General features: G+C 45.5%; 34 protein-coding genes. 19 read left to right on the forward strand and 15 right to left on the reverse strand.

Features of this window, described 5'->3' with window-relative positions:
• Nucleotides 1-154 precede the first annotated feature (154 nt).
• Nucleotides 155-484 (forward strand): hypothetical protein, encoded by a 330-nt coding sequence (locus V2H45_RS12235; RefSeq protein ID WP_330483939.1) that lies wholly within the window; start codon nucleotides 155-157, stop codon nucleotides 482-484.
• Nucleotide 485: 1 nt separating this feature from the next.
• Complete coding sequence (locus V2H45_RS12240) at nucleotides 486-908, forward strand: DUF488 domain-containing protein (RefSeq protein ID WP_330483940.1); 423 nt, start codon at nucleotides 486-488, stop codon at nucleotides 906-908.
• Nucleotides 909-1,012: 104 nt separating this feature from the next.
• On the opposite strand, the gene V2H45_RS12245 is transcribed toward V2H45_RS12240, so the two are convergent.
• Both V2H45_RS12245 and V2H45_RS12250 read right to left on the reverse strand, forming a co-directional pair.
• Entirely contained in the window at nucleotides 1,013-2,119 is a 1,107-nt protein-coding gene (locus V2H45_RS12245) for a Fe(3+) ABC transporter substrate-binding protein (RefSeq protein WP_330483941.1), read from the reverse strand.
• A 126-nt stretch (nucleotides 2,120-2,245) separates the two neighbouring features.
• Nucleotides 2,246-3,928, reverse strand: coding sequence for an ABC transporter permease (locus V2H45_RS12250; protein WP_330483942.1), 1,683 nt, complete (start codon nucleotides 3,926-3,928; stop codon nucleotides 2,246-2,248).
• A 181-nt stretch (nucleotides 3,929-4,109) separates the two neighbouring features.
• On the opposite strand from V2H45_RS12250, the gene V2H45_RS12255 reads away from it, so the two are divergent.
• The 7 genes from V2H45_RS12255 to V2H45_RS12285 all read left to right on the forward strand — a co-directional run bounded on the left by V2H45_RS12255 (nucleotide 4,110) and on the right by V2H45_RS12285 (nucleotide 11,145).
• Nucleotides 4,110-5,219: an ABC transporter ATP-binding protein gene (locus V2H45_RS12255; protein WP_330483943.1), complete on the forward strand. Its 1,110-nt coding sequence runs from the start codon at nucleotides 4,110-4,112 to the stop codon at nucleotides 5,217-5,219.
• 165 nt (nucleotides 5,220-5,384) lie between these two features.
• Complete coding sequence (locus V2H45_RS12260) at nucleotides 5,385-5,864, forward strand: hypothetical protein (protein ID WP_330483944.1); 480 nt, start codon at nucleotides 5,385-5,387, stop codon at nucleotides 5,862-5,864.
• Between the two features lie 112 nt (nucleotides 5,865-5,976).
• Nucleotides 5,977-6,546, forward strand: a complete 570-nt coding sequence (locus tag V2H45_RS12265; RefSeq protein ID WP_330483945.1) for a biotin transporter BioY — start codon at nucleotides 5,977-5,979, stop codon at nucleotides 6,544-6,546.
• A 141-nt stretch (nucleotides 6,547-6,687) separates the two neighbouring features.
• Nucleotides 6,688-7,221, forward strand: coding sequence for a hypothetical protein (locus tag V2H45_RS12270; RefSeq protein WP_330483946.1), 534 nt, complete (start codon nucleotides 6,688-6,690; stop codon nucleotides 7,219-7,221).
• 110 nt (nucleotides 7,222-7,331) lie between these two features.
• Nucleotides 7,332-9,101 carry a serine/threonine protein kinase gene (locus V2H45_RS12275; protein ID WP_330483947.1) on the forward strand — a complete coding sequence of 590 codons (1,770 nt, stop codon included), beginning with the start codon at nucleotides 7,332-7,334 and terminating at the stop codon, nucleotides 9,099-9,101.
• Between the two features lie 63 nt (nucleotides 9,102-9,164).
• Nucleotides 9,165-10,199, forward strand: coding sequence for a polysaccharide pyruvyl transferase CsaB (csaB, locus tag V2H45_RS12280; protein ID WP_330483948.1), 1,035 nt, complete (start codon nucleotides 9,165-9,167; stop codon nucleotides 10,197-10,199).
• Nucleotides 10,200-10,233: 34 nt separating this feature from the next.
• Entirely contained in the window at nucleotides 10,234-11,145 is a 912-nt protein-coding gene (locus V2H45_RS12285; protein WP_330483949.1) for a restriction endonuclease, read from the forward strand.
• Between the two features lie 27 nt (nucleotides 11,146-11,172).
• Here V2H45_RS12285 and V2H45_RS12290 read toward each other — a convergent pair whose 3' ends face one another.
• Entirely contained in the window at nucleotides 11,173-11,817 is a 645-nt protein-coding gene (locus V2H45_RS12290; protein ID WP_330483950.1) for a Uma2 family endonuclease, read from the reverse strand.
• 1,578 nt (nucleotides 11,818-13,395) lie between these two features.
• Entirely contained in the window at nucleotides 13,396-14,463 is a 1,068-nt protein-coding gene (gene hrcA, locus V2H45_RS12295; protein WP_330483951.1) for a heat-inducible transcriptional repressor HrcA, read from the reverse strand.
• Between the two features lie 193 nt (nucleotides 14,464-14,656).
• Here hrcA and V2H45_RS12300 point away from each other — a divergent pair, with 193 nt between their 5' ends.
• The 6 genes from V2H45_RS12300 (at nucleotide 14,657) to V2H45_RS12325 (ending at nucleotide 24,600) form a co-directional block, all read left to right on the forward strand.
• Entirely contained in the window at nucleotides 14,657-16,546 is a 1,890-nt protein-coding gene (locus tag V2H45_RS12300; RefSeq protein ID WP_330483952.1) for a protein phosphatase 2C domain-containing protein, read from the forward strand.
• Nucleotides 16,547-16,762: 216 nt separating this feature from the next.
• The gene (locus V2H45_RS12305; protein WP_330483953.1) at nucleotides 16,763-20,791 is read left to right on the forward strand and encodes a hypothetical protein; all 4,029 of its coding nucleotides are present in this window, start codon (nucleotides 16,763-16,765) and stop codon (nucleotides 20,789-20,791) included.
• Nucleotides 20,792-20,879: 88 nt separating this feature from the next.
• Nucleotides 20,880-21,242, forward strand: coding sequence for a rhodanese-like domain-containing protein (locus V2H45_RS12310; protein ID WP_330483954.1), 363 nt, complete (start codon nucleotides 20,880-20,882; stop codon nucleotides 21,240-21,242).
• 32 nt (nucleotides 21,243-21,274) lie between these two features.
• Nucleotides 21,275-22,186 carry an aldose epimerase family protein gene (locus V2H45_RS12315; RefSeq protein ID WP_330483955.1) on the forward strand — a complete coding sequence of 304 codons (912 nt, stop codon included), beginning with the start codon at nucleotides 21,275-21,277 and terminating at the stop codon, nucleotides 22,184-22,186.
• Between the two features lie 37 nt (nucleotides 22,187-22,223).
• A complete protein-coding gene (locus V2H45_RS12320; protein ID WP_330483956.1) occupies nucleotides 22,224-23,273 on the forward strand; it encodes a DMT family transporter in 1,050 nt (349 codons plus the stop codon).
• A gap of 127 nt (nucleotides 23,274-23,400) precedes the next feature.
• Nucleotides 23,401-24,600, forward strand: a complete 1,200-nt coding sequence (locus tag V2H45_RS12325) for an NAD(P)/FAD-dependent oxidoreductase (protein WP_330483957.1) — start codon at nucleotides 23,401-23,403, stop codon at nucleotides 24,598-24,600.
• A gap of 235 nt (nucleotides 24,601-24,835) precedes the next feature.
• Here the strand turns inward: V2H45_RS12325 and V2H45_RS12330 are convergent, their stop codons facing one another.
• Entirely contained in the window at nucleotides 24,836-25,702 is an 867-nt protein-coding gene (locus V2H45_RS12330; RefSeq protein WP_330483958.1) for a VanW family protein, read from the reverse strand.
• 285 nt (nucleotides 25,703-25,987) lie between these two features.
• Between V2H45_RS12330 and V2H45_RS12335 the strand changes: the two genes are divergently transcribed.
• Nucleotides 25,988-26,857 (forward strand): Rpn family recombination-promoting nuclease/putative transposase, encoded by an 870-nt coding sequence (locus V2H45_RS12335; RefSeq protein WP_330483959.1) that lies wholly within the window; start codon nucleotides 25,988-25,990, stop codon nucleotides 26,855-26,857.
• Nucleotides 26,858-26,977: 120 nt separating this feature from the next.
• Here V2H45_RS12335 and V2H45_RS12340 read toward each other — a convergent pair whose 3' ends face one another.
• Genes V2H45_RS12340 through V2H45_RS12355 form a run of 4 tightly spaced genes read right to left on the reverse strand, consistent with a single transcriptional unit; the run spans nucleotide 26,978 to nucleotide 29,792 of the window.
• The gene (locus V2H45_RS12340) at nucleotides 26,978-28,057 is read right to left on the reverse strand and encodes an acyltransferase (RefSeq protein WP_330483960.1); all 1,080 of its coding nucleotides are present in this window, start codon (nucleotides 28,055-28,057) and stop codon (nucleotides 26,978-26,980) included.
• Between the two features lie 3 nt (nucleotides 28,058-28,060).
• A complete protein-coding gene (locus V2H45_RS12345; protein ID WP_330483961.1) occupies nucleotides 28,061-28,306 on the reverse strand; it encodes a hypothetical protein in 246 nt (81 codons plus the stop codon).
• A gap of 6 nt (nucleotides 28,307-28,312) precedes the next feature.
• Nucleotides 28,313-28,987, reverse strand: a complete 675-nt coding sequence (locus tag V2H45_RS12350; protein ID WP_330483962.1) for a GvpL/GvpF family gas vesicle protein — start codon at nucleotides 28,985-28,987, stop codon at nucleotides 28,313-28,315.
• 1 nt (nucleotide 28,988) lies between these two features.
• Nucleotides 28,989-29,792 (reverse strand): DUF1997 domain-containing protein, encoded by an 804-nt coding sequence (locus V2H45_RS12355; protein ID WP_330483963.1) that lies wholly within the window; start codon nucleotides 29,790-29,792, stop codon nucleotides 28,989-28,991.
• A 68-nt stretch (nucleotides 29,793-29,860) separates the two neighbouring features.
• On the opposite strand from V2H45_RS12355, the gene V2H45_RS12360 reads away from it, so the two are divergent.
• Nucleotides 29,861-31,165, forward strand: coding sequence for a hypothetical protein (locus tag V2H45_RS12360; RefSeq protein ID WP_330483964.1), 1,305 nt, complete (start codon nucleotides 29,861-29,863; stop codon nucleotides 31,163-31,165).
• A complete protein-coding gene (locus V2H45_RS12365; RefSeq protein WP_330483965.1) occupies nucleotides 31,162-31,554 on the forward strand; it encodes a RidA family protein in 393 nt (130 codons plus the stop codon). Before V2H45_RS12360 ends, V2H45_RS12365 begins: the two co-directional genes overlap by 4 nt.
• A gap of 164 nt (nucleotides 31,555-31,718) precedes the next feature.
• Here the strand turns inward: V2H45_RS12365 and V2H45_RS12370 are convergent, their stop codons facing one another.
• Nucleotides 31,719-33,314, reverse strand: a complete 1,596-nt coding sequence (locus V2H45_RS12370; RefSeq protein ID WP_330483966.1) for a glycoside hydrolase family 57 protein — start codon at nucleotides 33,312-33,314, stop codon at nucleotides 31,719-31,721.
• A 1,024-nt stretch (nucleotides 33,315-34,338) separates the two neighbouring features.
• Here V2H45_RS12370 and V2H45_RS12375 point away from each other — a divergent pair.
• Nucleotides 34,339-36,912 (forward strand): LysM peptidoglycan-binding domain-containing protein, encoded by a 2,574-nt coding sequence (locus V2H45_RS12375; RefSeq protein WP_330483967.1) that lies wholly within the window; start codon nucleotides 34,339-34,341, stop codon nucleotides 36,910-36,912.
• Nucleotides 36,913-37,090: 178 nt separating this feature from the next.
• On the opposite strand, the gene V2H45_RS12380 is transcribed toward V2H45_RS12375, so the two are convergent.
• From V2H45_RS12380 to V2H45_RS12400, 5 genes are all read right to left on the reverse strand, one after another.
• Nucleotides 37,091-38,410: an Nramp family divalent metal transporter gene (locus V2H45_RS12380; RefSeq protein ID WP_330483968.1), complete on the reverse strand. Its 1,320-nt coding sequence runs from the start codon at nucleotides 38,408-38,410 to the stop codon at nucleotides 37,091-37,093.
• 163 nt (nucleotides 38,411-38,573) lie between these two features.
• The gene (locus tag V2H45_RS12385; protein ID WP_330483969.1) at nucleotides 38,574-38,723 is read right to left on the reverse strand and encodes a hypothetical protein; all 150 of its coding nucleotides are present in this window, start codon (nucleotides 38,721-38,723) and stop codon (nucleotides 38,574-38,576) included.
• A gap of 2 nt (nucleotides 38,724-38,725) precedes the next feature.
• Entirely contained in the window at nucleotides 38,726-40,012 is a 1,287-nt protein-coding gene (locus tag V2H45_RS12390; protein ID WP_330483970.1) for a cyclic nucleotide-binding domain-containing protein, read from the reverse strand.
• An 84-nt stretch (nucleotides 40,013-40,096) separates the two neighbouring features.
• Complete coding sequence (locus tag V2H45_RS12395; protein WP_330483971.1) at nucleotides 40,097-40,336, reverse strand: hypothetical protein; 240 nt, start codon at nucleotides 40,334-40,336, stop codon at nucleotides 40,097-40,099.
• On the reverse strand, nucleotides 40,278-41,162 hold the full coding sequence (locus V2H45_RS12400) for a TIGR04222 domain-containing membrane protein (protein ID WP_330483972.1): 885 nt from the start codon (nucleotides 41,160-41,162) through the stop codon (nucleotides 40,278-40,280). Before V2H45_RS12400 ends, V2H45_RS12395 begins: the two co-directional genes overlap by 59 nt.
• Nucleotides 41,163-41,369 lie beyond the last annotated feature (207 nt).

A 41,369-nucleotide genomic window follows, 5' to 3' on the forward strand; every position in this document is an offset into this window, starting at 1 on the left:
CCTTTTTTCTTGATTTTTATTCTCTTTTGGGTTCTCATGAATAATGTAGGCTAGAAGTATAGAAAAATATTTCATTAAAAATACGGATCGCGAATGGAGTCCCAAACAACTAGCTAAGCAATATCAAGGTGATTTATTTGAGCCATTGGTTGAATTGGAAAAAATTCCATATCAATTTGGCTATAGATTTACTGATAAAGATAACATTAAACACTCATACACAATAAGTGACTGGGAGATTTCTCAATTATATAGAGGATGCAGAGATAGATCTAAAGCTATTACTGCGGAAGAAAGAGAAAAAGAAGCTATATTAAAGGTGCGACAAAAACTAGAAGATGAATTTCTATCTAAGAAAGATCTCTATTTTATCGTGGGCAATCTCAAGAATCACAGCAAAGTCTTTATGATTATAGGTATCTTCTATCCACCAAAGGTTATTCAGAACACAAAAGCACAAAACTTAAGTTTATTTGACCTGTAAAATGACTAACCAAAGCAATTCTACTAAAAACTCTATTTTAACTTTTGGTTACGGGAACAGAAAAGATTACGATGCATTCCTTAGTTATATAGAAGAGTTCAATATTGCCTACGTCATTGATGTAAGGTTAAGCCCTCGTGCTTGGACTAGAAGGTGGTATGGGTGTGCTATTGAAGAACTTTGTGCTTCTAAAAATATCCGATATATATCAAAAGCTTCTCTTGGTAACATATCAGGATCTCATTATTGGATTCCCCCAAAAAAAGATGAAGTGGAAGAATCCTTACTTGAAGTAGCTGAGGTGCTTGAGACTGGAAATGTATTACTACTTTGTGCAGAAATGGATTCTTCAAGATGTCATAGAACTGAAGTTGCGAATAAATTACAAAAAATCACTAGCGCTCCTATTAAACACCTTAAATAATTTCTTTTAATGGACAATAAACTTAAGTGGAGCACTGAATTTATCAATGGGTACAAATAGGAATTTCTTTGACAAGCTGAAATCCCTATTTGTGCTGTTAGAAACTAGTTCCAGCCCGATCGATCCATAATTTTGAGGGCTTCAGCATTATTTTTGCCAAAGGTAGCAGCATTGAGCTTATCTTCTTTAAACTCGCCAAAGCTTGCCAAAACTGAATCAGGCGTAACTCCCGCTACAACAGGGTATTCATTATTTCCCTTCGCAAAGTTTTCCTGAGCTTCAGGACTGACTAAATATTCTAAGAACTTAATCGCTGATTCTTTGTTGGGTGAGGTTTTGACGACACCACCACCGCTGATATTGACATGGGTGCCGCGATCGCTTTGATTGGGAAAAAACATACCAACTTTCTCAGCAATTGCCTTATCTTCGGGCTTAGATGACGTTGCCAGACGTGCCAGGTAGTAGGTGTTTACCACCGCAAGATCGGCAACTCCCGAAGCAACTGCTTTTATTTGGGCGGTATCGTTCCCTTCAGGTTTGCGAGCAAAGTTGGCGACTACTCCCTTTGCCCATGTCTCAGTCTTCGCCCCATCACTGGCAGCCAAAATTGAACCAACCAAAGACTGGTTGTAAACATTACCAGAAGAACGAATGATCAGGCGACCTTTCCATTTGGTATCGGCAAGATTTTCGTAGGTGGAGAGTTCGCTAGGCTTGACCTTATCCTTGTTATAGACAATCACCCGCGCCCGTTTGGAGAACCCAAACCAGTTTCCCTGCGGATCGCGTAAACTTTCAGGAATTGCTGTTTCTAGAGTTTTCGATTGGATCGGTTGTAGCAATCCAGCTTCTTGGGCTCTCCACAAATTGCCAGCATCAACGGTAATTAAAATGTCTGCGGGAGTTTTGCTACCTTCGCTCTTAATCCGTTCAATTAGCTTGTCAGCTTCGGCATCGAGTTTATTCACCTTGATACCTGTTTTCTTGGTGAAGCCTTCATAGAGAGCGGCATCTGAGTTATAGTGACGAGCCGTATAAATATTGAGAACCTGACTAGCCGATGGATTTGTTGTTGCGGGTGCGATCGCTTGAGGCGTAGCTGACTGCGTTGTCGTGTTTTTTGTCGTTTCTGTTGAGGGGCTACATCCAAAAATCACAAGCCCTGCGGAGATCGTAGCGAGTAAGCTATACCAAAAATTCTTTTTCATCACGCTAAAATTGATTAGATTATTGCAAGTAATTCTTAATTAATAAAAGTAATTTTACTAGATAGTGATATTTACTATCAATGAGATTCATCGATAGGTAACATCAGAAAAAATCTATGATGCCTATCAGGATGCGTTTCGCCGCGAGATTTGCCAACTTAAACAAATCACAGGAATCAATGCCACTAGAATAATTGCCAAAGCAGGTGCGGCTGCCTCTGTTAGCCGTTCATCCGAGGCATAGTTGTAAACCCTAATCGCTAAAGTATCAAAGTTAAAAGGGGGACGAATAATTACGGTGGCGGGGAGTTCTTTCATGACATCGACAAAAACCATCATGGCGGCGGTCAATAGACCACCCCATAGCATCGGCACATGGACTTTGAGCAAGGTACTGGTTGAGCCATGTCCCAGACTGTGGGCAGCATCATCGAGGTTGGGTTTAATTTTGCCCAAGCTAGCGCTAATGGCACTGTAAGAGACTGCTAGAAATCTGACTAGGTAAGCAAAGATCAGGGCAACCAATGTGCCGCTAAATAGGAGTCCCGTCGATATGCCAAAGGCTGACTGTAGCCCACCCGCGATCGCCCGATCCAGCCCTCCCAACGCCGCCATAATGCCCACAGCAATCACAGAACCGGGAATGGCATAGCCCATGGCAGCAACCCTTACAGCAAACTGCATTGTCCAATTGGCACATAGTCTTTCTCCATAGGCCAAAACCAACGCGATCGCAACGCTCAGTCCAGCGGTTACGGCTGCGAGCAAAAAGCTGTTTTTGCTCAATTCCCAAAAATCAGCATTGATGGACGATTGGGCAGCGGTCGCAGTCATGTAAATCAATAGCCCTGTGGGCAGCACAAATCCCAAAGTGATGGGAATGAGACAGGCAGAGCTTGCCAAGATTGCCCGCATACCTTGCAGCTTATAAGTCGAGATCTGCTGATAGCGACTAGAGGTTTGGTAATAACGCGCTTGGCGGCGCGACCACTGTTCTAGCAAAATTAGCCAAAGCACAAAGATCGTCAACATCGATGCCAATTGGGCAGAAGCGGCTTGTTCTCCCATGCCAAACCAAGTGCGGTAAATGCCTGTGGTAAAGGTATCCACGCTGAAAAACTGCACAGTGCCATAATCATTTAGGGTTTCCATCAGCGCTAGAGATAGTCCGACGCTGATGGCGGGACGGGCAAGGGGCAATGCGATCGCATAGAAACTGCGCCAAGGGCTACAACCCAGAGAACGACTAGCCTCTAAAGTGCGGACGGACTGTTCTAAAAAAGCCACCCTTGCCAACAAATAAACATAGGGATAAAGCGTCAGGCTTAATAAAAAAATCGCACCGCCCATAGAGCGAATATGGGGGAACCAATAGTCACCCATGCTCTGCCAACCAAAGATCTGGCGCAACCCCGTTTGCACGGGACCATAGAACTCTAGGAACTCAGTGTAAACATAGGCAAGCAGATAGGCGGGAGCCGCTAAGGGCAAAAGCAACATCCACTCAAACATGCGACTACCAGGGAACTGACACATCGTAACTAGCCAAGCGGTTGTAACCCCAAGCAGCAAAACGCCACAGCCAACGCCCAGCATCAGCCATAGGGAATTTGTGATGTAAGTGCCTAAAACCGTAGAAGCTAGATGCTGCCACACATCCCCTGAATTTGTAAAAATCTGGCTCAGCACAGCGATTACGGGGGTAGCAATTAGCGCGGCGATCGCTACAGTGACAGCGATCCAAAGATTAACCTGCGATCGGCGCGACACTTTTTTCCCTAATTTTTCCCGTGGGAGGATGGCAAACATAGAGGGCGATAAAACTTTGTCGGTAAGAAGTAAATAATTTTGAAAACCGCTAAACTTTAATAGGAATTACTAGCAGTAAATTAATATTATAGTAAGGTATCGCAATCCGATTTGATTGGTTGGATTGGTATGTGGGAGCAATTCATGAATTGTTCCTAAGGTTCTCTAACTTCTGTAATTCATGCATCCATCTGTAATTCTGCATCTAGAAGGGGTAACAAAGCAGTTTTCGCCTGCGATCGCGCCTGCTGTCGCTTCCATAAACCTGAGTTTGAATGTAGGTGAAATCTTAGTTTTTTTAGGGCCGTCTGGCTGCGGTAAAACCACATTATTAAGACTCATCGCTGGTTTTGAGCAGCCGCAACTTGGCACCATCGAGATTAACGGCAAGATCGTTGCAGGACTTAACCAGTGGATCCCCCCAGAGCAAAGGGATGTCGGCATGGTGTTTCAAGATTATGCCCTGTTCCCACATCTGACCGTGGCAAAAAATATCGCCTTTGGCTTACGGCAAGGAAATAAAAAATTTGAGACCAAACGCCAAATCGCATCCCGAGTCACCGAAGTAATTTCACTGGTTTCCTTAGAAGGGTTAGAAAATCGCTATCCCCACCAACTATCAGGGGGACAACAGCAACGCGTAGCTTTAGCAAGAGCTTTAGCACCTCGTCCTGCCCTAGTACTACTTGATGAACCACTTAGCAACCTTGATGCCCAAATCAGGCTAAAGCTGCGGCAAGAATTGCGCGATATTCTCAAGGCAGCAGGAACATCCGCTATTTTTGTCACGCACGACCAAGAGGAAGCCTTTGCGATTTCCGATCGCGTTGCCATCATGCAAAACGGTCATATCGAGCAAATCGGGACAGCGCTTGAGATTTATCAAATGCCGCGATCGCGTTTTGTGGCTGAATTTGTCACCCAAGCAAATTTCGTGACTGCCCACTATCGAGGTCGGCTATGGGAAACAGAATTGGGCAGTTTTGCCTTACCCGATCTTTCACAGCAGGATATTCCGCAGGGAACGCAGGTCGAACTGATGATTCGCCAGGAAGATTTGCAGATTCACCCCGACGAACAGGCTGATGTTGTAATTTGCGATCGCATTTTTTTAGGACGCGAACTGATTTACCATTTGCGAACTGCTTCTGGTCAGGTACTGGTTGCACGCACGACCAGTAAAATGCTATTGCCCGTGGGAATATGTGTAAAAGTAACCGTAGAAGAGACCGCTTTGTATGCGTTCCCAATTCATGCGAAAGCTCTGAACAAGCAACCTCTTGCTATTTGATTCTGTCAATAGAGTCATCCCTACCTAAACAGATGACACAAACTCAGTTTTTTGGGGTTTAAATCAAGCTCTTTTTCGTTTTATGTATAGTTGAGTTTGATATGGTGGACTTAATCTTGAGATGCGATAGGAGAAATTTAGATGTCGGGGCAACAACAGGACTCCATGAAGTTCTTAACGATGGAGGAGGCATACGCGATCGATGGTGCGATGTTATCCACGATGGAAAAGTTTATGACTCGCATCGCAATCTCTTCATTACGAGTGCTAGCCCATATTGCCCAAGCCTATGGCATACCTGGGGAAGCCTTACAACCAAGTCAAATTGTGCAATGGATCGAGCAAGATTCGCAGATTCGACGAGAAAAAGGGAAAGATGCGGCTTTTCTCAATTGGGCGAAAGAAGAGGAAGAACTGGACTTTGCCGACGATCGCAACGACGAAGTCACAGGTGCAGCGCTATCGAGCGATGAAAAGTTTTTAACCCGCATGACCATTTCCGCGATGCAAGTTCTGATTCCGATCGCCAAGGATTATGGTGTATCGATGGAGGCGTTAACCGTCAGCCAGATTATTGCGTGGGTAGAAAAAGATGCCAAACTCAAACGCGAACAAGGGCAGGAGGCAGGCTTTTTACAGTGGTAAGGGTAATGACCCACTGTGCGATCGGCGATCGAAAGCTAAATGCTGCCAGCAAAAATCCTGTATGATTTTATGTTGCTGCAAAACTCAATGTTGCTGAATTCTATAAACACTTGTGCCGATCTCCTTACAAATCATGTGGGCAGTGACAGGGCTGCTGCTCACCATTGCTAGCACATTTATCCAACCCTCCATGCTGATTCCTTCTTGGTCTGGGCAAGGAGATAGCGTGATCGTGCAGCAGGTTAGCGTCACCATGCAAATTGGGGCAGTGTTGCTCACAGGCTGTCTAGGCGGGAGAAATGCAGCAATCCTCTCCCAAATTGCCTATATTCTGTTGGGATTGAGTGGTTTTGGCGTATTTTATCAAGGGGGTGGCTTGGGGTATCTGCGATCGCCGACCTTTGGCTACCTGTTAGGTTTTATTCCTGGGGCATGGCTCTGTGGTTTCTTGGCATTTTTGCGCCCCAATAGCCTTGGCAGAATGGCAATCAGTGGTTTGGGTGGTTTGTTGGCAATTCATCTTGTGGGGATTGTTTATCTTGTTTGTGTGACCGTTCCCAACTGGCAAAAACTTCAAACCTTTTTCTTCCAATATTCAGTCCAAGCCATTCCTGGGCAAATTTTAATTCTCTGCGCTACGGCTGTAATCGCCACATTGACCCGCCGCCTTTTGTTTTACTAAGCAATTTAGCCTGTTTCTCATTTTTTTCTTGTGTCTCAATTCATGTTTTCTCAGACAGGATCGACGATTTTTTCTGGTTAGGCTTTGTCGTTGCTAGTGACAGAATACTCTGACTTGAGTAAGGCATTTCCTTAACGATTCATGGCAGTCACTCTTTCTAGCGATAAAGACATTGAACTGATCATTATGCTGTCAAAATTGGCAGTGTCTCTAAGCGTTATGGCTTTTATTATCAGTTTGATCTTTCTGCTTAAAATCGTCAATTTAGAAAAACAACTCAAGGGTAAATTAGGGCGTAGTACAAAGTTAGAAAGGTTTTCCAGCCCCAAAACTGAGTTTTATAGTCCCCCTACCGAGCAAAGAATTCCAGTCAATCAATTAAGTCAGTTTCATACCCAAAACTTCGATCGCGAAGTTGAAAGATATCCGCTCAAACGCACGATCGCAGCACAAAATTGGAGTCGGTCAAATCATCCGCGTAAAGGAAACAGACGGAAAGATAAATACATTACCTTTTTCTTAATTACGATCGCATTATTTCTAATTTGTACTGTGGTGGTTTTTCAACTGGGGGATGTGTTTGGCAAGGGAGATTATCCCCTCTATCTGTGGCTGATTGTCGGCTTTGTGATGTTAGCGATCGCGACAGTCAGTGAAGAGCTATTTTTGAAATAAAGCCCCTATTTCAAGCTTCTACTTCAAGTTTTCCCCCAAGTTTGGTAAATATCCCACCCCCATCCTAAATCGTGCTTGAATAGTCCTAGGCTTTTGAGGCGATCTAGGCTATGAGCGACCTACCCGATTTCTCATTGTATGGCTATCAAATCCACCGAGAACTAGCGCCCAATTACTTGAATGGGTTGACCTATCTTGCTACGGATATTCACAGGCAAGAAACCGTCGCGATCGCGACCTATCCCTTTCCTGAAGACCCCGCGATCGCCCAATCAAGATTTCCCCAAATCGAACGAGGAGTAGAACTTCTACAGGGATTAGAACATAGGGGCATTCCCAAATATCACGGGATCTTTTTTACAGAATCTAGTTATGGTGTCGTGCAGGCATATCAAGAAGCTGAAACCTTAGCCAGCCTATCAGACTTTCCCCTAGAGGGTGTCAAACAGATCGCCATCCAAGTCTTAGAGATTCTGAGCTATCTCGAAAGCCACTATCCACCGATCGTTCATCAGAATATTAGATCCGAGCATATTCTGATCGATTTCAGTTTCAATCACGTTTATCTGATTGGGTTTGAGGCGATCTTATTTCGCGATCGCAGCGATTCCATGCAACTTGTGGCAGAGCGATACAGCTTTTGGGCTCCCGAACAGTGGCGCGATCGGGAATTGACCGCTGCGACAGACCTCTATGGGTTGGGTGTCACGCTCATCTGCTTGCTGACAGGTACTCAATCTGCAAATGTCAGAGATCTCTACGAGCATGGCGCGGTTGTCTTCGCCGATCGCATTCCCCACATCAATCTTGGCTTAAGGGAATGGTTAGAGAAGCTAGTAAAACCAAATTCCAAATATCGCTATCCTGATGCGAAAACGGCGATCGCAGAACTCGAAACCATTGGGTTGAATCGCTTGCCCGAAGTGAGGCTCAGCCACCAGCAGTTACATTACCTGGCAACCGAGATTGATGAAACCTCGGTACAGACCATGACCGTGACAAACCCCATTCCTGAGGCACTTTTAGAAGGGAGTTGGTCGGTTATTCCCCATCCCTACGATCTATATGCTTGGATTACGATTGAGCCCTCTCGCTTTAGTGGCAACTGCATAAACTGTAATGTCATCCTCCAAACCAATCGCCTCATGGCAAATAGTCTATTTCAACGCCAGATTGTTTTGAATTCCAATGCTGCTGAAACCGCTGTATTAGTGCCTATTTCCTTGAGAACAGCACCCTTTATCCCTAGCGCACCCACCCTGCCCTATGGGGCGATCGCTATCTTTCTCCTTTGTTGTCTGACGATTCCTGGTGTATGGGGCTTATCAAAAACATGGCTTTGGTTGCTGTTGGGCATTGGCTTGGGCGCTGTCACGGTCAATCTAGCAAAAAGATGTGATTGGAACATCACCGTATCTGCGATCGGAGGGGGGCTCTTAGGGTCTTGGGTGATTGCTGGAGCTTGGTCTTGGGTGGTCATGCGCTTTTGGCAGATCGCCACTGTTTACAGTGGGTATTTGGAAGAACATGGTCAAACAGTTCAAGATTCCTATGGAGGTTTTGCAGGGGTGTGGGGGATTTTAATTGGTGTGGCAATTTGGGTGGGATTTCTGACGGGCAGTGCGGCAACCGTAATGGTTGGAGCTTGTTTTCAGAAAAGATTGCTGCGCTCTTTTATTCTTCAACTTTTAGGCACGGCTTCTCTTCTCACGCTCAGTTTAGCAATTACGGCAAAATCGGAAACAGCAAATCTTTTTGTATCTCTGATTTCCATAGGAAGCTTGGCAGGATTGGTTTTCACGATTTATAGACCCATACAAAAATTTCGCCAACAAATGTCTGCCTATAAAAAGCGAGCCAAGTCTTTGATTAAGTCGTGAGAAAGCTCTCGTAAAATGAGAAAATGCCCTCATGCCAATGAGGTTATCAAGGTGGAGTGAGATATGCAACAGGCTGTTTTATGTGGCTACTATGGCATGGGAAATGCAGGGGATGAAGCCCTATTGGCAGCTTTACTACAAATGTTACCGCCAACAATTCAGCCTTTGGTTCTCTCTGCGAATCCCAAAGCCACAGAAAAGCTCCATCAGGTAGAGGCCTGCGATCGCTATTCTGTCTTTGCTCTCATCAAAGCCTTAAAGCGATCGGATATCTTTATCTGGGGTGGGGGAAGCCTCATGCAAGATGTTACCAGTGCTAGAAACCCAATTTATTACGGGGGCTTGATGGGGCTGGCCTATGGCATGGGTCTCAAAACCGTAGCTTGGGCGCAAGGCATTGGGCCTTTAAATCGGGGACTGAGTCGGGCGATCGCCAAACAAGCCTTTCAGCGATGCAGTCTCGTCAGCGTGCGGGATGGTGGGTCTGCACAATTGCTCGCGGATTGGTCTGTGCCATCTGTGATGGCTCCCGATCCAGTTTGGGCGCTAACTTCCGAACATCCTCACCATCTGTCTTCTGTCCCTGCGCCGCGTATTGCGGTGATGTTACGATCGCATCCCTTATTAACCGCCCAACGTTTAGCCAATGTGATTGAGGCGCTTATATACCTTCAAAAAACGACGGATACTTATCTCTTACTGATTCCATTTCAGCCGAGTAAAGATCTGGCGATCGCGGAGCAAATTCATGGGGCTATACCCGAACAAAGCATGGTTTTGATCGATGAGAACCCCCGATCGCTCAAAGGGATTTTTCACGGTGTAGAAATGGCAATCGCCATGCGCTATCACGGTTTGATTATGGCGGCGGCTGAGGGCTGTCGATGTTCTGCAATTAGCTACGATCCCAAGGTTTCACGCTTGATGAACGATCAGGATATTCCTGGATGGGAGTTGGCAGATTTACCCGACGATCCGCACGCGATCGCAATGACATGGATAGAACAGTTTGCCAACGGCGATCCCTTGAGTCACACCCAAATTTCTTCACTCAAAGATCGCGCTTTAATTCATCACCAACTTCTGACGAATTTGTAAAGATCTCGTTTCGGCATGACAAAATCCAAACAATATGGCAATTCCCGACTTTCAAACCTTGATGCTTCCTTTTATGCAGTTTTCTAGCGATCGAAAAGAGCATTCGTTTAGAGAAGTTACTGATTATTTGATCGATGAATTTAAGCTATCCGATGAAGAGAAACGTGAACTTTTACCTAGCGGGAAACAAAGGATTATAAATAATCGTGTTGGTTGGACAAGTACACACCTTAAAAAAGCGGGATTATTGGAATCTTCTAAAAGGTCGATTATTAAGATTACAGCCAGAGGACTTGAAGTTTTAAAAAGCAGCCCTACAAGGATCGATCAAAAGTTTTTAAGACAGTTTAAAGAATATTTAGAGTTTGTGGGTGTTTCAAACGGTACTGAGAAAGTGGTTGATGTTGTTGAAGAGCAGGTAACTCAGGATACTCCAGATGAAATGCTGGACTTTGCCTATCAAAAGATCAGACAAGCTTTGGCACAAGAGTTATTGGATAAGGTAAAAAGTTGTACGCCTAGTTTTTTTGAAATTCTAGTCGTTGAACTCCTCGTTAAGATGGGATATGGCGGCTCGATTCAAGATGCTGGAAAAGCGATCGGAAAGAGTGGTGATGAGGGCATAGACGGCATCATCAAGGAAGACAAATTAGGACTAGATGTAATCTACATTCAAGCAAAACGCTGGGGAGGCTCAGTGGGGCGACCGGAGATTCAAAAGTTTGTGGGGGCTTTAGCAGGACAAGGAGCAAATAAAGGAATCTTTATTACAACATCAACTTTCACAAAAGATGCCAAGGAATATGCTCCTAAAAATGCTGCCAAAATCGTCCTGATTGATGGTGAACAACTTGCCCAGTATATGATCGACTACAACTTGGCAGTCTCAACCGTATCAACCTACGAAATTAAAAAAATTGACTCAGATTACTTTGCTGATGAGTAAAGCGATCTGAAAAAATATAATTATTTCTCACTGAAACTGTGACAATAGCCAAGCTCCAGTTTTGCTCTGATCGGATTGACGACTGCGTTGTAAAGCTTGTTCTAGAATAGAAATTTCTAAACCTGACAGAACTTGAGATTGGGTAATTTTCTCGCGATCGCGATTGGCAATCTTAAAAGCTAAAATTTCCATTTTTTCAACATTGACTAACCAATACTCTGGAACGCTTACATCTTGGTAAAGCAAAAGCTTCGCTTCTTTATCATCTGTCAACGTTGTGTGTGAAATTTCAATCACTAGATCGGGAACTGGTGTTTGATCGAGATTTACCACCGAACTACCAAAGGGCGCAGATTGTAAGTTTTCATTCAAGTAGTAAGAGATATCTGGTTGAAACTCGCGTATACCATTTTTGCGATAACTACAGTTGATCAGTCCTTTATGGGGAATGCCTCTGAGCGTACAAAACAGACCGATCGCAAAGTGAATAATTCCATTGTCACTAGCATGATCTGCCCCCACTGGCATTGTTTCAATCCTCATCTGACCATTATTGTAATAGCACCTAGCTTTTGCATAGGCAGGATCTGCTGTGATTTTGGTAAATTCATCCCAAGTAGCAGTAACCCAATTACTAATTTTAGTCTGTTGTTTAGCTTCAAGTTCGAGCATTTCTACCTCCTGCTAGAGCCTGTACTAAAACTATGCTAACCGCGATCGCTCTATGATTGCAACGAACCTAGCGATCGCCTCATGCTCTTAAGAATACCCTTTATAAAAACTCAATGAGTCTGGTAGGGATCTACCAGACTCATGCAAAAATATAAATCACTATTAGAGGTTAACTAGGGTTTACTAGAGGTCGCTAATTGAACGAACTATCCTTTCCGATCTCAATAACCTTGAGTAGCTTGTCTTTAAGTCTTTCTATTTCTAACTCCCAGCAAATCCCTAGAACTAAAAAGTCTCTAAAGGAACGTCCTAGCAATTGCTTCACCTGCCGATACTACCCTGTTTACTACTATGACACTTCATCTTTATCTGTCATATTTAGGTTTGCTTTCAAACAGTCTCACATCGTTGTAGCTATCTCGTTTACCTAGGCTCTTATGAGCATAGCCCTAACTTTAAACAACAGAAAATAAGAAGCTGAAAAACCAAATAGTAACGCAGCGATAGTAACATTTACGGCAATCAAAAACCAAGAAGAAATTAGTAAATGTACCTGAGCTTAAATGACGTAAAACTAATTAGAAAGATATTGCTTAATTAGCTCTATGACTGGCTTGGGGAGGAGGCACTGCCCAGAACCACTTATCTATATGTGCCTATGAATACAATAGAAACAATTCCTTAGAAATGCAAGCGTTTTAACATATGTTTATATTCTGTGGTGCTAGATCGCACTTACAAAAACCTATTCTAAATATCTAAAATTCTTTGATTGCTGCCTCAGCGATCGCAACAGCACTGCTTAGAAGATTTATGCCTATGCAGGCAAGATGCCTGCGCTACAAATAAATTAAAACTTGTTTGGGATCGCGAGATAACACATAGATTCGATACGACAGGCTCCCTTTGGCTTTGGTTGAGAGATCGCACTACAAATTGCCCTTACCAAGTGCCTTTACAAAGAACCCTTATAAAAACTCAGTGAGTCCGATAGAAGGCTACCAGACTCACGCAAAAATATAAATCACTATTGAATTATTACTAGGGTTTACTACAGTTTACTAACTCGACAAACCGTACTTTCTCTTCCTCAATTAACTTGAGTCGCTTGCCTCTCGATCTTTTCGTTTCTAACTTTTCCCAGCAATCCCCTAGAACTATTGAGCAATAAAGGGAAAGTGTTCTAGCAATTGCCTTACCTGACTTTACTAACCTGCCTACTACTATGACACTTCATAATTAACTTGGCTTTCCATCCTCCTTGCCCCGTTGTATCAATCACGTTACCTAAATCCCTTCGAGCTTAGACGCAACTTTAACTAACAGAGGACAAGACAGAAAAACCAAATAGCAGTACAGGGCTAGTAACACCTACGATAATTAACCACCAAGGAAAAATCAGTAAATGTACTCAAACCAAAAAAAGACAAAACTAATAAGAAATAACTTGCTTAGTTAGCTCTGCAACTGGCTTGGGAAGGAGGCACTGCCCAAAACCTTTTATCTCTATGTGCCTGTATTTAGAGTATTAAATCAGACGCTAAAGCGCAAGGATTTTAATATAAGTTCATAAAGTCTCTACCACTGCCCAATTAACTCTGAGAGATGGGTTGCCACAGCCTGCACGGAAGCGATCGCGCGTTCGTAATCGAGACGGGTTGGACCTAAAACACCAACACTACCGACAGGGGTGCGATCGCAGCTATAGGTCGTAGAAATCAGGGTGCAATGCTTGATTGGTTCCAGCGAAATTTCAGAGCCAATTTTCACGGTGACGCTATTTGGCTGTGAAGACTCAGGTCGATCGAAAATTAGGGGCAATAAAGAAGCTTGATCGGCCTCTAAAAGTTGGATCACGCTTTGGATTTGGCTAAGTTGGGTAAATTCGGGCTGACGAAGCAATTCTGTCATACCACTGATGAAAAAATGTCCGACTGCAACGGGGTTGTAAATTCGCATCAACTGCTGCAAAGACTGTTGCAATAACGTAGCGTACTGCTGAAACTTACTATCTAGTTCGTGCCATTGCAAAGTACTAGTTAGATCTGACCAACGCTTATCTCGCAAGTGTGTATTGAGAAAATTATTTAAAATTTGCAGCTCTGCTTCTAGCAGATCGGCATTGGTCTCTGAGGGCAAATCCATCATTACCGATGCTGTATGGTAAGCATCACTCACAGCGACCACCATAACTTTGCAGGTATCGACCATCACCAATTGCAAGTGACGAATCTTGACCGTTTGCATATCAGGCGCAGTGATCAAGGCAATACAACCACTTAGAGTTGCCAAAATTTGCGCCACACCCCGTAAAATTTGCTCTAGGCTGTTATTCCCAGATAAGCCCATTTTGCTCTGCAACATCTGAGCTGCATTATCCGTCAGTTCGCTGGAAGGGTTAATCAGTTCGTCTACATAAACCCGATAGCCTGAGTCAGAGGGGACTCTGCCTGCGGAGGTATGGGGCTGGTATAACAGACCCGAACGGTCTAGCATACTCATAACATTACGAATCGTGGCAGAACTAATATCAAAGTTGTACCCTTCTAACAAAGCTTTTGAGCCAACTGGTTCAGCTTTTGCGATGTAACAGTCGATCGTCGCCCACAGAACTTTTTGTTCTCTAGCGTTCAGCTTTGTCTTCATAGATTTTTGGATGAATCGAAATGGAGGTTAATATGGTGAAAACTAAAAAATAAAATTATGTTTTGTTTAAAATAAAGTCTGATTCTACTAGGATACTCAGATTAGACCAGAATTCTAGTATCAGGTTAGACAAGTGTTTTGAGATCCCATCTGTGAGATAATTCTGAGATTTTGAATGATCGTATACTTCCCTATGAATAAGCAGGATCAATCTACGGTAATTCCGCGACAATATCTCTGGGCGGTAGGGATAGATACGGAAGCATTTCCTCAAGGATCGATGCTAGGCGATCGCTATCGTGTCATAGATTCTCAAATTGTGGTTGATACGCAAAGTTTTAAGCTGCCCGAAATTCCTGACGAGTTTCCCAACGATGTGGTTTCTTATCTCAGGTTATCTCGGCTAGTGATGCACTTACCCCGCCCCTATGGACTATTACGGTTTGGCGAAGAGTTGGGTGTCTCAGAGGTGTTATTACTCGAAGATGCCCCCATCGATTCCACAGGTAAGCTCTTACCGACCTTAGAAGCAAGTTGGGGGCAAGCCACACCCTTACGACAAGTTAACTGGCTGTGGCAGGTTTTACAGCTATGGCAACCCCTTGCCGAGCAAAATATGACCAAAACACTGCTCAACGCTAATTTTTTGAGGGTAGATGGTGCTTGGTTGAGACTTTTAGAATTGCAAGCTGATGATACCCCAGTGACATTAACCCAACTCGGAGATCTATGGGTACATTGGCTGGATCGGGCAAAACCAGAGATTGCCGAACCCATTGCTGAGTTTTTTTACGATTTAGGGCGTGGTGACCATAACATTACCAGCGCGATCGCATTTCTAGACCAGTTATCAGCGCAGGTTTCACAAACCTTACCCCTCACCGTTCGGATTGCTAGCGCTACCGATAAAGGGCAAAGACGCGACCACAACGAAGATACTTGCTACCCCGACCCCAAACGCCAAAAGCGATCGCAACAAAATGGGATGCTGCGCGATCGCGTCGCCATTATTTGTGATGGTTTAGGCGGTCATGAGGGTGGCGAAGTGGCAAGCTCGATGGCAATTAAAACCCTAGAACAACAGCTTCAGATTTTGCTGCGCCAAGTTGAAACGGATTCAGAGCCTTTCTCAGCTGATGGATTTATTGCTCAACTTGAAGCGATCGTGCGGGTGGTAAACAACCAAATTGTTGCCCTGAACGATCAACAAAAACGGCAAGCCCAACAGCGCATGGGGACAACCTTGGTGATGGCTGTGATTCCTGCCCCTCAAGGAAAACCTCACCACGAGGTCTATATCGTCCATGTTGGAGACAGTCGTATTTATTGGATTGATAGCAAAAACTGCCGTCAAGTCAGCCTCGATGATGATGTGGCTACCCGTGAGTCTATTCTTGGCTACAACTTCTATTCCTATGCTACACAGCGCATTGATGGCGGGGCGCTGATTCAAGCTTTGGGAACTCGAACCTCAGATATGCTCTTGCCGCGAGTCCAACGTTTCATCATCGACGAAGACTGCTTGCTATTACTCTGTTCCGATGGGTTAAGCGACTTCGATCGCGTCAATATGCTTCAAGAGTCACATATTCGCCCAATCTTGACACAGGACAAACCCCTCGATCGCAGTTGTCAAGAGCTAATTAAGGAGGGAAATCATCTGAACGGGCATGACAATATTACGTTGGCACTGATGCGTTGTCGTCTTGCTAAGCCTAATCCTGAAGAAGATCGAAAAGAAGAGGAAGAGCTGGCAACAGTCCTACAAACAGTTCCACTAGAATCTAATAGAGATGTTACGATCGCTGAAGTTAGAACAAAAGCTAAGCCTATCAATCCAACGTCTGCATTGGTGACCTCTGCCCAAAAAGTTAGTAATACAGAAGTATCAGAAGACATAAACACTGAAAAAACGGAACTAGGAGAGGTGGTAGCCAAACAGACCAGTCGAGGATTCCTAATCCTATTGGTCTGTGTGATGTTTCTCTTAGGCAGTGGCTTGGCAGCGACACAGGTTCCTTCGGTACGAAAATGGCTAGAGAGGCAAATCCCTAAAGAATACATTCCACCTAAGATGTTTTGACACCTCCCAACTAAAGTCACGAGAATTCTTTCTTCCACCGCGATCTACTCGCCTTTTTTTGGCATCGGTGCAGTAGTAGGTGCTGACTCTATGGGCTAAAGGAATAATATTCCAGACATATCCGAGACCAGTTTGTAAACTGTCACACACTAACCTCAAAAATTAGCCGATTGCCACTGATAATCATAGCGAGCCACTTCCTTTGGAGGTATTGTTATGAATTCAGAATCTTTGACGTATCTACGTCTTGATTTTGAGATCGCAGTTCCCTATGCTGTTGTCCTAAAGGGCATTGAGGCATGGTTTGAATGGGACTTGATCTCTGAGCTAGATCTGCGATGGCGCAATACCAGACTGCAAGGAAATCGTTTAATCGTAGTAGCCAAGCTCAACGACAATATTTTGCTAGGGCTAGATCTATGGTTACAAATGGGCTTACTTACCGATGAATATGTCAGACTACTGGGCAGAACTCGGTTTAGTAGGGATCTCCCTACCTTCTCCGAAGCGACTTCCGTAAGGACACATCCTACCGAAGCCTCAATGCAATCTTTAACACAGGACTTGCCTGAACTAGAGCCAACGCGTTCGACCTCCAACGTTTCGACTAGAAATTCTCCCCCTCCCTCCCCTCGACCTGTAGTACCAGTGCATCATCCCAGTCGCTCTGCGCAAATGGTGCAATCCCTGATTTCAGAATTCAGTACCATTTGGCTTTTGTTCTTGGGCGTATTTTTGGTGGTGGTTTCATCAGGAGTACTCGCAGCAAGTCAGTGGAATCAATTTCCACCCCAAGGACAATTTGCAATTCTGTTGGGCTATACCTTAGCTTTTTGGGTTGTGAGCCTATGGACGGGCAGGCAGGAAAAACTGAGCCTGACAACACGCACCCTAGAGATTTTGACCTTATTGGTGATTCCCGTTAACTTTTGGGCGATCGATGGCTTTCAGTTGTTGAGCAATTCAGTAGGCTTGATTGAGAGCGCGATCGCAGCGGTCATGCTCTCTGGCATTACCCTTCTTTTACTCAAGCAACAGGTAGCATCTAAACTTACGGCTTTAAACTGCGTGGGGCTGAGTTTATTGCACATCGGCTGGGGAATAGCTGGCTATCCACTCATAGCCGTTTACATCGGAACAGTAGGGACATCCCTGATCTTTTTTTGGCAGCAAAAGGAACGAGAAGCAAGCGATCGCACCAAATTATCTTTAGGTGAGATTACGATTGCCTATACCACCTTGATTTTACTGTTTAGAGCTATTTTTATCGCAGGAGTTAGCATCACCGATTTGGGGTTAGCCCTTGGCATTTGCGGTTGGATGGCAAGCAAGCTCAATCGACGACAGAACGCGGAAGGGAAAGATCCTCAGCCCCAATTCCCCATTGCCGCAGGCTTGTTATTACTTGGTTGGGGCGTATCGGTGGGAGCGCAGTTTCCTTGGCAGGCTGTAGCTGTGAGCATTTTGGCATTATTCCTACTGTTTGAAAGATTGCAGCGTCATTGGCAGGGGATAGATTTAGCGGCGATCTTTGCGATCGCGTTACAAACTTTTTGTCTGGCTTTCCAACTTCTTCCCCTTCAAATGAGAACCGATGTAGTTAATTGGGGGATGTCCTTGGCGAGAATAGATACACCTCTGCCGCTCTTGGGTATTGTTATATTTCCCTATGTCATTCTGAGTCTGTTTTTATCCGATCGCTTGCGACGGTCAGAGCGGCATTCCTTGGCAAAGTTGGGTGAAACGTTATCTTTGGGATTGGGGGTATTGCTTAGCTGTTTGAGTTTTCTCAGTCCAGTCACCCGATCGCTCAATCTAGGACTTTCGTTTGTGACACTATTTGCAGTAACAATTCGCCGCGATCGCGCTGTCAAAGAATTAATCTACTTTACGCATATTGTAGGCTTAGGGGCGATCTCGTCGATCGGCGATTTCTGCTTCCCAAATTTAAAACTCTGGGATTGGGGCATGTTGAGTTTGGGTTTAGCAATCGTTGAGTGGGGATTTTCTGCCCTATTACAACTCAATTCTCCAAGATTGCAGATTTGGCGACAGAGTGCTTGGGCGCTAGGTACTTTGTTAGCTGGCTTGAGTTACTTACTCTTGATTCAGGGCTTTCGCGATTCTACGCTCTTAACGCGAAGCATGATTTGGGCGATCGTACCCCTAACTTTAACAATTTTGGGATATATCCGTAATTTCCCACAAGCATCCTCATCCACTAGTCTCAGCATCCTATCGCTCTTCCTGTTACAGGCTTTGACGTTTCCACAAATGGAAACTCGAGCAATCGGTTTGGGTATAGGATTTGTGCTGATGCTGGTAAATACGCTGAAGCGCCAAGAATTAGGAGAGGCAGCGATCGCTGTGGGATTTGGGGTCAGTTTAGTTGGCTCGTTACTTTGGCAATTCAGTAGCCATTATGAATTAATCGATCGATTCAATTTGTTGATGAATAGCGCTGGAATTACTGCCATAGTTTTGTTAGCAATTCGGCATGGGCTTAGGCATCAAGCTTCCAATCCTAATTCCGATCCCAATTCCGATCGCATCTTGCCAAAGATTTATAGTCGTGTCTTAGATGGCTGGGCAACAGCGTTGGTAATTCCAGTTTATATATTTCTCACGTTCTGGGTAATCACAAATTATACCTTTCATCATTTTCTCCCCAATGGATTTTTGTCGGCAACTTGCTTGATTACCCTAACAATGCTCTATCGCTCAATTTTTGAAGCGAAAGGATGGGCAATCTATTTTGTGGGTGGGGGATTAGAATTACTGACTTATGCGACAGTTAGTTTAATGCAGGGTTCCTTAACTGCGTTTGCGATCGCCAATATCGCCTTAGGTCTTGCATCCCAGTTATTTGGAGATTTATGGTTGGCACGTAAGGGATGGGCGAGATTTCCTCAGGCTTGGCACGTTCTACCGCTAGTTTTTGGCTTTTTGGGAACGCTGTTACGCTTGCATGTATTTACCGACTGGACGGGTTTCGTTACGCTTGGCACGTCTGCGATCGCGATCGGCATTGGTCGTCGCCAACCAGAATGGAAAGGGCTAACTTATCTTGGGATCGTCGGAATCACCCTTGCCATTTACGAATTACTGATCTATCAATTGTCCCTCAGTACAGGTGGCAGTATAGGAGATGGTCTGGTGTTGATGGCAATTGCGGCTACGGCGATCGCGATCGTCTATCGACTCCTGTCTTCCTTGTTGATCCCTTACTTGCGATTGGAGCGCAGAGAACTAAGAATTATCGGAAACATCCATTGGTTTATGGGTGTGGGACTAACGATTTTTGCGTCATTTCTGCTACCAAGTCAGTTTGGCGGAGTTTTAGGAACTTGTGCTGCCTTGGTTCTAACCATTTACGCATTGGTCAGTGGGCGCGATCGCGCCGATCTAGCTGCGGCTGAATTTTGGGTGTATGCGGGAATTTCGATGGCAATCGTAACAGGCATATATCTCCTCTACTTCGCATTTCCTGACTCGCTCTTTATCGTGAATATTCTGCGCCCCTATGCCGCTACCATCGCTTGTTTCGTATGTATTCCCATCCAGCTTGCGCCTTGGGATGCTTGGGGTTGGAGTAACAAACCTTGGCATCGTTCGGCGATCGTACTGCCATGTTTGAGCGTAATAACGACAGCGATATCCATTTCGATTCCCAGTTTGTTTATTGTGGCGGCTTTTTATAGCTGGGTAGCAAGAGTCAAGAATTCGATCCGAATTAGCTATGTTAGTTTGATCTTGGTGAACTGGGCATTGATGCAGTTTTATCACCAACACCAGCTCACGAATTCTCTCTGGTATGTTGCGACGCTTGGCTTTTCTCTACTCTATGTTGTCCAAGTCGATCCTTCGCTCTCAGCTCCTGAGGCAAGGGAACAACGACATATGCTACGTCTGTTGGGAACGGGTTCTATTTGTGCTTCGGCGGCAATTCAATCCCCTGACAATCTCGGCATGGCATGGGTCGCAATCGGTATTGGGCTGGCTTTCATTCTGGCAGGATTGACTTTGCGGGTGCGTTCCTATCTCTATGTCGGTACGATCGCCTTCATCACTGTGATTCTGATCCAAGTGTCTATATTCGTGACTAAATATTCCTTGCTGATTTGGGCATTGGGAATCTTTGCTGGCATCGTATTTATCTGGATTGCTGCCAACTTTGAAGCCCGCCGCGATCGCATTCTGGCTCTGATTCGGGATATTGCTACTGAACTACAAGCTTGGGAGTAGAGTTAAAAGAAATGAATCAAAGATGTTAGCAAAGAACTGAATAATCTGACAGAATAAAAGACGATACAAGCTACTTTATTAAACAGAAATGTCATCATCTTATTCTTCAGGTCAAATGATTCCACAGATTCGGGTTGAGGAGTTAGCCCGTCGCATGGCAGAGGATCGCAACAATCTGCAACTGATCGATGTGCGCGAACCTGAGGAAATTGCGATCGCTTTTGTCGAGGGCTTTACCAATCTTCCTTTAAGCCAATATGGTGAATGGGCTCCCAAGGTTCCAACGCAATTCGATCCCCATGCTGAAACCCTCGTACTCTGCCACCATGGCATGCGATCGGCTCAGATGTGCCAATGGCTTATGGGTCAAGGTTTTACCAATGTTAAAAACATCGTCGGTGGCATCGCTGCCTATGCAGAAATTGTCGATTCTTCAATTCCCCAGTATTAATTTCAGGAATCAGTTATTTTGGGAATATTTTTATGCCTGAACTACAACCTTTAAAAGGAAACGCTGCCGTTGCGATCGCGCAGAGACAATTCAAAACCTACATTCTGCAAGACCCCAACCATCTGGCTCGGCTCGAGGTCGTACCAGAGCGCGGCGGTATTATTACCAGTTGGTGTGTCGGCGATCGCGAGTTGCTCTATTTGGATGCGGAACGATTTGCCAATCCATCGCTGAGCATTCGTGGCGGCATTCCAATTCTATTTCCCATTTGCGGCAACATGCCCGATGATGCCTATACCCACAGCGATCGCATCTATACCCTAAAGCAACACGGCTTTGCTCGGGATTTGGCTTGGCAAGTCGATGAGAATTCCTTGAATGCTTCTGAAGATTCTACAAGCATTACCTTGACCTTAAGTAGTAACCCTCAAACCCTTGTGGGGTATCCCTTTGACTTCGATCTCGCTTTCACCTATACACTTCAGTCAAATACACTTACGATTCACCAACGCTATACCAATCGTTCTGCTGAGTCCATGCCCTTTTCATCGGGCTTACATCCCTACTTTCTCGCTACCGATAAAAGCAAACTGAGTTTCCATTTGCCCGCAACGCAATATTGGGATCATGTCTCCCATTCCACGCAGACCTATGCTGGCGGATTTGACTTTTCGCAAGACCAAATTGACCTGGGCTTTCGTCCCCTATCGGGTAGCTCGGCGCAAATTTTTGATACTGGCAATCAATCCTTGATGCTCAGCTTCGACCAGCACTACACCACACTAGTGTTTTGGGCAATTAAGGGTAAAGATTATGTTTGTCTAGAGCCTTGGACTGCCCCGCGTAATGCTATGAATACAGGGGAGGATTTGATTTATGTTGCGCCCAATACGAGCTTAGAGATGCAAGTGCAATTTGCGGCTTCGCTGACGTTGGAAGCCTGAATTCCAAATTCTTAGAAACAGACATTTTTTGAAACATATGCCTAGCTTACCTACCAAAATCTCAGATTTAGCCGATCGCTTTCCGGGAAGGGCTTATCTCATCCTCGCAATTTTGATTTTTGCGGCTTCTGGTTCAATCGTCCATCGGCTATCTGAAATTGGCATGCACAACCTCGTGCGTGGGCATAACCCGATCTCGTTTTGTAATGTTTTGTTTGTGGGAAATCTCTGCGCGTTGTTGGTGATGCTAGCGATCTATTTTCGAGAACTGAATCCTTCCAACTTTGCCAAGCTCTCAAAACAGGATTGGAGCGCCATGACAGTTATTGCGATTTTGGATAGTGTCCTCGTGCCTGCCTTATTTTTTACCGCACTTTCAAATACGCTCGTGAATAATGTCGTGCTGATTGGACGCATCGAACCACCGCTCAGTTTGGCGTTAGCGATCTGGATCTTACGAGAACGGGTGAATGGTTGGGTGATTGCGGGGGCGATCGCTTCGTTTGTCGGAGTCGTCTTGACGATTGTGTTGCAGCAGGTAGGCAGTAGCGCTGTCAGTATGGGCGGCTTTCAAGTCGGTAAAGGAGAGCTGCAAGCGATCGGTGGTGCTACCTGTCTGGCGATCGCCATCCTTTTGAGTAAAATCACGCTCAAGCAAATTCCTGTGGGGATTTTCACAATTTATAAAACGGCGTTAGGTACGCTCGTTTTCTTTATCATTGCGACAATCTTGTTTGGTTTTGAACATTTTGCCGAGGCGCTCTCTCCCTTACTTTGGCAGTGGATGATTTTTTATGGGGCTGTAATTGTGGTAGGCGGACAGATCTGTTGGTTGTCTGGACTCAAAAAAAACACAGCGGCAGAGGTTTCCCTTGCCAGTTCTTTTAGTCCGATTATTGGGATTTTGGCTGCCTATGCGATCGTGGGAGAAACTCCTGGTATGGCGCAATACATTGGGGCAGGCGCGATCTTGTTTGGCATTGGTTTAACGCAAATTGGTACGGCTCAACAGCCGCCGCGATCGCTTCCTCAGGCTCAACCCCTCTCTGCTCAAGAGGTGCAGGATGTTTGCTTTAAAGGCGTATAGACCTATAGGGTAGGGCGATAAATTGCGGGGATGGCGATCTGCAAAACTGCTGTCACCGCGAAAAGTTATCTGACCGTTAGAATAGGCATAGTAAGATCCATGCAATAAAAGGTTAGCGCTTATTCCCATGTCACGAATTTGTATCCTTGGCGGTGGTTTTGGTGGTCTCTATACTGCCCTCAACTTAGTGCGCTTGCCTTGGGCAGAAACCCCAGAAATTATCTTGATCGATAAGAGCGATCGCTTCATGTTTACCCCCATGCTGTACGAGTTGATTACGGGGGAATTGCAAGCATGGGAAATTGCACCACCCTTTGCCGATTTACTTGAGGGTAAAGGGATTCAATTTATTCAAGCCACGGTGACAGATATCGACCTGAACGATCGCCATGTTCGCATCGATGCCTCAGGTCAGTCTGCCGATCTTCACTACGATCGCTTGCTCTTAGCGATCGGGGGCGAAACACCGATTGATTTCGTTCCGGGAGCCTCGGAATATGCAATTCCCTTTCGTACCCTTGCGGATGCCAATCGGTTAATCCATCGGCTAGAGGAATTAGAAAAGTCCGACCGAGGCAAGATTCGCGTCTGTATTGCAGGGGCGGGTAGTAGCGGTGTGGAACTTGCCTGTAAAATTGCCGATCGCCTCAAAGAAAGAGGAAGAGTTCGCCTCGTCGATCGCAATGACAGAATTTTATCAGGTTCGCCAGAGCCCAATCGCGTCGCTGCCGAGCAGGCGCTATCAAAGCGGGGCGTTTGGAAAGATCTCTCTACCAGCGTCTCAGAGGTAGGCGAAACGGAAATCACCTTGGATTATCAAGCAGGCAGCGATACCCTCCCCGTTGATATTGTGATGTGGACAGTGGGGACGCGGTTCTCTAAACTCATTCAAAAGCTGCCCCTCGATCGTCGTTTGCCGATGGGTCAGATTACCGTCGAACCAACCCTGCAAGTCAAGACGCACCCCGAACTCTTTGCGATCGGCGATCTAGCCAGTTGTTTAGATACCGATGGAACTCCCTTACCAGGCACTGCACAGGTTGCCTATCAGCAAGCACACTACTGTGCGCTAAATATTTGGGCGAGTATAACCAATCATCCCCTCCTCCCTTTTCAATACATTCCGTTGGGTGAGTTTATTAGTCTGGGTGTGAATGATGCCTCGATGTCGATGTTTGGCAAAATTGCCATGGATGGAATGCCTGCCTATGTCGCCCGTCGTTTAGCTTACTTGTTGAGAATGCCCACCTTAGAACATCAGCTTAAAGTCAGCTCTAACTGGCTCGTCCGCCCAATTTTGTCAGCTTGGGAACGCGTACAAAAATGATTCTATACTTTTGAATTCAAACATCTCAACCTGACAGGCTAACAAAACGTGAATTCAGGATAAGAAACCCTGAAACGCTATACATCCCAAGGATCCCCCCCAGCCCCCCTTGAAAAAAGGGGGGAGAATCCACTTCCCTTTTTCAAGGGGGATGCCCTATCGGTTAGGGGGAGCAAACCCCTCGGTTCCAGCAAGTCGGCTTGCTTTGCTCCGAAATCCTTAACCCTAACTCACGTTAACGCAGCAAATCTTTCCGATCTGAAGCAGAAGTTGAACTTTGTTTTCCAGCACTTAGAAGTGGAGCGTACATCATGAGCGCATAATTTTCTGCAACCAATTCTTCGCTCAAGAGTTGGTTGGTATTGAGGTCGCGTCGTTCGCGCACAAGCTGATTTTGCCGCATATACCGCCCAGCGATCGGGCCAGTTATGAGGTGATTCTTTTCCAAGATTTCGTATTTACAGAGACTTTCTGTGTTAGAGCGAATCTCGCCGCATAAATGCTCGTCTGTTAGCCACAGACAAAGCTGGTATGGATGCGTTGTTTTATTCTCAATTTGCAAATCGATATAGTTATAGGACACAGTTGCTCCACTGCCAAATGGAAGCGTCCGATTTAAGTCGGGGAAAACATCATAGCTATGTCTCCAACGTTCTTTAATCGTAAGTGGAGAATGCAATGTCATCCAATAAATCAGGTTTGATAGCTGGCATAAACCTCCACCATAACCAGTGCTTACTTTGCCATTCTCTAGGGTCATCCCTAACTTAAATCCTCTATTTTGGGTGGGATTTCCGACCAAATACCAAAAAGAAAAGACTTCTCCGGGCTGAATCACTAAACCATCAATCTGCGCGATCGCTAGTCTTAAATTTGTCACTTTATTATATTGAAGCCACATGTCTACATCTTTTAACTGACGCATGAGAATGGACTTATGGGTAAAAACTCCAACGGGTAGCGGCTCGGGAACGATCTGGGTGGCAAATTTTGTCTTGGAAAAAGCCCACTCAAATCGACGCTTGAGAATATAGAAATATCGCCCTAAGGATAATCTCAACCGACTGCGATGGATAGGCTGTTGAATGTTTTGGGTTTGCATAGCGGGACTCTAAAACCTTCGTATTCTAATTGTCAGGAATTTTAGGAACCTAGCGACCCTGAATTAAGCGGCAGTTCATCGCATCTAAGCTAACTTACATTGTTATACGAAACTGTGCTGAAGTATTAGACGCGATCGCATAAATTATGTTTCACTCAGCCGATAAAATCCATTTGGGATCTGATGTTGAGGTAGGGAATTGCTTCAGGCGATCGCTCAAAGCGATTCCCTTTGGGATCTGCCCCCTGCAAAACAGCTTGTCAAGAATAGATGTGAAATTTTGTGATGTTTGACAATATTTGCAAATTTCTTGCCGAAACCTACTCCAGAGATATCGCCACATGGTTACTTGGTGAAGCGATCGATCTCACCCAAGTTCTGCCGCAAGAGCTGGCAGTTGAGCCAATTCGGGCAGATAGTCTTATCTTGCTGGAAGCAGAAGGTCTGCTCCTGCATTTAGAGTTTCAAACCAAACCCGATCCGCAGATTCCATTTAGGATGCTGGACTATTGGGTACGTGCTTACAGACGCTTTCCTGATAAAGTGATGCGGCAAGTCGTGATTTACCTGAAACCGACAAACTCAGATTTAGTCTACGAACATAAATTTGAGCGTAGTACGACCCACCACGAATTTGAAGTCATTAGGCTATGGGAACAATCCTCGGCTAATTTTTTAACCAGTGCAGGCACGATCCCCTTTGCTATACTGGTCAAAGATGACAATAAAGAGCGTTTGCTACAAGAAATTGCCCAAGAAATCGATCGAATTCCAGAGCTAAATACGCGCAAAACCATAGCAGCAGCAACATATGTCTTAGCAGGTTTAGTTTTAGAAGAAAATATTATTAAGCAAATTTTGAGGAGAGATATCATGCGCGAGTCTGTAACATATCAAGCGATTCTGCAAGAAGGTCGTCAAGAAGGTGAGCTTAAAGGTCGCCAAGAGGGGCGCCAAGAAGGTCGCCAAGAGGGGCGTAAGCAGGGATTAATAGCGGTTGTTTTACGCTTACTCGCCCATAAGTTTGGGACTTTGCCTCCAAATTTACATACTAAAATTTCGCGCTTAAAGATTACTCGCTTAGAAAACTTAGCTGAGGCGATTTTAGATTTTGAGAGTCTCGCTGATTTGGAACTCTGGTTTAAAAAGAAATAGCTTGGTTTCCTAGCTCACAATTCTAAATAGCTACTATGGGATAGTCATTTTTGGAGTGATTAATGATTTCTGCGAGAGTTTCAAGTACGGCATCAAGTTGAAGGTGCGATTGTCGCTTAATCAAGCTCCAAAAATGACATTTAAGCCCTTAATTGGTTTGACGATCGCCCAGACAAGAAGACCGATCGCCCAAGAAGCGATCGCTGCTACCAACAGATAACCAATTCCTCCCAAGACTTGGGCAGGCGTAATCAGGCGTAAAACCTGCGTGTGAAGTAGATAGGTGGTAAAACTGGCATTCCCCAGTCTTTCGATTAGCGTGTTGAATTGTAGGAATCGGGGAGGGGAATCGGGTTCGTTTTGAGATTTCCAAGACATTGCCCAGAGCAAAAAGGTAATCGTGAGCAGTACCACTGTAGGGCGACCGTAATGACCGACGGCTTCGGCAGAACCGATGCGGATAGCGGAAAAGTAAAACTCACCTAACTCTAGAGCCGCTGCGATCGCCCAGAGACATCCCCAGATTTGTGTAGAGCATCGTCGCAAAGCCGCTGTAAACCAATCGGGTACTTTCGCCAACCAAATTCCAAATAGGAAATATGGGAGCCAAAACATCCAGTGATTTGAGTTGGGCAAATAGGGAGCCAAGTCAGGAAGTAAGTGGAAAAGAGAAACTGTCCACCGCAATGTAAACAGGCTGAGGGTGAAGATCGTAGCGATCGCTAAATTTAAACCCGTGAAAGGAATTCGTCGCAATAAGGGATAGCTGATATAGCATTGGATGATAATCGTCAAAAAATAGAGATGATAGTCACCCGAACCATCTCTCAACGTGATCGCGATTTGCCCTAACTTCTCTACCCAATTCCCAAGTTGAAACTCTTGGCGAAATGCAAGATTCAACAGCGTGAAACATAGATAGGGTGGCAAGATTCTAAAGCCGCGCCGTTGGATAAATCCCCAAAGTTGGAATGGGCGAGACTGTTCTGATTTTGCCAATCCAAAGCCAGAGAGAATTACAAACAATGGAACTGTAAATCGTCCCACTTGGTTGATCGCAGTATCGATAAACACTTCCCAATTGAGGCTGTCAAGCGAGACCGTACCATGAGCGCCAAACCACCAAGGATGAGACGCATGGATCCAAATTACGAGGGTAATGGCGATCGCTCTGAGTAAATTTGATAGCTGCCAATTCATCTATCAGCGTCTGCGATTGGTTTCGCAGCCGATGCCATCTCCATCTCGGTCAAATCGATGGGGATCGGGTGGCAGAACTCTAAAATTGCGATAGGGAATATCTTTACAGTGTAGATATGGCGGAGGTGACGGAATGCAAGCATCTGGATAAGCGCGATCGCAGTTGGTCTGGCTTTGAACTTCCGCTTTACTGCCTGCGATCGCAAGTAGAAAGCAGGTGAGTAGAAATATGCGAAATGGATGTTTCATGGGTTGCTATTCGGCGAAATGGTAAGGGGGGAGGGCATCACTCATCTCGAACTGCCAGTGAGAATGTAAGAGTTGCCATGTTTGGAGAAACTGGCTGAGCTGTTCTGCCTGTAGGGGTGTAAGCAGTAAATGGGCTTTGGCTTCTTCGGCTTCTTGAATGAGTTTGGGCGCGACTCGACTAGTTTGCTGCATAAAACCGTAGAGTTCTTGTACTTCACTTTGAAGTTGAACTTGCACCTGCTGCTGCTGTAGATATTGCTCCCGTTTTGCCAAGAGATAGTCTCTTCCTTTTAAGTTCCCATTCATCTCTGGCTTAGGGAGATTGGCTTTCCCCTTGAGTAAATATTCGGCATATCCTTCCAGCCCGCGTAAGCGATCGCTGAGTTCTTGCTGATTCACAATCAGATATTCTCGTAAAGCTGCCTCTGAAACAAATGCTGTGCCAAACCGTAAAGGTAAAAGATTATGCTGGCTGTAGAGTTCGCAAATGACGCGATCGTGCTGCAAAACCGCTTGAAGCAGGATTTCTTCTGTAGTCTCTTTGAGGGCTTCCACATTCAGATTGGGGTCTAGCGCTATAACGAGTTCACCTGCTTGAATACATGCGATCGGTTTCCCTTCAATCCCAAGGAGTGACATGGTTGGAATGGGTGCAGCAAGAATCGCGAAAGCATAGAGCATATTACTTTCTCAGCTTCACTTTCTTGGGAACCTTGATGTTATGGGTTTTGTGGAAATCATTCTGCACCTTAGCAGTGAGACTATTGGAAACATGTTTGACCACAAAGGCAAGTACGCCATCCCCCGTTTTTTGAATCATATCCTTGGACATGCGATGGATAAATGGCGGAAATTGCAGCGTTACAGTTAAATTTAAATCCCATTCAATCGAGGTCATCGTAGGATTCTGTGCTAATTCTTCACCTGATAAGACCTCGGCTAGCGATCGCGGTTGCAGCCGCATTTCTGCTTGAAAATCGACTTCATACCCCTGAGGCTCTTGATCTGGAATCGGAATGGTAACAATGCGATAAACGCTGTTTTCTTGAGGGAGTAGGTTGAGACCGACATTGGGGTAGACATAATAGCCAAATGCGCCTACACGACCCACACCCATAGCATAGCCCGTTGTACCGATCGGTTCCGCTTTAAAGGGATGGGCGCAACGCTTAAACCAGCCTTGGTGGCTATCTAAATAGGTCATCACCACAGATTGCTCGGCAAACAAGTCCATGTAACCGACAAAGTGATTGCGAAACTGTGTGAGGGGATAGACTTTTTTATTCTTATCTTCTATGTTTTCTACCTCTTCAGCCGCCAGATGATTTGCCTCATCGAGCTGCGCTTCCGTGATGCCTAGATCGCTAGGTTTCATGTGGGTAAAATCCGTCGTTTCAGAGCTATCTGCGTTCTCCATGCTCTCTCCTATGGGACTTATAGGTGCGATCGCGTCATTTATCGTCCGATTTGTAGATTCTGGCTGCATTGTAGATACCCCCACGTCTTTTAAATCATAATATAGGTATATATAAAAATCTGGATAGAGCAAAGCGTATGACCCCTCGTCTGGCTGTCATGGAAGCCGTAGAAAAACTAAACTACCGCGTCACTGTGGCTGATGTCTCTGCACAGTCAGGGCTTAGCCTTGATATAGCGCAACGCGAAGTTTTAACGCTGGCAACAGAAACAGGTGGCAACTTACAAGTCGCAGAGTCGGGTGAGATTGCCTACAAGTTTGCCTCTAACTTTCGGAATATTCTCCTGAGCCGCTCGTTTAAGTTACGGGTGCAGGAATGGCTCAAAACAGTGTGGAAATGGCTGTTTTACCTGATCCGCATCTCTTTTGGCATTTTACTGATTGTCTCCATCTTGATTGTGGTATTAGGCATCATTGCTGCCACGATCGCGCTGCAAAGTCAGAACCGCGACGATAACGACAATCGCCGTAGCAGCGATCGCTCCTATAACGGCGGCGGTGGTGGGTTTATCTTTTGGGGTGGTGGTTGGTGGGGCAACCCCTTTGTCGTATTCGACCCTTACTATTACGAGCCTCAACAACTGCGCGCCCGCGATCCAAACGAGATGGGTTTTTTAGAAAGCGTGTTTTCCTTCCTGTTTGGCGATGGCAATCCTAACGCCGATCTCGAAGAAAGACGCTGGCGCGCGATCGCTGCCGTAATTCGCAACCATCATGGCGTGGTCACAGCCGAGCAAATTACACCCTATTTAGACAACATCGGTAAGGTTGAAGAGGGCTATGAAGATTACATGATCCCTGTGCTGGCTAAGTTTAACGGGTATCCTCAGGTCAGCGAGCAGGGCACCTTGGTCTATAGTTTCCCCGACTTGCAAAAAGTAGCTTCTGAGAAAAAACAAACCCGTGTCGGTAGCTATTTGCTGGAAGATCTATGGGTATTTAGCAAAGCGGGTAGCGGTAAGGTTGCCCTTTCGATTGGCTTAGGCGTGTTTTATTTCGTCGGGGCGTTGATTTTAGGTAGTTTATTACAAAATCCAAGATTGGCGTACCAACTTACGGGCTTTTTGGGATTTGTCGCCGCCGCCTATGGCTTTTTATTAGGCTATGCCACCTTGTTTTTAACCGTACCCCTCGTGCGTTACTTTGTCCTACGCGGTCTCAATAGCCAAATTGAGGCGAGAAACCAAATGCGACTGGCGCGTAAAGAGCAGTTAAGTCACCCCACACCTCAACTCCAAGAAAAATTGGCTTTTGCCAGTCAGCTCAGCATTGCGCAAGAGGCGATCGATGAGAATAATTTGGCATATACCACCGAAACTGATTTGAACGATCAGGAATATGCCAAAATGCTCAAGGAAATGGAAAATCCCCCTAAATCATGAGTTATCAAGTTATTCGTACCGAGTCTGCCCCCACACCTGTTGGCCCCTATAACCAAGCGATCGCAGTGCCAGCCACCAGCAAATTGATTTTTTTGGCGGGACAAGTAGCGATCGATCCTGCCACCAGCAAAGTCATTGAGGGTGACGTTGCGGCGCAAACGGAACGTGTGCTGCAAAATGTTCGAGCCGTATTACATGCGGCAGGAGCAGATTTTACAAATGTCGTAAAAACCACCGTATTTTTGGCGAATATGGCTGATTTCCCCGCGATGAATGCCGTTTATGCCAAATATTTTCTAGATCCCGCGCCAGCGCGTTCCACGGTTCAAGTCGCACGACTACCTTTGGATGTGTTGGTCGAAATTGAGTGTATTGCGGCGATCGGCTAGATCGCTTTTGAGGATTGAGTTTCAAGAACTCTAAAATAAAACACCCCAACTTTACAGTGGGGTGTTTTATTAGAATATTGAGGAAATTTTGGGCAATTTCTCGAAATTTAGTCAAAATTAGCAATTTAGCCGCAAATCTAGCTGAGATTGCTCAATGCTAATTCCTAAACACCATAGGGACGGTAAACCCTGTAGTTGATATCAGGGAAAATATTGTCCATATATTCCACTTTTTCCAGCCAACCAGAATCAATCGGGCCCTTGTTAATCTCATCGAATAGTTTATTGAAACGAACGAGGTGCGATCGCGTCCGACGTATAGCATAGGGAACCATCGTACCTGTGCGCATAATAAACGCCCAATCTGAAGACTGTGCGAGCAGCAGTTCTCTAGCCGCTTGATTTAGCGCTCTCCACTGCAACTCATCTTCAGGTTCGCGATGAGCAAGGCTAATCATCCGTTCTGCGGCTTTATGTAAGTGCTGGTATACCCAAGCATTGGTTTCATTGAGCCAATATTCATGGAAGCCCTTGTAGCCCCAACTAGACTGGGCAGGACGAGCCACCTGTTGTGTTGGATTTTGGCGTAGGTAGTCGGCAAGGTGCGTCATCTTATACGTACCTTGATCGTAATGGGACTTGCGGATTAAATAGTCAATAAACCAAGGGCCCTCATACCACCAGTGACCAAACAGCTCGGCATCATAGGGAGAAACAATGATTGGCGGACGCTCCATCATCTTATTTAAATATTCTGACTGCCGTTCGCGGTTGTACATAAAGTTCGCTGCATGATCGGCGGCTTTTTCTCTTGCCCAATAGGGGTCATAGAGTTGCTTAGCACCCAGGTCTAAGCCACGTCCCGTAATCTTGTGATACTTAATTCCGGTATTCTTACGCTGACCATTGGGCATCACAAACGGCTTAATATACTCATATTCAGCTTCCCAACCCAGATCCTTATAAAATTCGCGATAGACAGGATCGCCAGGATAGCCGACTTCAGAAGACCAAACCTGTTGGGAGGACTCGTGATCGCGACCAAAGGCAGCAACCCCTGTTTCCGTGAAAATGGGGGCATAGGTACCATACCTTGGGCGTGGCTGACCGTAGAGAATGCCATGACCATCGGTGAGAAAATAGCGCAAACCCACATCCGCCAACATGCGCTCAAGACCGTTGTAATAGGCACATTCTGGTAACCAGATGCCATTGGGGCGTCTACCAAACTCCTGCTCGTAATGATCGACTGCTACCTGAAGCTGTGCCCATACAGCTTCAGGATACATTTTCATCAAAGGTAAGTAGCCGTGGGTTGCCCCGCAGGTAATGATTTCTAGGTTATTGGTCTCTAGAAATCCTTTAAACGCGCCGACAAGGTCGCCATCGTGCCGTTCCCAAATCGATCGCACTTCGGCAAACTCTTTAATGTAGTAGTCGGCCAAATATTGCAGGTGACCATCTAGACGATTATGCTCAAACTCGCACTCAGCCAGTTTTTGCAGTTGGGCGAGGTGCTTGTCATAGCGTTCTTGGAGCAAAGGATCGCGCAGCATAGACACAAGCGGCGGTGTCATGCTCATGGTTATCTTAAAGTCAATTCCATCGCGCTTTAATCCCTCAAAAGCTTTAATTAAAGGGATATACGTTTCGGTAATTGCTTCATACAGCCACTCTTCTTCTAAAACATAGTCACTTTCAGGATGGCGGACAAAGGGCAGGTGGGCATGTAAAACCAGTGCAACGTATCCAGTAGTCATATAGGTTAACTTTTCTCTTAGAGGCGCTGCAAACTTGCCACGCCCAATGCTTTATCCAAGTAATTTTAGGATATTCAGGGTACTGATGCTGATATGAATGATCCCTGTTTGCAATATTGGCTACCTGATTGCATTGAAAGCTTTAAGGACAGCGATGTTCCGAAAATCTCGCGCCATTATGATTAACGCGATCGCGCCTAGCATTCCTAGATCGACTGGGAAATTTTTTTGGGATAGTCATTTGGGTTGTCGATCGGCAAGTTAAGATGCTTAACCGCCGATTCAAACATGACTGCCGCAAGGTGATTTGATGACAATAAAACCGCAAAAATAAAGTATTTGTGATTATTTCAAGCCTTACCTAATTAAGGTGGTAAAACTCTGAAATATAATTTTTTCGATAAGTATTCGTAACTATTCAGTGAATTTATTGCTCATGTGATCGAGATCACTGTGAATCTTGAAAGGCTTTACCTGACAAACTAGATTTTTTTACTGATTAAATCTAAAAAAACTTTAAAGCTTGTTCAAAATGGTCTTTGAGGAGCTAGACGGAGTAAATGAGAGCTAGAACGAGCTAGAAAAAGCATTCATAAGTCAGAATACTGAATGCCACCTACTTTTCTCTAGGGAGTATGTTATTAGACATCGGGGCTTTAACAGGCAAAATAGTTATATATAGTGACGGATTAAGTTTAAAAAATATTTACACTTGCTGCAAAAAACGTTTTTCGATAGGGATAACACGTTGGTCTGTTTACCAAATTTTACAGAGTTATTTTACGGAATTGGGTGTTGACATTGGATCGGTCTATATGCATTATTAGTCCAGCACAGGTTCAATGCACAAAACTGGAATTTTTTTTGTTCTCCATGAACTTGTCTAGAGGAAAAATACAAGGTAACTTAGTTTCGGTAATAAGTCGCTCCCCTAAGTTTTTTAAGACTTAGGCTTGTTTGTACATCGACTCACACATTGAATGTTCATACCACGAGAGCGCGATTAGTTTAGAGGAGGCAATTTTTGAAAAAGATATCTTCAGTAGAAGAGGATCTGAGTACTAATGTTCCCCTGGCATTAGCAACTGACAGATCTTCCAAGAAGGTACGCAGATCATTAGCGTTGCTGGGTCTAGCTCTTTCCGTCGGAACCGTGGGTATGCTGATCAATCAGCAGACTTCTAAAGATCTAAAAGTCTCACCTGTAGCTCCATCATCACGCACACTTACAGATGTGATGGCGCAAAACCAAGAACGTAAGTATGAAATGGCACGAGCCGCGATCGCGTCTGGTGCTTGGGACACTCCCCAAGGAGTAATCGTTCATGAGGTGCGCGAAGACGAAACCCTATGGCAGATTACACAGATTTATCAAATTGATGCAGCTGCGATCGCAGCTTCTAACGGTATCAGTGCTGCAACTGAATTGCAGCCCGGTATGAAGCTTGTGATTCCTCCTGTAAGCGGTTTAGTCCACAAGGTCAAACCAGGTGACACCCTTGAGAGTATTGCCACCTACTACAACATTCCAAAAGGCGAAATTCTCAAATATACATCCCTAGAATCTCCCGACTTCCTTGCTGTGGATCAGCCCCTAGTAATTCCAGGGAATGTAGCAACACTGATTCAAGTTAAAGACGAACACATTAAAAAGAAGCTGATTGCTGAGCGCGAACGTCTAGAGCGTCGCTTGAATGAAATTCAAGGTAAGCCTGTTTTAGTCAGTAGCAACACGACTAACAGTGCTGCTCGCAGCCCTGAAGCCGCAATCAAAAAGCAACCAAAGTTCACAACGCACCAAGTCCAAAATGGTGACACGATTGAGACAGTTGCCCGTCGTTATGGCACTTCTCAAAAGGCAATCATTGAAGCCAATAAGCTAGACAATCCTCACTGGCTAGAACTCAACCAAGAGCTAAAGATTCCTAGCAACGATACAGTTCCTACCCTACAGACGGTAGCTTCTGTAAATGTCAAGCCTTCAAAGCAAGTTCCATCTACGGTTAGCGATCAGTTTCGCACCTCTCCTGTCCCTGAGCTAACTGCTTCAGCCTTACCAGATACAGCGAGGTCAAATGCTAACAACTTGGGCACAAGGGTAACTGCGGCAACACCCATGGTTCCTCCCACGATCGCCTCTGCTCCTCGGCTTTCCCCTTGGGATGGCTTAATGCAACTGACCGGCGGCAATGCCACCAAAAACCTTCCCACACAACCAGCTCAAGAAGATTTGTCAGCGCAACAACGTCCTGCAACATCCTCAACGAGTCTGCCCGTTGCCAGCGAGCCTGCGATTAGGGTAGCTACAGCATTGTTCCCTTTTACCCCTGATAAATTGTTGGAACAGCCTAATGCTTCTAGTAGCAACGCAAGAACGAGTCTTCCTTCTGGTGCACCTGCTGTAGAGCCTTCAGTACAGCTCCCCAGACCGACTTTTGCTGTTCCTTCCATTGCAAGCTCTTTAGTAACCTCTGTAACCGAGCAAAATCCCTCGTTACAAAGAACACCTTCAGAAGTCTCCGCCCAACCCGCAGCAGAGCCGAGCGTAAGAATTCCTCGGCAGATTGCCGCAGCAATCTCCATCTCTGTTCCCTCTGAGATCTCTGCTGAGCAAGGTACAGTAACGCAGAATACACCTGCATCTGCTCAAACAACTGGACAACCTGTGTCTGAGCCTACTGTACAGATTCCTAACCGCGTTGCTGCGGCAACTTTGGTTCCTGCGGTACCTTCTACTCGTGTCGTCGAGCAAAATAGCTCAGTTCAACAAATCCCTGTTAATAATGTTGTACCTCAGCCTGCGGCTGAACCTAAAGTACAAGTTCCTGCTAGAACTGCGGCGGCTCTGGCTCCTTCGATTCCTTCCTCTAGTGCTGTGGAGCAAAATGCTAAGAATGGTGCTCCCACTGAAGTTGCTCTGCTTCCTGACCCTGAAAGTCGCGTGAGATCTTTAGAAGTGCAACGCCTAGAGTCTGAAGTCGATCAGCTCAATAAAAAGGTACGTGAAGCAGAAGCCAAAGAAGCGATGCGACGGGCTGAAGCCATGAAGCTTGCATCTGCTAATTTGAATCCTTCCTCCGATCTTGGTCGTAACTTTGATGCCGGTCGCGAAGCCATTGCCCGCCCAGGCGATCGCTCTGGTGGGGTTGCACCTGAATTGCCTACTTTAACTGCCTCCGCTTATTTGCCTGATATAAACTCTTATGGCTTATCCTCAGGCTTTATCTGGCCTGCTGATGGTGTGTTAACCTCTGGTTTTGGCTGGCGCTGGGGTAGAGTTCACCAAGGCATTGACATTGCTGCACCCGTAGGTACTCCTGTCATGGCGGCTGCGACCGGTGTAATCGATTATGCTGGTTGGAATGATGGTGGCTACGGCAATATGATTGATATTCGTCATCCCGACGGTACAATCACCCGTTACGGGCACCTAAGCGCAATCTATGTGACTGAAGGACAGTCTGTCAGTCAAACCCAAGTAATTGCAGCAATGGGTAGTACTGGTTTTAGTACTGGACCTCACCTCCACTTTGAGATTCGTCCTAATGGTGGTAGTGCTGTCGATCCGATGGCGTTCTTGGCAAGCATACAACGATAGGAGCTAAAGAATTGACGCGATAACCTAGCGCAATTTTGAATTATCCAAGAGCATTTAGCCGAAAGTTTTTAGCTGTAAAAGTCCTAAAAACGATCGCTAAATGCTTTTTTATGGTCATAGCAGACACAGCATTCCGGCAAAAAGGGGGGGCAATGCTTCCCCTTTAGGAACCGTTTGACTAAAACAGAAATCTGGATAATAACCAAAGATTTAGTCCAGTAATGATTCCTGCTACTGCCCAAGCTAATATTTTTATCCAGAGAGGATTGGCAAATTTTCCCATAAGCTTGACATTACCTGTGAACAAAATCAGGGGCACGATCGCGAAGGGCAGTTGTAAACTCAGAACGACTTGACTCAATACCAAGAGTTTCCCAACACCCGATTCGCCCAAAAGAGACAGTCCAAGTAATGCAGGTGCGATCGCGAGACAGCGGGTCAACAACCGTCTCTGCCAGCAAGGAATTCGCAAATCGAGAAACCCCTCCATAATCACTTGTCCTGCGATCGTTCCTGTAAAGGTGGAACTCTGCCCAGAAGCCAGTAAGGCTAGCCCAAATAAAAGACTGGCGAGTCCGCTTCCTAAAAGTGGCGTGAGTAATTGATAGGCATCTTGAATTTCGGCAACCTGCTGATTGCCAGAGAAATGGAAAGTTGAAGCTGCCACGATTAGAATTGCGGAATTTACAAACAAAGCGGCAATTAAGGAAAGTGTGGAATCCCATGTTGCGTAACGTACAGCAGTCCGAGTATCAGGAATCGCATCTTGCCATTTGCGCGTCTGTACGATCGCGGAATGGAGATAGAGATTGTGAGGCATGACGGTCGCCCCTAAAATGCTGACTGCTAAATAAAGCTGGTTGGAATTCGCTACAATTGAACTTTGGGGAAGATATCCTTGGGCAACAGCCGCCCAGTCCGGATGGGCAAACAGAATTTCCACCAGAAAGCAAAAGGCGATCGTCGCGACTAATCCCAAGATTATCGCTTCTAGCCATTGGAATCCTTTCCCTTGGAGTAAAAGTACGACGACGAGATCGAATCCCGTAATCAATACACCCCAAACCAAAGGCAAATGGAAGAGCAGGTTGAGTGCGAGCGCGCTCCCTAAAATTTCTGCTAGGTCGCAGGCAGCGATCGCGATTTCGGCAAACAGCCATAGGATTACATTTAAGGGAAGCTTAAATTCAGCGCGACAGGCTTGGGCTAAATCTTGCCCCGTGACCATACCCAATCGCACGCAGAGAGACTGTAATAGAATTGCAATTAGATTGGAGAGAAAGATAATACTCAACAAGCTATAGCCAAATTTCGAGCCTCCTTCGATATCGGTTGCCCAGTTACCAGGATCCATATAGCCGACGGAAACTAGCAAACCAGGCCCCATAAAAGCGAGGAACTTACGCCACGAACTCGCGTGACGAGGGATAGTTATGGTTCCTTGAACTTCTGAAGGACAAAATGGTGCGGTGGGAAGTTTGGGCATCCATTGGAACATAAGCGTTGATTGAGGGTGTTTAGATTTACAACGTTGCAAATACAGCACTAAGCTCGAAACTTACTAGGATGCTATCATAGAGCCTAGTTGAGATAACTGAATCAGATCGCACTGATAGAACAAACCCTCGATCGCTTAGCCACAGAAACGAATACAGCCGCTGCTAATTGGTGGGTTGATGCAACAGTTGTAAGCAGAATTCCCAACGAAAAAGAGAAATTAGTTCCATACCTGTACCTCCTCGCGATCGCAACAGAAGATGTTCCATTGCCAAGCGATCGCTATGAATTTTTGGCGCAACCAACTGCCGCACTTCTACAGCCCCGTAACAGGGGGTAAGTGGGGTGCAGAGATAAAGAAGCCTGTTAAAAAGCCCATAATCGTGGAGAAAGCCACCGAGCCACCGCCGAGTTCGTAGGCTTCGGGCATCATCGTGCTGGCTAACATCGCCAAAATCGCTCCACCTGACACAGCCTGCGCGAGAGCCACCACTAGATCGGAAGTGTTTGCTGCCAGTACATTTCCCAAGAGCGCACAGAGTCCGCTCAGCAAGATCACACCTGCCCATAGCAGCATAATCCGAAGATTTTTTGTGCCTGCTTGTTTCATGCCAATCGAGCTAGAGAGCGCTTCAGGGAAATTAGAAATAAACACTGCCATCAAAAAAGACCAACCCACATGCCCTGGCTGTGCTGTCATCCCAATCACCGTAGATTCGGGAATGCCATCAATTAACGTCCCCACCAAAATCGCTAAGGGAGCCGAACTTTTCACCAGCCCTTGAATCATTTTTTGTTCTTCGGATGGGGAGAGATCGATTTCCACGCTATCGATCGCTTGTTGCCGCCACAAATCTAAGTTTTGCTCTGCCTCAGCTCTTGATGCTGTCGTCGATCGCAGTCGCTTAGCTAGGGCGCGACTGAGGGCATTGGCAATACTGGGGGATTTTAGCAGCACATCATCGAAATGCTCTTGTTTGAGTTGATAGACATCCATATCTGTACTCGCAATGACCGTAGCCGATCGCGGTTCGCTATTGAGCAGTGCCATCTCACCAAACACTTCTCCCGATCCAAGGGTTGTCATCACTTTTTCCCCTTTTTTTACCTCAGCTTCACCATGGATGATCATGTAGAATGAATCCCCCTTATCGCCTTCGTGAAAAAGGGCTTCACCTTCTTTGATCGAAATTGGTTTGAGCAATGGCACGATCGCTTGGGCTTCTGAAGGCGGCAAATTTTGCATCACCTCGACATGGGCAATGCGATCGAGCACGTCACCCGTTTCTTCTTGGCGATGTTCAAACAAATAGCGTCGGCGAGATGAAGCTTTACGCAAAAAGCCCCCCTTATCATCGACAAAGCGGGTAATGCCAATAAATAGCCCCCCACCAATCAAAAAACCAATTAGCAATGGCAAAAAGCCACTTTCTCGATAAGCACTAATGGTGGTTTCAAAGGCAAGCGCAGACAGTAGCGTACCGCTGCCAAATGCCATGATCGCGGCGGATAGGACTCGGCTCGGTTGCCAAAAAATGCCTAGCAACGCACCCAGCCCTGAACTCATTGCTGCTAATAATCCCTGAAGAAACGCATCTAGCATAGGTATCTACTTAGAACCTAGATATTCTATCGTGAGTGCTATCAGAGTTTCTGTTCGTGATGTCTTAAAATTCTCAGCTAACGCTTAGAGCTTTTCCTCATACCTCGATTGCGCCCCATCTTCTATATGGCTTATCTTGGCGTGGAAACTTAGCAATTTTAGGCGCGATCGCACTTTCGACAATTTCTCCAACACCTGTGCCTTGGCAATCTGCTGCCATCTAGACAATTTACCAAGCACATCAATACGGAGAAACTCTGGTCGATCAACCACCACAACCGCCACCGCCACAACCGCCACCGCCACAACCGCCACCATCACCACCGCCACCACCACTACTACTAGGAGTAAGTACCTGGTATAAATCAGCCAAAGCACTATCAGAAGCTAGAACGGTTGCACCAAACAATGCAAAGGCTATGGGAAGTTGAATGTCACTGCTGTTAATTCTCTTGAGAGATTTTGAGTTAGCGATCAAATCCTTAAGAACGCGATCGCCATAACGACTGCGGTAGGGTTTAGCAAGCCCAAATCCCGCTACGAAAAGAACGCTCGTGCTTATTACGATCAGGAAACCTACAGGTCCGCCATGAGAAATTCCATTAACTATCCTAAACACACCTATTGCTATAATCACAAGAATAATCAGGGATGAATATCGTTGCACTTTTAAAGACTGCTCGTCAGTCAAAATCAATCCAATCTGTTGTAAGCGATCGTGAATCCTCTCCCCTATATTTTGGGAATTCCGAAAAATCATTGAAATTTCGCCATCGACCGCACTAATCTCTCGAGCAACAAACAGCTCTACGGGATCGCAAGAGGAATCCACAGCCTTTTTAATCACTAGTTTTTTTCTGGCTGTTAAGAATGACCGTTGTGCTTCAACTGCTACATATCCTTGTTGCACTAAACTGGTGATGGCAGTGCCAATGGTACGATCGCTACCACCAGCCAAAAAAGCGACTTCATAGGTACTGAGACTATCTAGTTCCCGATCGGGCGCATCGAAAGGCGATCGCAGAGAGAATCGCAGCCAATATGCCACAGCGATACCGATAATTCCAAGTGGAATATAGAAGGCTAAAAATTCTGGGCCTGTTATGTTGGTTGAGTTTGGGAACCCTGCGATCGCTTGGCAACCTGCCATTGTAAAGGATAAGACAAATAAAAGTGGAAAGAGTTCTAGTCGCTTTGGTCTTAGAGAGTGTTTGAGAAGTTAAGCAAGACGTTTTAGGAGGATTTGAATCATCCCCACATAGAAAAAAGCCTCAGAAGTTTCGGGTAAAAGTTCGTACTCTTTACCTTAGTACAGGACAAAACCTTGCAATAAAGACAGAAGAGGGGTTTCATAGGA

This window comes from Tumidithrix elongata BACA0141, assembly GCF_036349135.1.
Lineage (GTDB): Bacteria > Cyanobacteriota > Cyanobacteriia > Pseudanabaenales > Pseudanabaenaceae > Tumidithrix > Tumidithrix elongata.

Coding starts and splice junctions, on each gene's coding strand:
- V2H45_RS12390 (WP_330483970.1), bottom strand. CDS start 40,012: ATGCTAGATGCGTTTCTTCAGGGATTATTAGCAGCAATGAGTTCAGGG.
- hrcA (WP_330483951.1), bottom strand. CDS start 14,463: ATGAAGACAAAGCTGAACGCTAGAGAACAAAAAGTTCTGTGGGCGACG.
- V2H45_RS12290 (WP_330483950.1), bottom strand. CDS start 11,817: ATGCTCGAACTTGAAGCTAAACAACAGACTAAAATTAGTAATTGGGTT.
- V2H45_RS12400 (WP_330483972.1), bottom strand. CDS start 41,162: ATGGCAGGTTGCCAAGCGATCGCAGGGTTCCCAAACTCAACCAACATA.
- V2H45_RS12240 (WP_330483940.1), top strand. CDS start 486: ATGACTAACCAAAGCAATTCTACTAAAAACTCTATTTTAACTTTTGGT.
- V2H45_RS12320 (WP_330483956.1), top strand. CDS start 22,224: ATGCCTAGCTTACCTACCAAAATCTCAGATTTAGCCGATCGCTTTCCG.
- csaB (WP_330483948.1), top strand. CDS start 9,165: ATGCAACAGGCTGTTTTATGTGGCTACTATGGCATGGGAAATGCAGGG.
- V2H45_RS12360 (WP_330483964.1), top strand. CDS start 29,861: ATGACCCCTCGTCTGGCTGTCATGGAAGCCGTAGAAAAACTAAACTAC.
- V2H45_RS12330 (WP_330483958.1), bottom strand. CDS start 25,702: ATGCAAACCCAAAACATTCAACAGCCTATCCATCGCAGTCGGTTGAGA.
- V2H45_RS12350 (WP_330483962.1), bottom strand. CDS start 28,987: ATGCTCTATGCTTTCGCGATTCTTGCTGCACCCATTCCAACCATGTCA.
- V2H45_RS12315 (WP_330483955.1), top strand. CDS start 21,275: ATGCCTGAACTACAACCTTTAAAAGGAAACGCTGCCGTTGCGATCGCG.
- V2H45_RS12325 (WP_330483957.1), top strand. CDS start 23,401: ATGTCACGAATTTGTATCCTTGGCGGTGGTTTTGGTGGTCTCTATACT.
- V2H45_RS12345 (WP_330483961.1), bottom strand. CDS start 28,306: ATGAAACATCCATTTCGCATATTTCTACTCACCTGCTTTCTACTTGCG.
- V2H45_RS12300 (WP_330483952.1), top strand. CDS start 14,657: ATGAATAAGCAGGATCAATCTACGGTAATTCCGCGACAATATCTCTGG.
- V2H45_RS12335 (WP_330483959.1), top strand. CDS start 25,988: ATGTTTGACAATATTTGCAAATTTCTTGCCGAAACCTACTCCAGAGAT.
- V2H45_RS12260 (WP_330483944.1), top strand. CDS start 5,385: ATGAAGTTCTTAACGATGGAGGAGGCATACGCGATCGATGGTGCGATG.
- V2H45_RS12245 (WP_330483941.1), bottom strand. CDS start 2,119: ATGAAAAAGAATTTTTGGTATAGCTTACTCGCTACGATCTCCGCAGGG.
- V2H45_RS12250 (WP_330483942.1), bottom strand. CDS start 3,928: ATGTTTGCCATCCTCCCACGGGAAAAATTAGGGAAAAAAGTGTCGCGC.
- V2H45_RS12285 (WP_330483949.1), top strand. CDS start 10,234: ATGGCAATTCCCGACTTTCAAACCTTGATGCTTCCTTTTATGCAGTTT.
- V2H45_RS12275 (WP_330483947.1), top strand. CDS start 7,332: ATGAGCGACCTACCCGATTTCTCATTGTATGGCTATCAAATCCACCGA.
- V2H45_RS12305 (WP_330483953.1), top strand. CDS start 16,763: ATGAATTCAGAATCTTTGACGTATCTACGTCTTGATTTTGAGATCGCA.
- V2H45_RS12365 (WP_330483965.1), top strand. CDS start 31,162: ATGAGTTATCAAGTTATTCGTACCGAGTCTGCCCCCACACCTGTTGGC.
- V2H45_RS12370 (WP_330483966.1), bottom strand. CDS start 33,314: ATGACTACTGGATACGTTGCACTGGTTTTACATGCCCACCTGCCCTTT.
- V2H45_RS12270 (WP_330483946.1), top strand. CDS start 6,688: ATGGCAGTCACTCTTTCTAGCGATAAAGACATTGAACTGATCATTATG.
- V2H45_RS12310 (WP_330483954.1), top strand. CDS start 20,880: ATGTCATCATCTTATTCTTCAGGTCAAATGATTCCACAGATTCGGGTT.
- V2H45_RS12355 (WP_330483963.1), bottom strand. CDS start 29,792: ATGCAGCCAGAATCTACAAATCGGACGATAAATGACGCGATCGCACCT.
- V2H45_RS12380 (WP_330483968.1), bottom strand. CDS start 38,410: ATGTTCCAATGGATGCCCAAACTTCCCACCGCACCATTTTGTCCTTCA.
- V2H45_RS12340 (WP_330483960.1), bottom strand. CDS start 28,057: ATGAATTGGCAGCTATCAAATTTACTCAGAGCGATCGCCATTACCCTC.
- V2H45_RS12255 (WP_330483943.1), top strand. CDS start 4,110: ATGCATCCATCTGTAATTCTGCATCTAGAAGGGGTAACAAAGCAGTTT.